This is a genomic window from Vibrio sp. 10N.222.55.C7 (assembly GCF_041473335.1).
Taxonomy (GTDB): domain Bacteria; phylum Pseudomonadota; class Gammaproteobacteria; order Enterobacterales; family Vibrionaceae; genus Vibrio; species Vibrio crassostreae_C.
This window is the reverse complement of record NZ_JBFRSC010000034.1, coordinates 1-57,671: the sequence shown is the minus strand read 5'-3', so window position 1 is coordinate 57,671 and position 57,671 is coordinate 1. Positions and strand designations below refer to the sequence as shown.

Below are 57,671 nucleotides of genomic sequence, written 5' to 3'. Positions count from 1 at the left end.
AATAGCATCTCATTGATCAGCTGCTGGTTTTCAGCGCGAGCAACAAACTCTAGGAACTTACGAGCATCTTCTTTGTTTTTCGCTTTTGAAGGTATGTGCAGCGTATCCATTGGCGCATCTTCAGACATAGGAATACTTGGGTCGATCACCGGGAACTGGAAGAAATCCATCTTGCCATCTAACTCAGCAGGGAAGTTAGGCGTGATGAAGTTCCCCATCAGGTACATAGCCGCTTTACCGTTGTACAAGAAAGGTTGAGCTTCTTGCCATGAATAAGACGCGTGGTTTTCTAGGAAGTAACCAGGTTCAACTAACTCCGCCCAATTAGCGAAGGTTTTCTTCACTCGCTCATCAGAGTAAGGCACTTTGCCTTCCATTAACTGAATATGAAAATCCAAGCCGTTAGTACGCATGTTGATATAATCAAACCAACCAGCAGCAGTCCAAAGGTACTTGGTACCAATCGCAAACGGCGCTACACCATTTTCTTTAAGTGTTGCAGACGCAGATTTCAAATCTTCCCACGTTTTCGGCTCCGCAATTCCATATTGCTCAAAGATGTCTTTGCGGTAGTAGATACCCCATTGATAATACGTGTACGGCACACCAAACTGCTTGCCTTGTACTGTCATCGCAGGCGCGGCAGCCGCAAAGTCTTGCTTCATGTTGTTGTCAGCCCAAATATCACTGACATCCTCAAACAGGCCACGGTCAACAAAGGCTTTCATTCGGTTGCCCGCATACCAAAAAACCACATCCGGCGGGGAAGTGACCAACCAATTACGAATCGTTGTTTTATACGACTCGTGATCGTACAAGTTGTACTTCACCGTAATATCTGGGTTTTCTTTTTCAAAGCGGTTAATGATCTCACCCCACGCCTCTTTTGGCGCAGGATCAGAAGCATCTGAGTTGATAACGAGTGTCCCTGCAAACGATGTTGCAGACATGGAGGCAGCGAGCACTGCACTGGCAGCGATATGTTTCACGTATTTCATATTGAGGTCCTTGTTATGGAGCTAAGCTCTCTAAGTCCAATTCTTATTGTTTTATCTCGTAGGGTTGTTCGTGTTTTAGTTTCTCTTTAATGATTCATCCATTTGGGATATCGATAGCAATAACGATTTAAAGCCGTCGCTATTGCTAGATTCGTGTATCGATTCTTATCTCGTGATTTACCCTTTAGTCGCACCCAATGTCAGGCCTGCGATAAAGTGCTTTTGCATGGTAAAGAACAGCACTACCGGTGGGATAGCCGCGACCACTGCACCCGCCGACATAAACTGCCAAGACGCCAGCCATTGGCCTTGAAGTGAGCTCAAACCCGCAGTTACAGGACGAACGTCATCACTCTGAACCAGAACTAGAGCCCAGAAGAAATCGTTCCAAATAAAGGTAAACACCAATACGGCTAACGCCGCTAAAGCAGGGCGAACCAGAGGGAGTACGACATGCCAGAATATTTTCCATTCACTCACCCCTTCAACACGCGCTGCTTCGATCAGGGCATCAGGGATCCCGACAATAAAGTTACGCATGAACAAGGTACAAAAACCGGCTTGGAAAGCGATATGGAAAAAAATCAATGCCCAGTGAGTGTCGTATAAACCGAGTCCAATCGTTAAATCACGGACTGGAATCATCAAAATTTGGAACGGAACAAAGTTACCCGCGATAAACATCGCAAAAATCCACACATTGGCTTTGAAGTTGTATTTAGCCAAGGCATAACCAGCCAGCGTAGATAACGCCACGGCACCAGCAACCGCTGGCAATGTGATGATCAAACTATTGATGAGGTACTGCCCCATCGACGTCGAGGTAAATACTTGAGTGTAGTTTTCAATGAACTGAATCTCACTCGGCCAGCCCCAGTAGTTACCTTTGTTGATGTCTTCCATCGAACGAATCGAGGTCATCATTACGGCGATAAGTGGTAATAACCACATCACGATCGAGATAGGTAACGCGACTCGATAGCTGATATTAGTAAAGCGACCGGCTTTTTGAATTGGTTGCGGAAACATTATTTTTCACTCCTTAACATGCGCCACAAGAAGTAAGCGATATAGATATCCATAATCAGAAATAGCACCACAGAGACCGCTGCACCATAACCCATTCGATAGTTAAAAATAGACTCTTCATACATCTGGTACGCAAGTACTGTCGAGCTGCCCCAAGGGCCGCCTGCCGTCATGGTCGCCACTAAATCAAATGAACGCAGAGCACCAATCACGGTGACAACCACGGCGATAAAAGTCGCCGGTCTTAACTGTGGAAGCACCACATACCACAACATGCGCCACTTCTTTGCACCATCAAGTCGAGCCGCTTCTAACTGCTCAGGATCGAGGTTATTCAGCCCCGTTAAATATAAGATCATGCAATAAGAGATCTGAGGCCATAAGCCGGCAGCGATGATTCCATAGGTCACATAGTCTTCATCAGCAAGTATCGAAATTGGCTCGAAGCCAAGCGACCCGAGTGCAATATTGAAAAGGCCAAAAGAGGGGTCATAGAACCAAGCAAATACGAGGCCTACCACCACTTGAGAAATAACGAATGGGAAGAAAAACAGAGATTTTACGACACGAATGCCTTTCACTTGTTGGTTGAGGAAAAGGGCAATCGCCAAGCCACAGGGTGGCGCAAGCATAAAAAAGATCAACCAAAGGAAGTTATTCGTTAACGAAGTATAAAAAGCATCTGAGTCAAAAAGCTCACGGTAGTTCTCAAGCCCCACCCACTCCTTTTCACCTAATCCATCCCATTCAAAGAAGCTCAGCCAAATACTGTCCAATATGGGATAGATAACATAGAGAGAGAAGATAGCGATGGCTGGTGCCAAGAACAGCCAAGGCGAGACCTTGGAACTGATGCGCCTTTTCTTCTTCGCTGATGGGGTGCGATTTTCTGGGTATATCGTTTTCACAGATTGCTCCATTTCCCAAAACTCCTTGTATTAAAAGCTTGGTTTACTACTTGGTTAACTTCCATCTGAATTTATAAATCCCAATCAGTAGCTCAGCATTTATAATGATTACGTTCAAATATTAGGCTTATTGATAACATTACGCACAGTTATGTTTTATTTATGTAAACGTTTTCACAAAAATCAGTATAGATCGCGGGATTTATATGACAATGATCAATAAATCATGCGAGGCACCTAACAAATTTCTGATGAAAGCGTATGTTTTAAAGGCAAAGAGATGTAGTCCAACGAAGCAAGGAGAGAGCATGGCTGATATCAGCTTAAAAAAGGTCATCAAACGATATGGTGATATACAGACCATCCATGGTGTTGATCTAGAAATAAATAATGGCGAATTCGTCGTATTCGTTGGACCATCAGGTTGCGGAAAATCAACCCTCTTACGCTTAGTTGCTGGCTTAGAAGAAATCACTGAAGGCGAGATTCATATTGGAGACGATCTTGTTAACGATGTCGATCCTGCTGAGCGTGGTGTCGCGATGGTATTTCAATCCTACGCACTCTACCCACACATGACCGTGGAAGAAAACATGGGCTTTGGCCTGAAAATGAATGGCGTAGCGAAGGAAGTCGTTGAAAAGCAAGTCACCAGTGCGGCAAAGACGCTCCAACTAGAACCTTTATTGAAACGTAAACCAAAGGAGCTCTCGGGTGGGCAGCGTCAACGTGTAGCGATCGGCCGAGCAATAGTTCGCAACCCTCGCGTATTCTTATTCGATGAACCGCTCTCGAACCTCGATGCTGAACTTCGCGTCGATATGCGCTTACAAATCGCCAAATTGCACCAAGATCTGCAAAATACCATGATTTATGTCACGCACGATCAAGTCGAAGCCATGACGCTTGCAGACAAGATCGTGGTATTAAGAGATGGTCGTGTTGAACAAGTCGGTTCTCCACTCGATCTATACCACTCTCCACAAAATGAATTTGTGGCTGGCTTTATTGGCTCACCGAAAATGAATTTCTTACCGTGTGTTGTTAACAGCACCTCAGAAACGTACGCCCAACTCGCTGTTAACGGTGTCAGCCAAATTACCCTCCCCTTACCAAGTGATGGATTAAAAGAGGGACAAAGCATCACGCTGGGCATTCGACCTGAACATTTAGAGATTAACAGCGGCTCCGATATCACCATTGAATTTCAAAGTGAGGTGGTCGAGCGACTAGGGAACAGCACTTATATGTTTGGCCAGTCTTGTGGCGTGGATAGCTTTAAGGTGCACCTACCAGGAGACCAAGAGGTGACTCGATACCAATCGCTTGAACTGAGTTTCTCCTCAAAAGATTGCCACCTATTCGATGATCAAGGGCAACGAATTAACTAGACTTTAAAAACGGTAGAGCTAGCTCGATGTCGCTAGCTTTGCCACTTTTCAAACTCACTTTCCGTTCGTTTCAAGCAACCACTTGCTTCCATTCTGTTCCTCTAAATGTCTATGAAATCCCACTCAAAAATTTCATCACTCTCACTGAAATATTGGGTTATGAAGACTTATTCGAATTTTATTTATCCTTATTAGCCTTCCGGACATTAATTTGATAGTCGTTTACTAAATAATCGCTAAACTATAGTGTCGCCTACCCCTTTTTTGAGAAAACCTAAATGCCTAATGCTGATTCCACCCTAAATAAACGTATGGGAATCGTTGCGCTCACCTGGCCAATTTTTATCGAAGTTCTTTTAAGAACCGCACTCAACACCAGTGATGTATTCATGTTATCGGGATACTCGGACAAAGCCGTGTCTGCCGTTGGTGTTATTTCTCAGATATCCTTTTTCCTGATCATTGTCTCGACCATGGTCAGCAGTGGTACGGGTATTTTAATCGCGCAATACAATGGTGCCTCTCGCACTCAAGAGAGCGCTCACGTGGGCGTAGCGAGCATCATTCTGGCCATTATTGCCGGTGTGCTACTGAGTGTGATTGCCGTTCTTGTTGCTGAATATTTTATCCCGCTTTATCAACTCGAACCTCAAGTCGAACAGTACGCGCAAGAATACCTGTTCATCAGTGGTGCTCTCACCTTCAATGTAACCATAGGTGTGGTTCTCACCACTATTTTGCGCAGTCATGGCTATTCAAAGTCACCGATGGTGATCAACATGATTGCAGGCGTTATCAACGTATTCGGTAACTACTGCGCCTTATATCAACCTTTTGGTTTGCCAGTATACGGCGTGCAAGGGGTTGCGACCGCGACCGTCATTAGCCAAGTGATCGGGATGTTGATCTTGATTGGTGTGGTCAGAAGCAAAGGGATTGATCTACCAGTGAAGCAGTTTAAATCTGTGCCTAAAGCCATCTATCAAAAAATCATTAAGATCGGCTCGATGAACGCAGGAGAAGTACTCTCTTATAACATGGCTCAGATCAGCATTACCTTCTTCGTGGTACAGATGGGCACATCTTCACTGGCTGCGTTTACTTACGCACAAAACATCGCTCGTCTCTCTTTTGCATTTGCACTGGCAATTGGTCAAGGCAGCCAAATCCAAACAGGCTATTACATTGGTAAGGGTTGGATCGACGAGATCACCAAGCGCGTGCAACGTTACTTTGTGGTTGGCTTTATCGCCTCAACTGCGATTACCTGCATGGTTTATGTGTTCCGTTTCGAAATTCTCGATCTGTTCACGCAAGATCCAGAGATCATTGCGCTAACGGCTGCACTGATTGCAGGTTCCATCATTCTTGAAGCTGGTCGAGTATTTAACCTGATCTTTATCTCTTGTCTAAAGGCTGCTGGCGACATTAAATTCCCGATCAAAATGGGCATTCTCAGCATGTGGGGCATTGGGGTTGCCATGAGCTATTTGCTTGGCGTGCATTGGGGTTATGGCGTATTGGGTGCTTGGATGGCAATCGCGATGGACGAATGGGTCCGTGGAATCATCATGGCCTATCGCTGGCGAGCTAAGAAATGGACTCGATTCTCTTTTTAGACTTTTTAGCCTTCCATTTATCTTCACAAGATCGAAAAACGCCGCTCCTATTTCCAAAGAGCGGCGTTTTCGTTTTTAATTACCCGAACTCATCTACGCGGTCGCAAGTGCTTTCTTTCGCTTTGCTAGTCGTCCAAAAATACCGAGCAACATAACAATGCCACACACGCCATAAACTTGCATGATGGTTGGATCGTCCGATACAAAACCCACATCCGAGAACATAACGTAAGCACCAAGCACCATGTAAAGAATAATAGCCGAAGCCTCGAAACGGAACTCCCAAGGTGTCACATCAATATTCTCATTGACTGGCATCACGTACTCAGATTCACGCGGCATAAAGTAACCAATGATGAACATCAACGCGGTACATACTACGAATAGAATCGCTAATTGATGTAGGAAGTGAATCGGTGTTTTAAATACTAGCTGCATTGCTGCGTATGAACTTACAAACACCACCAACGCCACTTTCGCCGCTACAGCGGGTACACGTTTAGATACATAGCCGACAAACACGATAGTAAAGATTGGCACACTGAAGAACCCCGCCACCATTTGAAGGTATTGGAAAAGACCTTCTGGTGCGTACATGATGAATGGTGCGATACATACCGAGATAATCGCAATCACAACACCAAAAATACGCCCTTTATCCACTAGCTCTTCGTCTGTTTTACCTTGTCCAAATAGCGGCTTATACACGTTCAACGCAAACAGAGTCGTTGAGCTGTTCAACACACCATTAAAGGTACTCAAAATCGCACCAAACATCACCGCAACGAAGAAACCCACCAGCGGCTTAGGCAAAACTTCATTAACTAAACGGGTGTACATGGTGTCTGGGTTGCCCGCATCAGCACCAAACATGTGGAAAGCGATGATGCCTGGAATGATCAAGAACAGCGGAGAGATAACCTTAATCGCACCGGCAAGGATTACACCTTTCTGACCTTCTTTCAGGTTTTTAGCACCTAATGCGCGTTGAATAATGGATTGATCAGTACCCCAGTAGTACAAGTTCACCAAAAGCAGACCAGTAAACAATGTTGAGAACGGCAGTGGATCGCTTTCTGTACCCACCGATTGAAGCTTCTCTGGCGCGGCATAAAGCAGAATATCTAAGCCAGCACCAAAGCTACCTTCGCCCAGTACCATCAAACCAAACACAGGGATCATCATGCCGCCAACAATCAAGCCTACGCCATTAATGGTATCTGCAATCACAACCGCTTTCAGGCCACCATAAATTGCGTAAAAGAAGCCAAGTAGACCAATCGTCGCCGAAATAAGCGCGATTGAGCTAAACTCTGAAATATTAAGCAGGGCCTGAACATCGAAGATTTCACCCAAAACAACGGCGCCCGCGTAAAGTGTGGTAGGCAAAATGTTGATCACGTATTGGCACAAGAAAAGTAACGTCACAAACTTCTTCACCGACATGTCGTAGCGGCTCTCTAAGAAATCAGGAATGGTGGTGATACCTTGTTTCAAATAACGAGGAACTAACATTAAAGCAATAATCACCAAGGTGACACCAGAAGCCACTTCCCAACCCATGACACTCATGTTGTGGGTGTAAGATTGTGCGCTCATGCCCACGAAACTGGTGGCACTCAAGTTCGTTAAGATAAGTGAGCTGGCAATTAAGCCACCGGTTAAGCTTCTTCCGCCAAGAAAGAAACCATCTTGTGAGGTGTTTTTGTCATTTTTCACTTTGTTGTAGGTAAACGCGACTACAAACCCAGTAAATAACAAAAATGACAACAGAACGGTAATAGACATTTTGTTTTCCTTAAGTTGAGTTATTGCGGCAGCAATACCTCGCTGCCGATTATAATTTTTATATTTAGATTTTTATTTGTAGGGGTACTCAGAGTCAGAGATTCACATCTTTTTTAGATGCACAATCAAGGCAGACTCTGGGTCGAGAATAGGTAAGGTCAATCCAATCTCTTTGAGGTTATCGCCGCTTAAAGTCAGAGTTTTATCTAACCATTGAGGGCGTTGCTTCATGAGTTGGAAACTGGTTTGTGGCATCTCCACTAACTTCACTTGATACAGCGCACTGTCTTCCACGCAGCTAATACGAAGTGGTGATGGCAGAGCGTATTCAGGCATGGCCAACTGACACACGGTGATCAGCATTTCATCATCATTCTGCACCCCATAGATGTTCTGGTTTTTGTCCGCGGGATCCATGCGGAAACTACGACCTGAGTGCAAAATATGGCGGAACTGCTTATGCAGAGAGATGTAGTGAGAGAAAGCTTGCTTCTCTTGTTGCGACTCTTTAACCGGGTCAAGTTCAACGCCCATGTGCCCCATCAAAGCGGTGACACCACGCATATTGATACTGTGACGACGATTGGTTGAATGGCACTCAGCAGGGCCAATGTGCGCACCCATAACTTCTGGTGGGAAGAAGTAGCTCATGCCTTTTTGAATGGCTTGTCGTTCCAATGCATCGTTACAATCGGATGCCCAGAATCGATGTGTTCTTTTAAGGATTTCAAAATCAATGCGACCACCGCCTGATGAGCAAGATTCAATCTCGACCTTAGGGTGTGCTTGATTCAGTTGATCAACGAGACGATACAAGGCTTGAGTTTGACCATGCACCGCCGCCTTACCTTGGTGGCCCGGCTGAACTAATTCACGGTTCATATCCCACTTAAAGTAACCGATATTGTACGTAGTCAGAAGCGTATCAAGGCGAGAGAACAAGTAGTCAAAACACGCTTCATTCTGCAAGTCTAAAACATACTGCCAACGACCAGAGGGTTGATGATAACCTTGCAAACCAAGCACCCAATCAGGGTGGTTACGGTATAGGTTTGAGTCTTGGCTGACCATCTCAGGTTCAACCCACAACCCGAACTCCATCCCCTGTTGGTTAACGTGTTCAATCACAGGTTCTAAGCCATTTGGGTATTTCACTTCATCGAGGTACCAATCGCCTAATGCCGTTCGTTCACCATCACGACCAATAAACCAACCATCATCAATAATGAATCGTTCAACACCCATCGCGCTGGCTTCCGTTGCCATCCGCATAATGTATTCCGGTTTATGGTCGAAGTAGATACCCTCCCAAGTATTCAAGTGCACTGGGCGAGGTTTATCGGTAGGGAATTGAATAATGTTGTCACGAACAAACTGCTGAAAACGTTGAGCAATACCGTTCAAACCAGAATTGCTGTAACAGCCATAGAGCCAAGGTGTCTGGTAAGTTGCCTCTGGTTCTAGAATCGATTCACCCGCTAGCAATAACTCTCCCGCTTGTACAAAGCGGCGGCCATCACTGCGAACATCAGCACGCATTTGGTGGTTACCACTCCAACCTAAATGGAAGCCCCACACCAAACCATTCTGTTCTGAGAAACCTTGCGTTCCTGCAAACATGCCAGGGAAGTTTTCATGTGAAGTACGGCCGCGACGGTTCTCTTGCATGAAGCCACCATGCTCAAAACGCTGACGTTGCGTTTGGAACTCATGACACCAACGACCATGGAACGTCATCAATTCATTGGCGTGGTTTGGCAGCGGCAACGTTGATGACAGCTTATTTAAATAGTATTTACTGCCCCCTTTGTTGGTTACTGTGATGCGCTTTTGAACCACATCCGATTCGTAATCCAGTTTAATTTCAACCGTCAATTCAAGCTTAGACACGGTGTCTTCTAGAACAAAAGTGGCTTGCTGAACCTGAGCTTCCACGCGGACGGTATTAAAAACGGGTGCCCAATCAAAACCATCACGATGCCCTTCTATTCCCGGCGCATTAAAATGACCGCTACCCAATTCAGGACAAAGAGAAAGCGGTACATCGACATCAAGGCGTGCTTGAGAGATCGGTCTCTCGGTTGATAACAAAAGATCTTCATCAATACTGGCGATCTTTGCGCCCCAGTGAAGAACCTCTGGAGTACGGCCCGATTTGATGATCAAACTGTGGTTTTTACTTGTTAGATGAATAAATTCGCTCATAGCCAATCTCATATTGTTTTCGTAAACATAAACTAAAATTAATAGTGAACTTGAAGACTGAAATTAGTACTAAAACGGCTAAATAACGTGATCTAAAAACACTTATTCGTTGCTAAAATTTGCACAAGATCGACTGTTTCCGGAAACATATTTAATGTTTCAAATGACATTTTTTTGAAAGGGAGCAGAGTTTCATTTCGCTAAATTGAATAAGCTCATCGAACGACGGGAATATTCGATGGACGGTGTGATGAGTGTAACTTTTAAAGATGTGGCGAAGCTGGCTGGCGTATCGACTCAAACAGTATCAAGGGTGACGAACGGTTCGCAAGATGTCGCAGAATCCACTCGAAACAAAGTGAATGCTGCGATAAAGAAGCTTGGATATGTGCCCAATAAAGGGGCTCAAATGCTCAGCCGTTCCAAGTCCACCAGCATAGGGTTAGTGACGCTCGATATGGCACTGCATGGCGCCGCAATGATCGCTAACGGTGTACGAATGCAGGCTCACGATATGGGGTATGGCACCGCTTTTTCTGTAGTATCCGAACCGAACCTCACCAACACCCGCGAGGCTATTCGTGAACTGATGGCTCAACAGATCGACAGCATCATTCTCAATGTGCCTTTAAAGAGTGCAGACGCCGAATTGCTGGTAGAACAATATCAACACTTGAACCTCATCTTCATTGATGTCCCTTCTAACAGCCAAGTTAACTATATATGCGGCGATCACGCCGAGGGCGCAAAGCTGGCGGCTCAGCATCTTATTGAAAATGGTCGCTCTGAATACTTGTTGATCAGCGGGCCTAACGAATCCAGTGCCTCACAAATCCGTCTTCAGAGTTGGTTGGGTGTGCTATCAGATGCAAACTGTCAGGTACAGTTTCAACATCAAGGAAACTGGCAAGCGGAAAGTGGCTACCTTGGCATTCGAGACGCCGTTGCGAAACAAATCCCATTTGATGCTGTGTTGGTCGCCAGTGATCAAATGGCATTAGGGGTTTTACGCGCACTGCAAGAACTGCAGATTCCAGTCCCTGACAAGGTTGCGGTCGTCGGCTTTGATGGCATCGAGGACAGTGCGTTTTTTAATCCACCACTGACCACCATCAAACAAGACTTCACCACGATTGGTCGACAAGCTGTGGTACTTGCAGAGAAGCTCAACGCTAACTCACAAGATGCTTTACTGCAGCACCATATCGAAACTGCATTACTCCCAAGAGAAAGCAGCCAACCTAAGGTGACGGCTCACTATGAAAAACAAGAGATCGAGCAACTGCTGAAAAGAATTCAGACCCTTTTGCCAGAATCGACATAAAAGAAAAAGCGCTAGGGGGAGCTAGCGCTTTAAGACCAACTAAGTCCGTTTAGCCTGGTAGTTTTTTAAGCTATATCATGAGGATATAACCAATTTTTTTACTTAGGTAAATCAAAAAGCCTATTCTTTACGACTGCCTTGAGTCGTAAATTAAGTATAGTCGGGTTCTTATAATAAACCGGATTTTTCTAAAATTAATTCATATGAATTTGACGATTAACCGACACAATAAACTATTCGGAAATCACAGATGAGATCGCATTAGTAATCAACTTTCTAAGTAGTTTATTTTTATCATCTAAATGCTTTGCCTTTCTATAAACAAGCTGGATATCAAAATCTGGAACATCAATAGGTGGCTTCACAGCTAGTAAGGTTTCTTCACTATCAATATCCTTGCGCGCGACTAGCTTGGGGACAATACACAATAGTTCTCTGCCACGAATGAGTCGTTTAACAGTTAAAAAGTTACTGGAAGATATCGCGACTTTCCGGCTTAAGCCGAGTTCACCTAAACGAGTGTCCACTCCCGTCTTTAAAGCCCCTGCAGGGGAAACAAGCGCGTGCTCGACAGCAACAAATTGTTCTAGCGACATCGGCTCCTCAATAGATAGAACCGATTGATCAAGTAAACAAACATGTTGCTCCGTATACAAATGCTTTGTTCGATATTGCTTTGGTACCTCACCAAAGCTGCCTATCGTCATATCAAGCTTGGCATCGTCAAAGACTTGCTGGTAGTTACTCAGGTTTACATTGAACAACGCTACTTGAGAATAAGGAGAGGATTGCTTAATCAGGTCAAACAATATTGGAGCGAACATCTGCTCGGCATAATCAGTGAGACCAATCTTCCAAGTCCCTTTATAAGTCTCTGCATCAAACGATTTAGATAACAGAACTTCAGACTGGATGGTATTCAGTAGCGCGTCCACGGTACTTGATAGTTCAATGGCTCGGTCGGTCGCCTCCATCTTGCTACCTACACGCTCAAACAGAGGATCATCAAACAACTTTCGTAGCCTTTGTAAGCTATGGCTCATCGCAGATTGGCTGACATAACAACGCTCAGCAGCCTTACTCACGCTATTCGTTTTATACAAAGCCTGCAGTGCAATCAACAAGTTAAGGTCGACCCCTTTCCAGTTAAAATCAGCCACAAATCAATCCCATATCATTCATAATTATAATTAAAACAATTAATTTGAATCATAGTTCAACTCCACCTAAATTACGCTAAACATTTATCTGGAATCGATCATGCTTTCAATTTTTAAAACCTTTTTCTGGCTTGGCTGGATTAGCTTCGGTGGACCAGCGGCACACATTGGCTACTTCCGTAAAACCTTTGTTGAGAAACTGAATTGGTTATCCGACGAAGAGTACGGGCAAATTGTCGCCCTCAGTCAATTTCTGCCGGGTCCAGGCTCAAGTCAGGTTGGCTTCGCGGTTGGTTACAAAAAAGGTGGCTTAACCGGTGCGATTGCCGCATTTGTAGGCTTCACCTCCCCTTCTGTCATCCTAATGTTGATATTGGCCTTAGTGAGCAATCAGTTGTTGGAAGCACCGCTTTTCATTTCTATCATCCACGGACTTAAGCTACTCGCGGTCGTGGTTGTGGCTGACGCCACTTTCGGCATGTACAAAAACTTTTGCCAATCAAAGATAGCAACAGCACTGTGTGTGATCACCGCGATTGTTCTGCTTTTAATTCCTGGGATCTGGCCTCAGGTATTAGTTCTATTGTTTGCTGCTATGGTTGGCAGTAAGTTCTTAACCTCACACGAATTAAAAACAGTACCTTCGACGCACAAGATATCGTTAACACCACTCGTGATTTTCGTTGCTTTACTGGTTGGTCTGCCTCTATTCAGTGCTTACTCTCAAGGCATTGAAGTATTTGGCTTGTTCTACCAAGCAGGTAGCTTAGTATTCGGTGGCGGCCACGTGGTACTTCCGTTGCTACAAAATGGTATTGGTGACCAACTGTCTCAAGATGCCTTCCTAACAGGTTATGCAGCAGCACAGGCAGTACCAGGGCCTATGTTTACACTTGCGACTTACTTAGGTTATGTATTGATGCCATCGGCACCAATCACAGGCGCACTACTCGCAACGATTGCCGTGTTCTTACCAGGCTTCTTATTACTACTAGGTGTACTGAAAAACTGGCAAGCAATTGCGAGCAAACCTCTGGTTGCTGGCGCTCTTACTGGTGTGAATGCGGCAGTTGTAGGTCTACTACTTGCAGCCCTGTATCAACCTATCTTCACAAGCGCAGTGAGCAGTGGCATAGACTTCGCTCTGATCATCATAGGTGTGTGGCTACTGAAAACGGTCAAGATGCCAATCGTAGGGCTTGTCGGCATGTTTATGCTATTCGGCGCTCTTACTGGCTTTGTTAACTAAAGATCTAACCGAAGCAAGAAGTTAGTGAATACCTAACTTCTTGCTTACGACTGAACGATAGGAGCCGTCGAACCTTTAACTAGCAGGCTTGATTCCATGGAAGTTAAAAAACAAATTGCAATCAATTAGCGGGATTGGGCTTAACGGCCAAAAAGAGTGTTTATTATCAGGGAGATAGTACTTTAAAAAGGCGATCAAATTATTGCAGGGATTAACATGTTCTCTCGCCATAATGTAATCGTAGTTCCACCCCTTTTTCACTCCAAGTTTTCTTGTCGTCATATAACGACCAACCTTCCATGCAATACCTGGGTCTGTAGGAATCAAAATGGACAAAGTGCCGCCCGGCTTTAATACCCTAAGCCATTCTTTAATCACAAGATGAGGCTCATAAAGGTGTTCCAATATATGTGTCGCAATAACACGATCAAAGCAGTTGCTTTCAAAGTCTAACGCTCGTGCATTCGTTACATTAAAAACGAGCTTGTCATAAGTACTGGTGTTACTGAGTTGCCTTTTTGCCACTTCAAGTGCGGCAGAATCGCCATCACTGACCGTATACTCGTCAAAACTATGCTGAACATGTCTCAAGTGTTCACCCGTTCCTGAACCCACTTCTAGCACCTTCGAGAAATGCTCTCTGTTACTGAAAGGCTTCTCACACGCTATATGACCCGCCCTCATCACATAGCCTGTTGTACTGCTTTCGTAGACTCGCTCGTCATATTCATCACTGAAACGGGACAAATAATCGAGCCACTCCTTGTCTTCATCCTTGTTTATTCTCATTCCTGAATCCTATTGAGATGGCTTGTGATCGTGACTTCTTAATATTGAGAGGATTCTCATCTCTCTTCTACCTCGTGACACGTTGTCGAGTATCAAGCCGCAAAAGAAAGACATCACCGCGATAAGTGCAATTGAACTAGACAGAATAGCTGTTGGGACTCTTTCAACGAGCCCGGTATCAATAAAATCGATAATAACGGGAACCCCTAATCCCAATGAGATAAAGCAAAGCAACACTGACAAAGCACCGAAAAAAAACATCGGCTTTACGTCTCGTAGCAGGAACAAAATAAAGTTGAGGATTTTGATCCCATCACTCAATGTATTCAGCTTACTCGCCGTGCCTTCAGGCCTTGAGTGATAATGAGTGGGTACTTCTTTGATCGACATATTGTGGTGCAATGCATGCACGGTTAGTTCCGTCTCAATTTGAAAGCCGTCACTGAAAATAGGGACCGTTTTTACAAACCGGCGACTCATCACTCGATAGCCAGAGAAAACGTCATTCAATTGAGCATTGAACCCTTTATTTATCAGAGTCGAAAACATCTTATTACCCAAAATATGTCCTGCAGGATAAGCCTCGGAAGAGCGCTCTCGACTGCCAATGATCATATCGAGCTGTTCAGTAACCAGTTGTTCAATCAGTGTAGGGCAAATGGAGGCGTCGTAGGTATCATCACCATCAGCCATAATATAAATATCAGCATCAATATCTGAGAACATCCGTCGCACAACTTCACCTTTGCCCTGACGATACTCATGGCGAACAACAGCACCAGCTTGCAGCGCCTCTTCGACCGTGCCATCAGTAGAGTTATTGTCGTACACATAAACCGTCGCACTTGGTAGTGCACGTTGAAAGTCAGCCACCGTTTTTCCAACCGCTCCGGCTTCGTTATAGCACGGGAGTAACACCGCTATGGTTTGATTCTTCATGAGCTCTCCCTGACTCGAAACACTCGGTACCCATTTTCAATATTGTCGTACACAACATCTAACCAAGTTGGCGTATCTGAGCTGTACAGCTTATTGATCAATGCCTCCTCGCTAGCCGAGTCCTTTAAAATCAACAAATGCGGATCATTGCCAATAACAATGATATCGATGCTTTTCTCTATGATTTTCCGTTCGGCTAAGCTCAGATCTTCCTCTAGCATCACTTCAATAAGAAATTGGTTCCCAACAATATTTCGATGGTAAGGAGCAGCAATAATTCGATTATCCGTTTTTGCCAACACTGGAGCCCCCGTTTCAATCCCTGAAAGTATGGTGTGCGAATTTATATCGTTATCTTTTAACACCTTATGAATCTTCAGAGATTGCTCCTTTTGATCAAGAGTAGTTGTAATTTCTTCGGTTGGCGACAACGCGAGAATGACAAAGGCGACCGCTAGTGGTGCTCCAGAAGTAATAACCGCTGCTTTTATGATGGAGGAACGGATGTAATCTGCTAACTGAAGAATCACGTATGCTTGGAGGGGAGCCGCTAGCACAAAACACAACCTCATGACTCTAATCTGCCAAAAGATCGCAAGGGCTAAATTGAACATAAAGATGAGATACAAAATTGCGCAGTGGTGATTTTTACGCTTAAAAAGTGGATACAAAGTGGCAGGAATCACGAGCAAAGCGTAATTCTCTATCGAGAAAAAACCATGACTTGCGACATATCTAACGACCGATTTCGCTTCCGTCACTTGGTCTAACCAATAGACTTTAAGTATTGGAGGGTAATCAATTAACAACGCACTGCTGAGTGATGGATAAAGCACTGCCACTGGGATTAAAAATAGAACAGCTAGAAATACGAACAGAAAAACCTTTTGCAGTAGACTGTTATCTTCATTCATAAACCGATGATAAACATTAACGAAAAGCCAGCCACAGAAGAAAAGGATGATGAGAACAAATGATATTTCGTCGTACTTAAAAACGAAAAACTCATCGTAAGGCCGATTTAATAAAACCGCACAAATCCCAAACAGAGCGGAACTCGCATACAACTTAGAGATATAGCCAAACCACTCATGGCGAACAAGACCGTAATACACGGTATAAATCGCGAAAAAAAACATGAATAGCAAAACATTATCAAGCCCCGTCCATAAAGATAGAGACAGCAAGATAGATTGCGCATACACACGCCACGCATGGCGCAACTGCTCATGATTCAATGGCGTTAAAGCTAGAAATAGGACCGCGAAGACCAGCTGAATATTATGATGATCAATAGAACCGGGTAAAAAATGGATAATTGACGGCGAAGAAATCGCAAACATCATACTAATAAAGCGATACTTGGCACCGAAGAGGTGGTCAGCTAGGTAAAAGCATGACAGAGAAAAAAGTAGCAAGTAAAGCAGAGGGACAAGAGAAATTGATATTGTATAAGCAAGATTATCATCGACGATAAACAACAATGGAAAAGCTACGAGCGATAAGATTAAATCAGGAAAGCGAGACCAATGAATAATAATGCCGTCAGCGGCATTAAAATTATTCATTGGCTCTAGGTACCAATGTCCAGTTGCCATCCAATCCTGAAATTGAACGAAACGCATATAGTCGTCATTGTCATTCAGGTTAAGAGCTGAAACACTCTCCCACTTGTAAATAAAGATCACTGTGGCACAAACTAGCCAGATGACAGAGATAACAATGATATCTTTATTAAAACTCTCACTTTTAGGCGACATGAATATCCTTTTCACTGAGCCAAAATTTAAACGACTATTGCTCCATCTCTCTCACTTCCGCTAATGCTCTGTTTAAGTTTTCGTTCGCAACTCTGTAATACGATGGTTTCTTGTCTATTGCTTGCTGAAGGTAAGGAACGGCTTCATCCGGCTTACCTTGTAATATTAGGAAATACCCTACATTATTCAACGCTTCAGGCGTATCCATATGTCGCATAAACATATTAGTGGCTTTCTTAACATCACCGGAAGCCAGATAAATGAGGGCTAGATTGTTTTGGGCCTTCTCACTATTTGGCTCTAACTCTAGAGCTGAACGCGTATACTGATACGCTTCCTTGTAATTGCCGTACATGTAATGGGAGTAGCCCATATTCAACAGAGCTTTGAATGAGTTTTTGTCTATCTGCAGTGACTTTTTGAAGTACTCTTGAGCTATCTGATGCTTTCCGTCGACATCTTCCAACACACCAATTCCCATATATGCTGATGCAGGAGACATACTGTCAACCTTCAAGCTAGCGACTTCACTTTGGCTTAACGCTTGGTGGTTTTTAATCGTTTCACTGCTTTTCAAACGAACTTGGTCGGCATTAATCGCTTTAAAGAAATAACTTCGACCTTCATCCGTTCGTCGCTGCTTCGTATACAAAACGCCTAATTCCTCCAGTACCTCGGTATGTGCTGGATTGAAATCTAAGGCCGCCAAATACGCTTTCTCGGCAAGCGCCGAGTTGCCACGAGATGAATGGATTTTACCTATAGTAAACAGCGTTTTGTCGTGAAACTCTTGCTCAGGAAAAGACAGAGAGCGGATGTATTCATACAAGGCTAGATCGATGTTGTTGTCCCTTAATGCTACATCACCACGCATGATCGCTTCTTTCTCACTCAAAGGAGGGTCATCATTCGTTAACGTATCTATCGGTTTACCGGAATACAGTTCTGCATCAAATTGATTCGTTGGCTCATCAGATGATGCACAACCGAGTAGTAGTATTGGTAGGAAAAGTAGAAGGAACTTATTGTATAACATCATAAACTTGCTCCCGGCGCACTCAATGCGTCCATTACGATAAGTAGTCCTGGGCCAAGTGCAACAATGAAAAAACAAGGCCAAATAAAAATCAGCATAGGAAATAACATTTTGGTCGGTATTTTCGCCGCAATTTCTTCAGCGGCTTGCTGACGTTTATCTCTAAAGTCTTCAGTATAATCACGAAGCGTTTGCGCTAAGCTACCGCCCATTCTCGATGCATGAGAAAGCAAAGAAACCAACCCTTCCAATTCGACTAAACCGGTTCGCTCGATAAGCTGTCTAAGCGCATCAGGCATAGTGACACCCGCTTGGATTTTAGCAAACACAGTCTCTAGTTCATCCGCAAGTTCCGGCTGAGAGACATAGATCTCAGATGCGACACGTCCAAGGGCTGCATTAAAACCAAGCCCAGACTCGGTACACACAACAAGAAGATCAAGCGCATCAGGGACACCATTTCTTATTTTTTTCTGACGCTCTTTTTGTAACTTGTTCAGAATAATATTTGGCGTAAATGTTCCGAGAAAAACACAAGTCATGATGAGTAAATTATTGTAATCTCCACCCCACGATATGTAATAGACCATAAAAGCAGCGACGATGCCTATTAAACTAGATAAAACCTTCAACGCGTAGAAAACTGATAACGAGCTCTTCTCATGGAACCCAGCATGCATCAGCTTTTCTGAGTAAGTTTCATTGTCCTTTTTATTACCTTTACTTATAAAGGGGCTTAATGATTCTAACGTATTTGAAAAATCATAAGGTTTTCGACCACCAGTACTCCCCTCTTCAGATATTTGTCTTAGCTTCTTATCTAAAGGAGATCTAGCACCTAAAAACAAGAACCCAATAGTCAATGTTAATAAGATAGTAGTGAGCAAAATCATCGCATAGATAACAGCCTGAGAGCTGATCCCAAACTCTGCTAACATCTGCTTCCAGACTTCAATATTTAATAATTCCATAAGTTAAATCTCTATACTGATGATCTTTTTAATCCACAAGGCTCCGATCGCCAAGAGAACAATACCGACACTGACCATCGATAGACCGCGAGGATCTTTGTAAAGTGGCTCGATATATTCAGGACTGGCTACCTTTAAGGCAAAAAATAAACCAAAAGGGGATAAGGTTAAGATCCATGCTGACAGACGGCTTTCAGCAGAGAGCGTTTTTACTTTCCTTTCTAACTTAAAGCGGGCTCTTAGTACTTCAGATACCTTTTGCAGGTTCTCTGATAGATTCCCCCCAGTTTCTTTTTGTAGCATTACTGCACTAGAAAAAGCCAACATTGATACGGTGGGAACTCGCTCTGCCATCTGTAAAATAGCTAAACGTAAGTCATAACCGTAATTAAGTAAGTTGTAGGTATTTTTAAACTCAGCACCGATAGGTTCAGGAAGTTCTTCACCAACTTCATTAAATGATTGAACAAGCGGTTGCCCTGCTTGCAGTGCTCGTCGGATAATATCTAAAGCCTCTGGAAGTTGCTCTTCGAATCGAGCCATTCTATAAGCCACTCGATTTTGTACATACAGATAAGATATAACCCAAACAGAAATGAATGCTGCTAAACTAATAAACCATTCTTGATTGGTCATTATTGATATCAATGTGAGCAAGACACCACAAAGAGAAACAATAAGTAAAAACCGGCTCAATGCTAATTTAAAACCAGCTAATTCCAACATTTTTTTTAATCCAGCAAAGTATGGAATAACTATTAACTTACGGTCTATAGGAGATAATTCTTTGTTATAATGTTCTTTTAATAAAGATAGACTCTCTTCATCGATATTACGTTGCGCCTCCTTCAAACGTCGAGACAACTCTTTGTGCTTCGCTTTTTTCCCTGCAGCAGGGAGCAACAAAGCTTGAGAAATAAAAAGCACCGCAATGAATAATAGACCTAATGAAACGCTTACATTGTCCATAATATATCCTTAGACTTTGGTCTCACTAAAGAGCTCGAAAGGCAGGTCGAGTCCACGTTTGACTAACTGGTCATGGTATTGAGGCACAACCCCCGTTGCTGTGAAATAACCGATAATATTGCCGTCTTCATCAATACCTTTACGCTGAAAACGGAATATTTCCGACATCGTAATCACCTCACCTTCCATGCCGTTGATCTCTTGGATACTCACCATACGACGCTTACCATCTTCTTGGCGTTCCATTTGAACAACAAGGTGGATAGCCGAAGCAATTTGAGCTCGTAAGTTTTTGGTTGATATGTTCCACCCTGCCATCGAGAACATATTCTCGACCCGACTCAAGGCATCACGGGGGGTATTCGCGTGAATGGTAGCCAGTGAACCATCATGACCGGTATTCATCGCTGCTAGCATGTCAACGGCTTCGCTACCACGCACCTCCCCAACCACGATTCGATCTGGTCGCATACGCAAGGTATTTTTAACCAATTCGCGCTGGCTGATTTCTCCCTTCCCTTCTAGGTTAGCAGGGCGGGTTTCGAGACGAATAACATGTGGTTGTTGCAGTTGTAATTCGGCCGAGTCTTCTATGGTAATAATTCTCTGGTCTCGCGGAATGAAACCAGAAAAGATATTCAGTGTGGTTGTTTTCCCTGACCCCGTCCCTCCTGAAATCAATATATTGAGCTCGCCTTTTACTGCAGCTTCAACAAACTTAGCCATTTGGGGTGAAACTGAATTGTAGTCAATAAGGTTATCCATCGTTAAGCGATCCACAGCAAAACGGCGGATAGAAACAGAAGGGCCATCGAGTGCGAGAGGCGGGATAATCGCATTAACACGAGAACCATCAACTAAGCGGGCATCTACCATAGGTGATGCTTCATCAATCCGGCGACCAACCTGACTGACAATACGATCAATAATGTTTCTTAAGTGACGATCATCTAAAAACGTATACGGTGTTTTTTCTAATTTACCTCGGCGCTCAACGTAAACACTTTTAGGGCCGTTGACCAATATATCCGACACAGTTTGATCAGCTAATAAGGGCTCCAACGGCCCCAGACCAAAAACTTCATCTTCTATCTGTTTGATGACCCGCTTACGACCTTCTGCGCTGAGTGCATGACTACCATCGTCAGCCATCAACTGTAAAATGGCTTCATGCAAGTCAACCTTAGCCCGCTCTTTTTCCAAACTTGAGAGTAATCCTAAATCTAGGGTCTCAAGCAGTTGCTTATGAAAAAAGTGTTTGATTGATAACTCTTGCTCTAACACTTTTCGAGCTTCATCAATCGCCTTTTCCTTTTCTACATTCGCTTCAGAACTGCGAGATTGACTAGACGTATCAACACTGGATAAACGCTCAACAGGGTTGGTATCTTCTGAGTCATGCGAAATCTGTTCTACTCTTTTTTCAAACTCTGGATTTACATTTTTTCGTTTAAAGAACATCACAATCCCTCGTGTTCACTATTCATCTACCCGTTATGAAAACCACTTTTTCAACCAGCCTTTTTCTTCTTGCTCTGGTGGTGAAAGAACGTGAGACAAATCGATGATAGAACGAGTAATTGAGCTTTTCTTTCTCGACTGAACTAACGGTTGCCCCAAATTGGCACTCTCTAGTGCCACTTTAAAATCATTAGGCATCAGGTGGATGTCGTGATTGCCCACCGCCTGCTCAATGTCTTTTAACTTTATAGAATGTCGTTTTTCGTAACGGTTAAGGATTACCTCTATTGCGTCGCTTTGTAAGCCGTACTCAAACTTCAGAGACTTAATTAATCTACTTGTGTTTTTTACTGACACTAAACTCTGCTGTAAAACCAGAAGCACTTTCGTTGCAGGTGATATAGCAGATGCAAATACATGATCTAACCCTCTAGATAGGTCGATCACCACATAAGGGTAAAAACGGCGCAATATAGGCAGCAGTCTGCCTATTTTTTGTGCCTGCTCGAAATCATCAGCATTGTTTTCATGTTTAAAGCTTAGAACATGAAGACCAGATTCATGTTTATTGACCAAAGTACCTAAGGAGATTTCATCTAGGTCATTCGCGCTATTTATTGCATCAGAAACGCTGTAGGTGGGAATAATATTTAAGTAATCAGGAATTACTCCAAATTGGAGATCAATATCGAGTAAGAGAACTTCATTTGGGTGTTGATTAGCCATCTCAATAGCGGTATTTAACGCTAAAGTGGTTGCTCCCATCCCTCCCTTGGTGTTCAAAAACAAGATAAATTCTCCATAACTGGAGTTTTCAAGCTTTTCGGAAGCCGTTTTCTTAAGCAAAGGGAGTAAGTCTGAAATAGTGACATTATGAGATAAGAAATCTGAGGCTCCTAAGCGAAGCGCAATTTTTAATGACCCGTTATCACTTTCGTCCCCGAGTACAACTAAAGATAAATCCTTATCCTCGAGCGATAAATCATACCCCTGTAACTCCACCATTTTTTGTGCCCAACTTCCACTTGCTTCTACAAAGATAAGCTCTGGAACATCAGCATTTTTTAGGTATTCCTCGCTCATTGCTGCGAGAGAAAATGATGTAACATGTACATTTCGACATTTCTTTAATTCAAGACTCATATGTGAAAGAAAACCTTCTGAGCTGTATATTAACCAGACCTTAAGGTTTGTTTTCAAACGCACAATATCACTCTCATTTGGCGTTATTTTAATTGCTTCCCCCATGCTACAACTCCTGTATAAAATAACTCATGGACATCTATTCCTTGTTTCGGAATCAGCTCTAACAACTCCTAAACTCTCAGCTGGCAAAATAGTTTCGAACGAAGGAGCTGTAAGATACCCACTAGTACCAAAAAAACTCAAATCTCCGATTAACTGAACGCCATATCCAGTTGCACTCGCCCTTACAAATTTAATGGTACTAAATACTGGATCAGTGTCGTAACCTGACGTAATTTCATTCCCATCAATATCTAAATAAGCAACTTCTAAATTGGCAGCGGTAAATCCTACAAGAGGAATATCTCCCACAACCATTGCGGCAATATTATCTCTATCTGCTACATAGCAAACCGTTGCTAACCTTGCTGCTTTCCTCGTGGCTTCACTTACCATCTGCAACGAAAACATATAGGCACCCAATGCCAAGATTATAAAAATCAAGAGAAAAATCAGCCATGACACTAATGTGAACTCTATGATAGCAAGCCCTTCAATACACCTTTTTGACTTTCTCATCACAGCACCCTCATAACCGAAGTGACGCTTAACGGAATCGAAAAACTCTCCGAGGAAAAGGGAATAGACAAGAAATGTGGAACATAATCATAGGTAACACTTACCCGTACATAACTATCTCCTGACGGTGGCGTAACGGTAACATCTGCAGTCGTCAATGAAGATAACACCGCAGTCCCTACACTATTCTGTCCGTAAACCACCACATTTTGAATTTCGGAAGTCGGCGCAATAGTTCCACCGATCGTTCCATAGACTTCACTAACTGCGTAACGAGCACCGTTTTGCACAGATTTAGATATCACATTGTAATGGACTAAAATATTGCCAAATTCCAGCACCAATATCAGAAAGAACAGTAATACCGGGGTCGCTATAACCACCTCAATGGCTGCAAAACCACCCTGTAATTTATTGAATAGTTTCATGGTTACGACTCCCCACTATCTGGGTCCTTATACAATACGATTTTGTATGTCCCTTCCGTAGTCGAGTTAGTACTGCCAGATCCGCTAGCTACGCTACAAGAGTGTATAAATTCACCAAAAACTGCAGGCGTTCCTGAGTTATTGGTCGGCGCTTTTTGTAGCAAGAAGAAACAACCAATTTTGTTCACCGTAAATTCAGTCGCACCGCCACTTTTACCTGAACAATCCACCATAGGTATAGGTAATATACGACGCCAAGCAACACCATTAGCCGCACACCCAGAACCATTATTAGCTATGCATGTGTTAGTCGCTGATTCATATTGAGCATAGGTATAACTGCCGTCAAAATCGATATCTCCCGTACTAGCATCGATCGTAATCTCATTAGTAGGCTCAGTCGTTACATAATCAGTGGGGTAATCTGATGCCGATAATCCTCCACCATAATCACCAAATCGAGTATTTAAGCCATCACCGGTAGGACCAACCGTTCCTCCTGGTTTGGTGGTTATATCGTCACCTATTGCAACAGGATAACTATAGTCCCCCCCTAGACCTTCTTTTACCGTTTTACCACCAGAGCCAAAGTCCAATAGGTGGTAATTTCCATTACCCATTTCAGATAGTTTGTTATCTCCAACTTTCAAAGCATGAACGGTACCGACTTCATAGCCAAAAACATTCGTTATTTCTTCACCAGTTACATCATGAAAGCCATCTTCAGGATCTATATCATTGTCAGATGTCCCATCACCAATACATACACCTATTGGTACAACGTTATTTACAACTTCTTGCCCTGAACTGGGGCCCGCAACAGCACTAGCAGATACCTCTTTATCAAGGCCAAATAATTGAATAAAGAATTCACTCATACCCAATGAATCTACTCGAACACGCACATAAACATCATCGTCGATGCCAAAAGTAGCCGTGCCCGTAAAGTCTTGAGGATCATTAGAGTAATCGATACTGATTGAAGCGGTTGAAAAATCAAACTCGTGGTTTCCCGTCGAGCCAGCCATGGCATTTAATGCAGTGCCAACCTCGGCATCTACTGCATCTTTATCCTTACTATTATCCAAAATAGTTGCGGCAGCTAAAGCAGCTGAATCTACCGCATTTTGTAACCGTGTTTTGTTCACAACCATATGGTTGATATCTACAGCTAACGCTGAGACGGCTAAAAAAACCAACAAGGCAGCAGTAATCATAATCACCACTAATCCTTTCTGCTTTTTCGGACTTTGTGATACTCGATACAACATGTGAGTACCTCCAGATTTAGTTAAACTCTTCTAGGATCTGGCTACTACTGCTTCCGGACAGATCATTTTCACCTCTGCCAACATATCGGTCGTAACCAGCCTGCATCCGCTCCCCTGTACCATCAGGTACTTCGAGTAAATTCTCTTGGGTCGCATTAGGGTTATACGTTTGCTCAGTTTTCACTAGTGCTACTGAGTGCCCTAAACGAGCATCGTTCGCACAGCCAACTAACACCATCACGAGAAAGACCATCATTATTCTAATCATATCCATCTCCTTATAAATCATGACCAAATGAGCCTTCGCTACCACCATCAGTCGGCGATACAGTCTGTGTCGATTGAGATTGCTCGGAGTCCGACTCTGACGGTTCAGCAATGTAAGCGCTTCGGCCTAACAAATAATATTCCAAGTCATTAGGGTCGACGAAAGCATCTGTTGGTAATGTCACTTTCGTGCGGTCGATTGGCTTGGCAAGCCTTGGAGTCACAAGAATAACCAGTTCGGTTTCGCCAGATACATACTCTTGGCTGTTGAAAAGCTGCCCTAAAATCGGCACATCACCAAAGCCTGGCATCTTGTTGCTGATATCTCTCACATTCTCACTCAGTAAACCTGCAATACCGATAGTCTGGCCATCTGCTAACTCAAGAGTTGAAGATGCACTACGACGCGTAATAGGTGGAATGAAGTAAGTCGCGTTGGTAGTACCAGGATCAATCGTTAGCGAGCTACTATTCGCAATTTCACTCACATCAACAGCCAAGTTCAGGTTGATTTTCTTGTCACTAAGAACCGTTGGGATGAATTTCAGCCCTACACCATATTCTTTGTATTCAATGGTGATGCCGTCTTCATCAGGCACAGGGATTGGGAACTCACCGCCCGCTAAAAATTCAGCTTTTGAACCACTTAACGCGGTTAGATTCGGCTCAGCCAAAACTTTGGCTACACCATTCTGCTTTGCAACATCCAAAGCAAAGGTAAACAATGTATTGCTATCGATAAAAGAACCTAAAATCCCATAATCTGTTGAGGTGGGAATATCAAAAATCGGCGTTGCACCCAATACACCAGCAGGCACAGAAGACGCTCCCCATGAAAAATCAGAACCACTGGTTTGGAAGAAATGGAAGTTAGCATCGAATTTTCGAACTAAGCTTCTTTGCACTTCAGCGACAGTGACCTCTAGCATGACTTGCTGAGCACCACCAATCGACATTAAGTTGATGACCCCAGTCGCCGCAGCTTGCTCACTACCACTCTCTTTTGACTCATCTGCGGTTTGCCCGGAGGAGTAAGTTTCTGCAATTCTCATCGCGACATTCATCTGCTGTTGGTTGCTCACCTGACCGCTCAGCAACAAACGGTTTTGCGCACTATGTACTTCGATAGTTTCATCAGGAAGGAACTCATATAACTTCGCCTTTAAACTATTAAGATCATGAGTAACCTCAATGTTAATAGACTCAATCAACCGACCTCGAGAGTCCCAAGCCATTAGGTTTGTCGCACCTAATTTTTTACCAATTAAAAACACTTCATTTGATTTTAAAATTACAATATCTAAAACTTCAGGATCACCAAGAGAAACCTTCGCCGCTTTTCCCGACAGCACGACATGCGTAGATTTATGATGTGGAACCGTGACTGTTTTTCCCGTTTGTAACGCCGCAACACTGGCCGTCGAAATACAAATTAGGCTCAAAACACACGCAATTAATATTCTCATATTTCACCTCAATCCTTGACGCGCACATTAGATGTTTCTGTACCTTTGATAATGGTGACACTTGGTCTAGGCACATATCGACGAACCACTTTTTTCTCAACTTCATGTGGGTTTCTCAAAGTCAGCTGAATACTGCCTTTGCTTTTAGCCGTGAGAAGTTTCTCGGCCTCTTTCGGCGTCATCTCAAGAGTTACCGCTCGTACAATAATTGGACTGTTTTCATTCGTTTTAGCCGTTTGATCTACAGCCAAAACCTTAATATCTTTAAGAACCGTTTGAGTAGCTGCAGAATTTTTTCCGTAAGAAACCGTATTGAGAATATCAACCTTGTTACCCGGTAATAAGAAACCTGCCACACCAATAACATCATCAACACGTATCGTTACCGCACGTTTATTTTCAGGGATAAGAGCTGCAAGCGTTGACCCTTCTCCTGGTACAGTAAATCGTAACTTGTGAAGCACCTCTCCGGCATAAATGGTATTCGCAACCACCTTGCCAACGAGTTCTGAAACATCGGAGTAGTTATTCTCGTTAATCCAATCAACTTCCATTAACTTCGTGGTTAGGAACTGCTCTTCAATTATCGTTCCAGCTTCAATCTCTTGTGAGGCCACAACTACTGGATGACGCTCCACAGTTTCAACTTCGACTGTTGGCTGTACTTGATTTTCCATCCATTGTTTAGCGAAAAAAACAGCAGCTAAACCAAATACTACGGACAGTAAAAATAGTAGGAAAACTTGACTCTTATTCATGTGTTATTCCTCATGTCCATCAGAGGTAAAATAAACTTCCCAAGCCATGGAAAGAATATCGAATGTGATAACAGGCGGGAGTTGCTCGAACGAAAGAATATCTTTACTTATACCTACCAGATCTTTCGGCAAGCAGGGGAAAAATGGCACTTTGTATAAAGTGTGCATTTGGGATAAACGCTCAAAGAAACCATCTTGAAGTTCAACCTCTTTCTCTGCGGCAACATTCATCCACAATGCTTCGTAATCACGCTGCATAAGAGGCTTAAATTCAATTTTGTAACCTAAACGACGCAAAAATGCGGGATCACTGATCTTCTTTGGATTTAAGTTGGTAGAGAAGGCGAGAGTTAAAACAAACGGCATCGTAATTTGCTGACCGTTGGGCAGCGATAGATAATCAAAAGCGTACTCCATCGGCACTATCCATCGATTCAGCAATGTGTCTACAGGCATAGGTTGACGGCCAAGATCGTCTATCACGAAAATTCCATTGTTTGCCATCATCTGTACCGGGGCTAACCAGACTCGACTGTTTTCTGAGTGATTCACCTCAAGCATATCCATGGTGAGCTCACCACCGACCTGGATATTCGGTCTCTCACAGTTAAGCCAGCGCTTATCGTATTGATCTTTTAGCGAGATAGCTTTGGTACTGCCGTTTCTATCTAAAGGTTTATGGTGTTGTGCAGAGAAAACCTTGATGATATTGCCAAGCGCATAGACGGCATAAGGAATAAACACCGAAGTGTGCAAAGCGTTGACAATACGGCTAGCAACAAAGGTTTTACCAGTACCAGCATGCCCATATAACAAAAGGGCTCGCCCTGAGTTTATTGCCGGCCCTAGGACGGAAATCATTTTATCTATGCCATAGACATCACTTAACGCCGCCTCGACATGTGGACGAGTCACGAGCTCAGCCCTAAGGTCTTGCTGCTTGACCACCTCACTATATTGCTCAAGAGAAACTGGGGCTGGACCTAAATAAGCATCACGCTTGAAAGCTAAATCGGCTTCTTCTAGCCCTTTCTCTGAGAGAGAATAACGAACATGACTATGTGATGCAGATGAGAGAGAAAGATCTGAGGTAGGTTGAAAAACCTCAATTAGAGATTTTTTCCTCAATACCGCCAAAGCACTTTCCACAATATGAGTCACAACACATATATGGTTGGAAAGTTCTAAAACGTCCGATTTAGGGTATGCAGACAAATGCTTAAGTACGAGATTTTCAATCACGACTTCAGGAATTCCCAACGTATCAAGTGATGTTGGGACAACAGGAGCTGATATTTGCGGTTTTAATGTTGTTGAAGCCGTATGCCCTATAATATCCATTATATTATTCCTCTCCACAAAGCTTACCAACAACAGCTTTAATTAAAATAGCTATACATCGCTAATCCTATGACAACAGAGGGGGCAAAAGGCATTGTCACTTTATTTAAGTATCGATTATGAAAATTAGTACGCTCATCTTTGACTGGTGAAACACCACTCAATAAAATAAGTTTATTTTGGAAATAACCTTTAATGCTGACACTACTTGAGTTAGCGTAGTTATACAGTAAATAAAAGGATCCGATCATCCCAGAAGCAAGTAAGATAAAGTACGATGCATCAAGTATTTGTCCCCACCCAAGATACATTCCAACAACGCCCAATAACTTCACATCACCTGCAGACATTGCTCTCATAAAATACAAAAGCAAACCAAACCCAAAAAGTACTGCAAACCCTGCTAATGAAGACAAGAAAAAGCCCAACGTATAATTGCTATCAAACATTGACAAAAAATAAACAAACAAAAGAAGTATCAATATTTTATTAGGTATACGATGCTTCTCAACATCGTATACCGAAACTGCAATTAGCAGCGCCCAAAAAGCAGAAGGCTCATTAATCATATTTTCTATTTATACACTCGATATAATACTCTGGAACTTACTAAGTAAGGCTGTTGCCATTCCAGAAAAAATAAATCCAACAGCAAGAACAAGTGAAGCAGCACCAATCACGTATTCGACCGTAGTAAGCCCTTTTTGCTGTCTTGCTCTTTTCTTATCCATGATCGTATCAACCACCACTCGTACCACCACTCGTAGTGTTACCAACGTTAGCAACAATAGCGTTTAATTTATTTGCCAGAGTATTACCTAGGCCAGAAAATACAGTTGTTAAGCCTAAAACCAATAATGCTGCACCGATTACATACTCGATTACAGTCAACCCTTCTTCATCTTTCATGAATTCTTTGCAATTATTCAAAAACTTACCCATGACAACCTCTCCTTGATTTTCATAACAGGCTTCGTTTACCTGTAAAGTAAATCTAGAGGTGAGTCACACATTCGGTTAGGATTTTTTTGCCATTTACTTGCACTTTTTTGTTGTACTTCTAATCTCTGTAATAACTCCCTTATTTCTAAATTTTCACATCTGGCCCTTTATATATGATACAGGTTTAGTAGAAATGAAATTAATAACACCACTGCTATCAGATATAGATAGCGAGTTTAATTCAATTATTATAAATAAAATTAGTCGCTACTTCCCTGTGGAAAATTTTCAACAAGATATATCAGTTATCAGTAACTTAGATGTAAGAATTGTATTTTTCATTTTAAATAGAGAAAGTGAAATTCAATTACTTACCATGGCATTATCTATTTGTAAAAACCTAAACAAGCGGATAGTTTTAATTTCTCCATTTGAGATACCTAATATCATTCGAAATCATAAGAATATATTTTTCATTATAGAAACGAGTAACAATCATCTGACCAGTGCCTTCGAAGAATTAAAGAGTAAAACACAGCATATCTTTGAAGCACACTTCGACCTCGATAGAGACATGAATAGCAACAACCAGGAGCCGACCAAGCAGTTTACTTCTGAAGTTGTTAATTTTGTTATGGATAACATTAACAAGGAAATAAGAGAAACGGACATAGCTGAAAAATGTCACTGTTCAGCAACCTATTTTTCTAAAAAGTTTCATCTACACTTTGGAGTAAGCTTTAGAGACTTTGTGTGCGATAAACGAATACTGTTAGCCAAAAAGTTGATTGAGGCGGATACCGAATCAAAAATAGCTGTAATTTCTTATCAATGTGGCTACAAGGATGTGTCGTATTTTTCAAGAATTTTTAAGAAAAGGACGGGCGTAACCCCTGCAAGCTACAGACGTGCCTGCACAGATAACAGAAAACGCTAATTTTACTCCCTAAAAGAAAAAATCATGGTACATTTAACATGATTTTAACAAAAATAACCAAAAATAACTTAGCGAAAAACATGGAGTTAGACAATGATTCAGCCTAACGAGTTTAGCCAAGAACAAGCAACAGCTCTCCCTACACCCAATGACATGATTTTAAAATGGGCAGAAGATCGCCCAGATGAAGTCTATTTGAAACAGATTATTAACCGTCAATTTGTCGAATTTACTTATAAAGAAGTAGCCGACAAAGCACTGAAACTGGCGTCAGCATTAGAAGGACTCGGAGCCCAACCTGGCGATCGAGTCGCTCTCGTATCGAAAAACTGTGCAGAGTGGTTCATCTGCGATCTTGCCATGATGTTAGGAGATTTTGTCAGCGTCCCAATCTTTCCAACAGCAGGTGCAGATACCATTCAGTACTGTATTGAACACAGTGAATGTAAAATTGTGATTGCGGGTAAGCTTGACGATCCTAAAGCCACTCAAAAAGTACTTGATGACAACCCGAGCTTGGTGAGTATTTCACTGCCATACGACAGCGCAGCGAAGTGCCAACACACTTTCGAGCAGCTCATTGAGACACATGAACCATCAACCAAACGCCCTCAGCATCACGACGATAAGCTGATGTCACTTGTTTATACATCGGGTACATCAGGGTTACCAAAAGGCGCAATGCTCACCTACGGCGCGTTTACTTGGTCTGTTCAAAGGTTGATTGACCATATTGGGATCCAACCTGGCGATCGCCTGTTTTCTTACCTACCGCTTGCTCATATTACAGAACGCGTTTACATCTTTGGTTCTTCAGTAATGGGGGGCGTGGTTACGGCTTTCCCTGAATCTTTAGACACCTTTATTGATGATGTGAAAATGCATCGCCCTACGCTGTTTATTTCAGTTCCTCGCTTATGGACTCTGTTCCAGCAGCGAATCCAAGACAAATTGCCACAGAAGAAACTGAACTTCTTACTGAAGATTCCGTTTATCAACAACATCATTAAGAAGAAACTTGCTGATGGCTTAGGGTTAGACCAAGCTCGCGTTCTTGGATGTGGTTCTGCACCTGTATCACCCGCTCTACTCGCATGGTATGAGAGTGTTGGCCTGCACATTACCGAGGCATGGGGCATGACAGAGTCTTTCGCCTACAGCACGCTCAACTACCCATTCAGAGCCGATAAAATTGGTACGGTTGGTAATGCAGGTCCAGGGATCGAACTCAAAATAGCTGAAGATGAAGAGATTCTAGTTCGAGGCAAAGGCTTATTCTCTGGTTACTACAAGAATGATATTGCAACCCAAGAGTCTTTTAACTCGGATGGTTGGCTTCATACCGGTGATATCGGTGATATCGATAGTGAAGGTTACCTAACGATTCGTGGGCGTAAGAAAGATACCTTTAAAACCGCTAAAGGTAAGTTTGTTGCCCCTGTACCAATCGAAAACAAACTGTTTGAGTACAGCCGCGTAGAAATGATGTGTTTGATAGGTCTTGGCCTACCTGGTCCAATCCTACTTGTGGTACCGCATGACTTCCCTAATTTCGATCGAGCTCGCTATGAGAAAACGACAAAGCGCGTTATCGAGAAAATGAACGAGCAGCTTGGTTCACACGAGAAGATCAAAGGTGTATTGATGATTAAGGAACCATGGAGCATTGAGAATGGCGTGTTAACCCCGACTCTCAAAATCAAGCGACATATCCTTGAGCAGAAATACCATGAAGTTGGTCATAACTGGCCGAAAGATAAATTGGTGGTTTGGGAAGAATAATTAAAATCGAGAGGGAGCCATTATGGCTCCTTTTTTGTAAGCTCACATTATAAGTACTTAGTATAATCCGCAGCATCACTACTCTCGCAATCTAAACCGACATCCTTTTTCATTCGATGACTTAACGATTTAGAGCAAACAACTTGTCTAGATTTAGCCCCCTTCCTCACCTTAGTATTATCATTGATTTTAAGTACCTGAGTAACAAATATTCCGACCCAACAGGTTATTGCTTTCATGTTCTCTCTCTTGTATTCCCTTTGTATTTATCGCTATTATGAAAACAACCTGTTCGATAATCGAACAACCATTATTAACAAGAACTATAAGCTGAGATTATGGACAATAGACTGCGTCACCTTTCAGGTCTCCGTTACTTTGAAGTTGCGGCTCGCTTGAGCAACTACAGCAAAGCTGCTGAAGAGCTGTTCGTCACTCAAGCAGCCGTCAGCCAGAAGATTCGACAGTTAGAAGAACAGGTTGGATGTAAGCTCTTTATTCGTAAGGGGCGTGCAATGACTTTGACGCATGAAGGGCACACACTTTTTAGACATGTCTCTGATGGATTTCAAGATATTCTGCTGGGGTTAAACAAGATCCAATCAGAACCTATTCAAGGGCTACTTGTTGTTAGAAGTCCCCCCTCTTTTGCTTCTCGTTGGTTACTGCCTAGGCTGTGGAAGTTCTCGGTAAAGCACCCAGAGATCCCAATTAAGATACTAACAGGGTGTGATACACCAAATTTAAAACATGGCGAAATTGATGTGGCTATTCGACAAGGTGAAGATCTATGCGTTGAAGAAGGCTTGACTCTAGAGATGCTAATCAACGAACCGGTTTACCCTTTTTGTTCCCCTAAACTCGCAAACTCTTTGAACTTCACATCACCTGAACAACTCCTCAAATGTTGGCTGATTCAGTTTGATAGCGGTTGTTTCCCGTGGGATGAATGGTTTAGGCAAGCAAACATATCGACTCAAAGCAGCACCATTCAGTGGATGGAAGTCGGTACCTTTGATATGGGGCTAACCACGGTCATGGCGGGACATGGGGTTTGCTTGGCAACAGACAGCTTAGCTGGTGACTTCATCGAACGCGGCTTACTAGTGAAGCCCTTTGATATAGGCATGACACCTGGGGTTCAAGTCAACCTATGCTTTGATCCTAACTCCCCGAGAGAAGAGCGTATTACCGCGTTCACCAATTGGTTGCACGAAGAAGTAAACGAGCTATTGGAGAGTTAAATCTCATCTCCCACTTCTTTATATAAACTATAAACTTAACTCAACATAGAACGGTAACGTAAACCTGCCGACACCGACAAAACTATGTTGAGTTAAAGCAACGTCGAGTTAAAAGCTACGTTGCCTTGAATCACTCCCAAAATGACTTCTTCAGTTCTTTCTTGACTTGTTCCGACGTAATCCCGATATCTCTAAGTAAATAATCGGGTAGCTCAGACAGTTGCTTTCTGGTTCTACGATTTTGAAAGTACAGGCTTAATTTAGAATAGAATTTCTTAATTGATAATGATGACAAAAATGAATGGTTGGTATTTGCTGTTGCTGTGATCGTATTCATAGCCTTTCTCCTGTTGATCTTTTGCTTTGTTGTGGTCAATAATCAACCAGCAGAGCAACGTCGACAAACGATAGATACTGGCATTCAGTTAAGGAAAACTAATGTGAGAGAGCGTACCCCACCATTCCAAGGGATCTACTATTTTTATACGGCAGCTGAAACAGGCAGTTTTAAGCTGGCAGCAGAAAAGCTATTTGTCACAGCCGCAGCAGTCAGCCAACAAATTCGCCAACTTGAAGAGTGGTTAGGCGCAGATCTGTTTCTTCGCCAACACCGAAAAATAGTATTAACTCATGAAGGCGAAGTACTGTACCTACAAGCGAAGAAAGGCTTTGCCCATATTCAAGATGGGGTCAGACAAATAAACCAGGACCCTAATCCCACTCAGCTGTCGATCTCGACCGTTCCATCTTTTGCCCAGCATTGGTTGGTGCCAAGGATTGGGGATTTCAGAGAGAGACACCCAGATCTTTCTATGTTGATTGAACCGACCAATAAGCTGATCACCTTTGAGGATTCGAGTATCGATATCTGTATACGCTATGGGCACGGTAACTACCCAAATCTAGAGTCGCGCTGGCTAATGGATGAAGTGTTATATCCTGTTTGTCATCCGCTCTATCAGGAGAAGTATGGAATATACAGTGTCGAGGACCTGCACAAAGCCGAGCTAATTGAAGACCGATGGCCAGACATGGATTGGTCAATATGGCTTAATGAAGTAGGCGTTGAAGGCGGTCACACCACGTTGCAGTTTGATGGCTCTCACTTTGTACTAGAAGGGGCACTCTCTGTTCAAGGAGTCGCTTTAGTCAAACACAGCTTGGTGTATCGATACCTGCAAGAAGGGAAGCTAGTTAGAATTGGTCATACAGCGCTAAGACCAAAATACAACTATTTCTTATGTGCGCCACCGGGATACTTTCATCGCGATAAGATTCAACGCTTCTCCAAATGGATAGAAACGCAGGTCTGTGAGTTTGGTAACAAAGGAAGGGAAATGCTCAATATCGTCGATACCGACTTCTCATTGAAATGGTCGGGAAACTCTGATGGCTAAGCTGATATACTGAGAGCAAATAAATGACGGGTAAATCTCATGACACAAGCAAATAACCCACTTCACGGTATCACGCTTCAAAAGCTGCTAACTGAATTGGTTGAACATTACGGTTGGGAAGAGTTGAGTTACATGGTTAATATCAACTGCTTTAAAAAAGACCCAAGCATTAAATCGAGCTTAAAGTTTTTGCGTAAAACAGATTGGGCACGTACCAAGGTAGAGCAAATCTACATCCAACTAAAAACTAGCTAGTCCCTACCTTTAACAAACGCACCATTTACGGTACTAAAGTATGAACCCATTGGTGCGCATTCCATTCAATTTTATTATTTTCCTTTGAAAATCAATAATTAAAACAAATAGCACATCCATTCCATTGAATAATGCTCAATCAATACTAATATTATTGAACCAGAGACAGTGGGATAACTCCCCATTAACCTAGCGATTAATAAAGATTTTGTGTATGAGTAAATAGAGAGGTCAATCATGGAAGTTGATTCTGAACTCGCGTTAGACATTCATGTCCTTACCCGCAATAATTCATACTATAGGGTGATAAAAGACCTACTTTCGGTATCTATTCCTAGCGCGCAAATCACTCATTCCCAATGCTTTGTGCAAGTACCGAAACTCGAACCTGAAACGGTTGTTTTATTTGATATTCAAACAATGCCATGCCCCAAAAGATACGGATTTATCCTACATGAACGAAACGAATTTTGGTTAGCAGTCAATGTGAATGACAATACCTCTACAGTATGGCTAGAGAAAGGCTTTTCAGGGCAAGTCGGTCAGCACTTTGAGTTTATATCGAAAGCAATTTTATCTGTTTATCAAGAAGATATATGGTTCCCAAGGTCAGTGTTAAATAAGCTGGTTTCTTCCTATCAAAGCAATGAGCCTAATTATGAATCAGCTTGCGAAAATATAATCAATTACAAAGAGTTAACTAAAAAGGAAAGGGATACCTGCACATTGATGCTAAAGGGGCTTTCAAACTCTCAGATTGCATCTCAGCAGCACGTCAGTATCAATACAGTGAAAACTCACTCATCAAACTTACTTCGTAAATTAAACTTACGATCGAGATATGAACTTCTTGCTCAAGTAAAAAGCGCTAACTAGGTAGCAACAAGGTTAAATCAAAAGAAAAATGAATTATGACAAAACTCATTCTAAACTCACCCTATGCAAACGATATTTTTCACTCCATGTGATGAGGTTTGACTAACCGTTCCCTCGTAGTCTTTAGAGGCGATGCACAGATATGCATCTTAACTAACGAGGGATTGAGTTATGAAAAAGTTACTTCTTGCTACTGCTGTAGCAGCCGCTTCACTTTCTTTTGGCGCTTCTGCGGTTCAATTTAATAATGCTGTGGACTTTACGACACTGAGTAACACGGACCAAAAAACGATTCGAATTGAAGGCCGAGTTCCAAAACGCTGTCTACTGCGAATAGGTAAGAAAGATGTGAAGAATAACGTTCTACGCAAAGCGAACAAAGTGCACGAGGATTCATGGTCCAATGGCTTCAACAATAAGGAAGTTTTGGTAGGTAACTTGCGTGCATGGTGTAACTACGGAACTGATTTGGAGTTTTCAGTAACAGCTTACCAGCTAAACGGCGTAACCAAGCACAATATGAGTGAAAAAATTAACTACGCAGTGAAAATTGGTTCAGATACGGTGGCGAACACCGAAAACGACCATGGCATGGAGGTAACGGCGTCGCCAATTCCATCATTGGGCGAACACTTGGTGAACAAAATCAACAAGCATCCAATTTATGTACAACCTGAAGATTCAGGCTTTGCACGAGCAGGTAAATATAAAGGTAAAATCAAAGTGAGTCTTGCTGCAGCAGGTCCAGCAAGCTAATAACCGAATGACGCTTTATGGATAATGTCTTTTAGGCAAGAAACTTGGCTCGGTTCTCGAGCCAAGTTTATTTTATGGAGAAATATCAATGACTAGGATTATAACTCTTCTATTTTCTTTATTGTTCAGCTCAGCCCTTTTCGCGTACGAAGTCAGCCCAATCTATCTAGAACTTGATGATGTTGGTCGAAATGCACAAGGCTTGTATAAAGTGACTAATGTGGAAGAAGAACCAATCCTCTTAGAAGTAAATGTCTATCAAACTGATTTTTCTACTGGCGAAGAAATTTTAACACCATCGGAAGATGAGTTTCTCGTCCTTCCACCTCAAGCTAAAATTGACGGGCAAAAATCTCAGACTTTCCGCGTACGTTACATGCCAACAGGACCTATAAAACAAACCGTCACCTACCGTATCGTCTTTTCGCAAATTGAACTAGAAAATCAAATTGAGGAAGATGACGACAGTTCTATTTCCATGTTATTAGAGTTTGCGACTTTGGTTTTTGTCTCTCCCACATCCAGTAAATCAATTCCAACTACTACACTCCAAAATCGCCAGGTTGCTATCCGTAACGATGGCAAACGAGTACTGAACATGAATGGTATGGAGTTCAGCTTCTCTGGTGACAAAGCAAACAAAACGGTCGATTGGGAAGTATTAAGTAAAAAGACAAGCGCTTACTTAATGCCAGGAACAACCGTCAAGTACACCTTACCAAGTGAATTAGGGCAGCCAGAGAAAGTTTCTGTTAAAACAATAGACTAGTGAGGTTTTCATGAAAAATCTCATTTTATGTCTCACTCTCATTACTGTTATACAAACCGCGCTCGCGCAAAGTTGGTTGTTCCCATTCCCAGTAACTTGGGGGGAAAACACTATCGGCGAAGTAAATGCGTATTCTGATGGTATGACTGTTGGATCCATTAACGTAGAACAGCTTGTGCAGGCAACTGAAAAGCTGATCAACCCTGAGACATTGGTGGCGCTACGAAATTTCTCCGAAGAGTACATTACGATAGAACAACTGAACCATATGGGTATCAGTGCAACCTTCAATTCCTCCGATCAAAATATTAACCTAGTTATTGATGAAACCGCTGCTGCTGAGTTTTTGCTTTCGTTTGGTAGCAAATATGAACCCGCCCAATACTCAGAAAGCGCTTTTTGGACAATGCAAAATACATTAAATGCCAGTACTGACTACTCCTTGTTTAACGACTCTAATACAGAGGACACCCAAACGTGGCTTGGTGAATGGTTATTAAAAACCAATATTGGCGGCGTTCGAGGCGCTAATATTGACATTTCCGGTTTTGTTACTGGTGGTAACGATATCAACTCTGACGTCTATCGTGGCGAAGCTCGTCTTTTCTTCGATGAACCGACAACCCCTTTTCGACTTACCTTTGGCGATGTAACCCAAGCAAGTGCCGGACACCTTCCTAGTACACCTCTCGGTGGACTTGCTTTTGAACGTTTGTACCAAGACTTACAACCTACCCGGAATATCCAAAATGGCGGAACTCAACCACTGGTACTGAATGAGAGTGCTGATATAGAAGTCTATATTAACGACGTTTTTCTCACTGAAATTCGCTTACCTCCAGGTCGATATACACTAGACGACTTGCCTCTCGTTTCTGGTACCAATGATGTTCGGTTGGATATTAGTTATCAATCAGGTCGAACCGATACCATCGTTTATAGCCAGTTCTTTAACTCGCGTTTGTTACGCGAAGGTATTTCAGATTTTGGATTCTACTCTGGTTTAACGTCGACGATTGAAGATAACAACTTTAAGTATGACGACGAGCAATGGGTAACTTCTGGTTATTATGACTATGGTATTAGCGATACCTTAACAGCCGGTGCAAACGCTTTGTATCACCCTGAAGGACAGCAACTAGGCGTGATTGCAACAATAGGTTCTGATTGGGGGAATTTAGGCGTTAGAGCTTCAGCACAAAACAACAAGCCCAATAACGATACAGGTAGCATCTACAGCTTAGATTATTCCCATCAACTATGGGGAACAGACAGTTATGGCTCCCCAAACTTTCGCCTTGGTAGTGAATACCAGGATAATTATTTTGCACTACCCTGGCAGATTGCAGATGCGAGTACTGGACTTCGTGTCTTTTCAAACTACGTTTTCAGTATTACGGATAACCTTAGTTTAATCCTGAGCGGTGACTATCGTGATTTTGAAGAGGCTGAAGTGCAATGGCAGGCTTCTACTGAAGTTGCTTGGCAATTTTATAATATATCACTCTCTGCTGGTATAGAGAAAGAAGATAACCCAAATGAAAACATTGACGAAACCCGTTTTACTTTTTCAGCAGATTGGGACTGGAACTCTGACAATGGAGAATACAATGCAAATATATCCTACTCCAACGAACCAGATACCTATCGAGCTCAATTTCAACGCCCATCAGAGGACTATACGGGCAGTTATGGCTATGCGATGACTGCTGAAGGCGAGAGCGACTCTCAAACTTACTCTTTCGAGGGTAATTATGTGGCAAACCGTTTTATCACAGATGCTAAGGTTTCTCACCTAGCATTTGATAACTCAGCAAACTACCAAACCGCTTCTTTACGAGCAAGTACAGCGCTTACCCTGGCTGACGGTAACTTAGCTTGGTCACGTCCCATCAATGGTCCAGTGGCAATTATTGCCGTTCATAACTCGTTAGATGCTGATGTAGAAATTAATGCGGTTGCAGATGATCCTGCAGAAGCAATATCTACCTATACTATTAGTAATGCCGTTCAGTTGTCTGGAGGGCACCAATTGTCCAGTATCTACATTGATGTGCCAGACGCACCGATAGGTTATGACTTTGGCGACCACGAGTACAGCATTACGCCAGGATCACAAACAGGCCATCTAATAAAAATCGGATCGGCAGCATCGAAAACCATCATTGGTAAAATTGAGATCGGACAAGAAAAACCATTAAAGCTCTTCCAAGGTCAGTTGGTTGGACAACAGAAAACGTATGAATTTTTCACTAATCGATCAGGCAGGTTCGTTGTGGAAGGCGTTGCACCGGGCAACTACACCATCGTCATAGATGGCTTTAGCCCAACAAAATTGAACGTCCCAGAAATCAATGACAACCTGATTTATCTACCAACTTTACTTATTAAAGAGGGATAAACCATGAAACACTTTCTAAAGATCTCAGTGTTCGGTTTAGCCATGTTATCTCAACCAATTTGGGCCGCCGAATGCAATGGCAAGTGGATGCTAAACATCGACAGAAGCAATGTTGAATTTAAGCGAGATTTAGGCGCTTATATTCCTGTTTATTTAGAGTTGTCACGTGATATTCAGAACTGTCGATTCCCAATGGCCATAGTATCGGTCAACAATAAACAATCTAGCTACTTAAGTTCAATTGGAACGAATTTGCCCCTTACTATTCTGGACAAGAACTTCCGTCAATTGAGTCACTTTCCTAGCAAAGGTTTTCAACTACCTCTGGATAATAGCCAAAGGACGAAGTTTTGGATAAAGGTACCAGAAGCTAAAGTAGCAGCATCTGGTAACTATAACGGACTTCTTGAAGCCTCTATTTCCTTAGATAGAAAGCAAGAGACCAAAAATGCCAAAGTTAAACTCAAAGTCCCAGCGTTTGTAGCTTTCAACTCAGTGCCAAATGCGCCACACGTTCAACGTTCAGGGAGCTCAGGTTATCGCTTCCAACTTGGTGATCTTGAATCTAACCGCACCTACCGTTCTGATTTTGATCTTCTTTCAAACTCGAATGTAAGGTTAGTTGTAAAGCAAAAATATGGAGAGTTAAAGCAGAAGTCGGAACCCAATATCTCGATCCCATATACGTTGCGATTTAATAATGCTTTGGTAAACCGGAAGTCAGTTTATACCTTCTCAAACAATGATGAAACCAAGCGTTGGGGGCTCCCCCTTGAAGTAATGCTAGGTAACATAGACTTTGCGAGAGCTGGTAAATATCAAGATACGATAACGGTTGAAGTTAAAGCTATGCCATAGATACACGTGATGAAGAAACCTACGGTTTAGTCAGTGGACAGCTAAAAATATTAACGAACACCGTATATGGCTCTACCACTATCCTATGAAAAGAAATTAATGCATCACTGTAACTTTAAGTTTTTGGATATAAGCACTTAAGATAAGAGAGCAGAATTAGTTTTGTTGAAAATAAAAAGCCCCGCAAGCTTTCACTTGCGGGGCTTTTTTAGCTAATTGAGAAAAGGGCTAATTACTTACCAGCTTCTTTTTCTGCTTTAACTTTTGCAATCACTTCGTCAGCAACGTTAGTTGGACATGGTGCGTATTGTGCGAATTCCATAGAGAATTGGCCACGACCAGAAGTGATAGTACGTAGGTGACCGATGTAGCCGAACATCTCAGAAAGAGGTACGTCAGCTTTAATACGAACACCAGTTACGCCAGCTTGTTGATCTTTGATCATGCCACGACGACGGTTAAGGTCACCGATAACATCACCAACGTGATCGTCTGGAGTGAACACGTCAACGTTCATGATTGGCTCAAGAAGTTGCGCGCCAGCTTTAGGCATAGATTGACGGAATGCGCCTTTCGCTGCGATTTCAAATGCGATAGCAGATGAATCGACTGCGTGGAAACCACCATCGAAAAGTTCAACTTCAACGTCTAGAGTTGGGAAGCCAGCTAGTACGCCGTTTTCCATCATAGATGCGAAGCCTTTCTCAACTGCAGGCCAGAATTCTTTAGGAACGTTACCGCCCACAACTACAGAGTTGAACTTGAAGCCAGAACCTGCTTCGCCTGGTTTGATACGGTAATCGATCTTACCGAATTGACCAGAACCACCAGATTGCTTCTTGTGCGTGTAGCTATCTTCAATTGCTTGAGTGATAGTTTCACGGTAAGCAACTTGAGGAGCACCTACAGTTAGGTCAACGCCGTATGTACGCTTAAGGATATCTACCTTGATGTCTAGGTGAAGTTCACCCATACCTTTCAGGATAGTTTCGCCAGTCTCTTCGTCAGTCTCAACTTGGAAAGATGGATCTTCTGCAACCATTTTACCGATAGCGATACCCATTTTCTCAGAACCGCCTTTATCTTTTGGAGATACAGCGATTGAGATTACTGGAGTTGGGAATACCATTGGCTCAAGCGTTACTTGGTGCTTAGGATCACATAGAGTGTGACCAGTTTGCACGTTCTTCATACCAACGATCGCAATGATGTCACCAGCTTGTGCGCTAGTTAGTTCGTTACGGTCATCAGCTTGCATCTCAACCATACGGCCAACACGTTCAGTCTTGCCAGTGAATGAGTTAAGAATCGTGTCACCTTTGTTCAGTTTACCAGAGTAAATACGAACGAAAGTTAGAGCACCGAAACGGTCATCCATGATTTTGAATGCAAGCGCTTTGAAAGTCTCATCTGTAGAAACGATAGCGTGTTCGCCAGTTTCTTCACCGTTCTCATCCATTAGAGGCTGAGGGTCAACTTCAGTTGGTGCTGGTAGGTAATCTACTACAGCATCAAGGATAAGTTGCATACCTTTGTTCTTGAACGCAGAACCACAGAACGTTGGGAAGAATGCGATATCACGAGTACCTTTACGGATACAACGCTTAACGTCTTCAATAGAAGGCTCTTCACCTTCCATGTAAGCTTCCATTAGGTCATCGTCTTGCTCTACAGCAGTTTCGATTAGCTCTTCACGGTATTGCTCAACGTCATCAACCATGTCCGCTGGAACATCTTTGATTTCGTAGTTTTCAGGAAGACCAGTGTCATCCCAAACGTATGCTTTACGGCTTAGTAGGTCTACAACACCAACGAACTCGTCTTCACGGCCGATTGGTAGAACCATTACTAGAGGAGTTGCACCTAGAACGTTTTTAACTTGGTCAACAACGTTGTAGAAGTCTGCACCCATACGGTCTAGTTTGTTAACGAAGATCAGGCGAGATACTTCTGATTCGTTAGCGTAGCGCCAGTTAGTTTCTGATTGAGGTTCAACACCACCAGAACCACAGAATACACCGATACCGCCATCAAGAACTTTAAGAGAACGGTATACTTCAACTGTGAAGTCAACGTGTCCAGGAGTATCGATAACGTTTAGACGGTGATCGTTCCAAAAACAGCTTACAGCTGCTGATTGGATAGTAATACCGCGCTCAGCTTCCTGTTCCATGAAGTCAGTCGTTGATTCGCCATCATGTACTTCACCAGTCTTGTGGATTTGACCAGTTAGCTTAAGGATACGCTCAGTGGTAGTTGTTTTACCCGCATCAACGTGCGCGAAAATACCAATGTTTCTGTATTTCGATAAATCTGCCATTGTCTTACTCTGTTAATAGGATATAAAATGCGCGCAGAGTATATCACAATCTGTGAAGACTGATAGCTTTGCATGCATTTGGGACTAAAAAACTTTGCCTTTTTCTAACATATAGAAAAAGGCAATCTGTAGAAACAATCTAAATGATTGTTTAGTTTAGTGCTAATCTAAAGCGCAATTGGCGTTTTAAGTTAGACTGAATTTCTGCTGTATAGAGTAGCTGAAGTGAGCTCAATTACAACTCATCAAAAGCATTAATTGCTTCTGATAATTTTTTCACGCCGTGGATCTGCATTCCAGGAATACCACCTTTAGGCATGTTAGCCGCCGGTACAATCGCTTTCTTGAAGCCGTGTTTAAATGCCTCATTAAGACGCTCTTGCCCACTTGGTACCGGTCGAATCTCACCCGCTAGGCCTACTTCTCCAAATACCACCACATCTTTTGGCAATGCGCGATCTCTGAAACTTGAAAGTAGAGCCATCACCAACGCAAGATCAGCACTGGTTTCGGTTACTTTAACACCACCGACGACATTCACAAACACATCTTGGTCAGCCATTTGTAAGCCGCCGTGTTTATGCAGCACCGCTAATAACAACGAAAGTCTGTTCTGCTCTAGGCCGACAGCGACGCGACGTGGGTTAGCCAGCTGTGAATAATCCACCAGCGCTTGGATCTCAACAAGCAATGGACGAGTGCCTTCCCACACAACCATCACCGAACTTCCCGAGGTTTCTTCTTCACCACGAGACAAGAAGATAGCGGATGGGTTGCTGACTTCTTTTAGCCCTTGGCCTGTCATCGCAAACACACCCAGTTCATTCACTGCACCAAAACGGTTTTTGTGGCTGCGTAGCGTTCTAAAACGGCTATCGGTTCCGCCATCTAATAAAACAGAACAGTCAATAATGTGCTCAAGTACTTTTGGCCCTGCTAAGGTGCCGTCTTTAGTTACGTGTCCAACTAAGAACACAGCAACGTTATTCTGTTTTGCGTAGCGCGTTAATGCGGTTGCCGATTCACGAACCTGTGCAACACTGCCCGGAGAAGATTGAACATCCGCAACGTGCATAACTTGGATCGAGTCGATAACCATGATCTTAGGTTGTTCTTTTTCTGCAACCTGACAAATCTTATCTACGTTGGTTTCAGAGAGCATCTTTAGGTGCTCTTTTGGTAATCCAAGTCGAGAGGCGCGCATTGCAACCTGCTGTAAGGATTCTTCACCTGTTACATAAAGAGTCGGCAGTTGAGAAGAGAGCTGACACATGGTCTGCAATAGTAATGTTGATTTACCCGCGCCTGGGTTACCACCAATCAGGATCGCAGCCCCAGGGACAACACCACCACCGAGTACGCGATCGAGTTCTTTGAAGCCACTACTAAAGCGTGGTACTTCTTGTAGATTAATTTCAGATAATGTCTGAACGCTCGATTCTGTTACTGCACCTGCATAACCAGATAATCTTTCATTGCGCGCTACTTGAGGTGAAGCGGCTAACCTAACTTCTGTAATCGTGTTCCAAGCACCACATGCGTTGCACTGCCCCTGCCAACGTGGAAAGTCAGCACCACAGTCATTACACACATAAGCTCGTTTTGCCTTAGCCATAAAACCTCAATAATTTACTCAGTTACACAATGATGTTGTCAATTTGTGACTTATTTGACCGTACGGGTGAAAATAAACGTTGCAGTCATACCACTTATACTTAAAGATCGATTTAAACTAGTCGATAACATAAATGCACCGTCCATTCTAACAAGAAAAGTATGCAGCAATCTGAAATTCTATCTGTAGCAGAACGTCTTATCCCGGCCTACCACGCCGAAGATTTCGAATTCCTTCTTTCTCAAATGACAGAAGGCGAATCTCCGTCTCTAAAACTGCTGGTTAAAATGGAACTGAATCGTATCATGGCTCCGTGTACAAAGAGCATTGATTTACGTGGGCGCATTGATAATGAATGTCGTCAGTTCACGTTAGACGGCCGTAAACACTGGCTAGATGACATCGCGTTAAACGCGTATCAACGTGGTACAAAAAAGTTTAAAGGTTACACAGAAGGCGCATGGGAGTTAGTAATGACTCCGCGAACTCAGCCTCTGAGCGTTGTTAAAACATCTTCTCAAGGTAACCTCGACATTACTAGCGCCAATAGCCCGTATGAAGCGGAAGCTATTAACCTAGGTTACGACTTAAAGCGCCAAGAGAACAGACTCAAGATTAGCTCGCAGATCGAGATCACCACATCGAAAGGGCAAAGCCTACATGGTGTAACGGTTGATATCTCCCCGTCGGGTGCAAAGTTCAAAGTACCGAGCGCCTTTCGATACAACCTCGGCGAGATCATCAGCGTTAAGTTCTCAGAGCTTATCGAAAAGTCCCAAGAAAACGATGTTAACCAAGCGGTTGAATTTCGTGTTTTGGGTATCGACGAATCTTATGAGAACAACGCGGTCAAATTTCTAAGAACCATCAAGGTAAGCGACAACAATATTGTGGCTCGCTTACTCGATGAGTCTTTAAATAGCACCAGTAAGAAAACCAGCCATGAGAATCAAGATAGGATTATTCGAACTCGTACTCGAGGAATCGAACATACCTATCTAAAGCATACTTGTAACCTACCCCTGTTTTTCAGCGGCAGCGAACTAAAGCTTGCCCTACTGACGGATAACAACCATCCATTATGGCAATATTGGCACGACGAACGAAATCAACAAGCGCTGGGTACCCTGTTCAACGAGCAACGTATGAACCTGTTGGCGAAACCAGGAGTGAAGGGAACCAGTAACGTTATCTACTCTTTTACCCATGAACACCAAAACAAGACCTTGTTCTATTCAATGATGCTGCCTGAAGCCTCTCGTGAACAAAGACAGCTGTTCTGGCACATCGGTGGCAAACGTAAAAGTTGGAAGGCGTTCAAGTTCTCGGTTTTCGAACTTTCAGACACTGAGCGACAAGCATTAGCTAAACACTCGGATACGCTGGCTCAAAGCTCAGCTCAACTGACGCATTGCGGAATCTTGCAAGAGATTGGCGATCACGAAAGTGCGGCGGACTATCTTCTGAGTGAAAAGCCACGCATTCCAAGCAGTGAATTGAACCGCTTCCGTCACCCGCGTACTGTCGTCGGCAATATTCAAAGCATCTACTTTGACTCTCAGACTCGTCGTAAAGAGCCGAGATACCAATTTAAGTCACCGTTGCAACTTACATCACAAGATGGCGCAGCGGCGAACGGACACACCTTAGATATTTCGAAGCGTGGACTGAGCATTAGCCTTGAACACCCAATGGTACTCAAGATTAATGATCCGGTATTAGTGAACTTCAATGAACTGCAGCTCTATGACAAGAACCTGCCACTGAGCACAGTGCCTTACCACGTAATTCGAGTGAGTCCGAATGGTCGCAACGTGCAGTTGGTTATTGCCGAGAACGCCAAGACAATGCGTACCATCGCTTTCCTTAATGGGCTTATCGATCAAAACCAAAGTAAGCTGATTAAGAAGCAAGAGATACTGCCAACACATTCGCTACTCGAATCACTGCACAACATTTTGTTGAGCAAGATGGTCAGTAACCCAATATTCATTGATAAGCCAAGTTCAACGCTGCGCTGTAAGATCATTGGTGTGAATTTCCCACTGAATAAGCATCTAACGTTACTTGCTAAACTTGGTCACAACCAAAAGTTCTCACTCGAGCCAATCTTCAAGGGTCACACCAACTCACTGTTGGCTGAGCCACTAAAAAGAATTGAAGGTGCGGAGCCTAAGCATCATGACGTGTACATTGCTGCAGTGAAGTTTGGCGACAAAATCCAGTCGGTACACACCAAGTTGGTCAAAGACTTCGCCTCAGCAAAGGAACGCATCTTATTCATCAAGAAAGCGCAGCACTTAGGTGATGTGTATGTATTGCGAGTCACCACGGCACCTATCTTTAATCCGCTAACGAGTTTATTCCAGTCGGATTTAGAAGAGCTTTCACGCATCAGTATGCATCAAGCTAAGAAGCTAGAGAATGAGGTGACGGCGTTTATCGGTTATGGCGAGATAGAGGACATTACCGATGAAGTGCTGATTCGATTGGAGCTAACACGCTAGCCTCGAGTGGCGTATTAACTTAAGCATGAAAATTGAAAAAGCAGGCTGATAGCCTGCTTTTTTGTGTCTGAGCCACTATTGCTAAATAAGATACATAGCCAATAGCACTTAGGTAGAGCCCCTAAGGTTTCGCTTGCCAGCTGATCTTCTGTTGCTTAGCCAATACACCCGACAAGATACACAGCACACCGCCTAAACCTGCGTAACGAACAGCAGTTTGAGCTTGCTGCTCTACTTTTGGTTTTGCGTGGTAGGCAATGCCTAAACCTGCAGAGCCCATCATCACCAAGTCATTGGCACCATCACCAACGGCAACGGTATTATGTAGTTCCAATTCGTACTCTTCAGCCAACTCTACCAAGATATCCGCTTTGGTCTGCGCCGAAACAACATCGCCTAAGACTTCACCCGTCAACTTACCGTTGACGATCTCAAGCGTGTTTGATTGAGCATGGTCTAGATCAAGGGTATCTTTCAGGTAGTCAGAGAAGTAAGTAAAACCGCCTGATGCAATCGCCGTTTTCCAGCCAAGCTTATTTAGAGTATTCACCAGCCCGACCAAGTCTGGCATGAATGGCAATGACTGACGCACTTGCTCTAATATCGATTCATCCGCACCTTTCAGTGCTCCTACTCGCTGGCGTAGGCTCTGTTCAAAGTCGAGCTCGCCTTGCATTGCTCGTTCTGTGATTTCAGAGACTAACTCTCCCACTCCAGCTAGCTTGGCAATCTCATCGATGCATTCAATTTGAATCGCTGTGGAATCCATATCCATCACGATCAAACCTGGCTTAGATAAGTCTGGGACCTCGCTAAGGCAAGCATAATCAAGCTTTAGCGCTTGGAGGATTTCTTCGTGTGCTGGCGTTAGATTGCCTGACATCAAAGCCACTTCATAATGCCCAACCTTCCACGTATCGAGGATGGTGTTGTAAGTGCCAGTGAAAAAGTCGATGTCATCGAAAGATTGTGGAGATAGGTACTCACCAAACACAATCCAATTGGCCTTGGATTTAGCGAGTTGAGAAGCGAAACGAGTCTCGGGGAGTCGAGTTAATAATGTCGTATGCCTTTTTATCGGCAGATATTTCTGATCGTCCATGTGTATGATTCCTAATTAACTATGCTAAACGTTAACCTATTGCAATTTGAAAACGCAAGTCTCAATATGTCTTAATCATAACATTTGTTTATTTCAGGCTTCGTTAAACATGAATGAATCATTGTTCTCAATACGTAACGCTTTACGAATGCTAGCCCTCATTTTGTTGGCTACCATGTTCGTTGTAACGATTAAAAATACGGTCGTGATCAGTAAAGGTAACGAGAAGATCCAAGCAAAACAATTGGAAACTCTTACCAAGCTGCTTATCTCTCAGGCATCACTTTCAGCCAGCAAGATGATCACGCAACAAGACCAAGAGCGATTGCTTGATCTGACTAACCAGCTATCTCAAGACCGACTGGTGTTCGATACCACCATCTATGATGCAGAGGGTATTCGACTGGCTTCGAGCGAAAAAGCCCTCTCGGTACGTGAGGTTCTTGGCTTAGATACACCACTTTCAACAGCAAGTATCGGCAGACAACAGTTAGTTGAACCTATTTATTCTCCAGAGAAAACGATCATCGGCTTTATTCGAGTGACTTTTGAAACCGGTAAGATGACGGCGATTTCTGATCACCACTACCGCAAAAGTGATCGCTACATGATCGGTATGGTGTTGATGGGGTTTGTGAGTGGCGTGTTGTTCATCATGCTGATTCGCAGAAGACCAACTAAGTCTGGTGAGAACTTACTATTGAAAAATGTAAGCTCATAAACACACTAGGCTGACAATAAATACTAGACTCAGAATAAGTACAGCAATCCAATAAAAAGCCCCGACGCTCAGGCAGCAACGGGGCTTTTTGTTATCTGTTAACTTATCAAGCTAAGACAAATCAAGATTATTCTTGGTCACCAAGCAACACTGAGTCTAGTGCGATAACCATCATGTCGTTGAAAGTCGTTTGACGTTCATCTGATGTCGTTTGCTCACCAGTCTTGATGTGGTCAGAAACAGTACAGATCGTTAGAGCTTTTGCGCCGTATTCAGCACATACACCATAGATGCCAGCCGCTTCCATCTCTACGCCAACAATGCCGTATTTGTCCATTACTTCGAACATCTCTGGATCTGGCGTGTAGAACAGCTCAGCCGAGAACAGGTTACCGACTTTTACGCCGACACCGAGAGCTTTGGCTGCATCTTCTGCCGCGCGCACCATTTTGTAATCCGCAATCGCCGCAAAGTCATGATCTTTAAAGCGAATACGGTTCACTTTAGAGTCAGTACATGCGCCCATGCCGATCACCACATCACGCACTTTGATATCTTCGCTCACTGCACCACAACTGCCCACACGAATGATCTTCTTCACACCAAAGTCTTTGATAAGCTCAGTCGCGTAAATAGAACAAGATGGAATGCCCATACCGTGTCCCATTACCGAAACCTTACGACCTTTGTAAGTACCGGTGTAACCAAACATGTTGCGAACGTCGCACACTTGAACCACTTCTTCTAAGAAGGTTTCAGCGATGTATTTAGCACGTAGCGGATCGCCTGGCATTAAAACTACGTCAGCGAAATCACCCATTTCAGCATTAATATGTGGAGTAGCCATTGAAAATATCCTTAATCTCAAAACAAAAAAAGAAGAGAGAAGTTTCCCTCTCTCTTCGTTAACTATTATAGAAAGCTTGTACCGTGTCCCATTGGCGATGTACCAAAGTATGACGCTAAGCTTTGACCGATATCAGCAAATGTATCGCGACGGCCTAAAGAACCGGCTGGAACCTTCTGACCGTAAACAATCACAGGGATGTGCTCACGAGTATGGTCTGTACCTGGCCATGTCGGATCACAACCGTGGTCAGCAGTTAAGATAAGCACATCGTCTTCTTTCATCATATCGATGATTTCATTGATGCGACCATCGAAGTACTCAAGTGCCGCTGCGTAACCAGCAACATCACGGCGGTGGCCGTAAGCTGAGTCAAAATCAACGAAGTTAGTGAACACGATAGTGTTGTCGCCCGCTTCATTGATCGCATCTTTGGTTGCTTCAAATAGCGCAGGGATACCTGTTGCTTTGGTTTTCTGAGTGATGCCACAACCCGCGTAGATATCAGAGATCTTACCGATTGAGTGAACGTTACCGCCCTTCTCATCAACCAACTTCTGAAGAATGGTAGCTGCAGGTGGCTCAACAGAAAGGTCACGACGGTTACCAGTACGTTCGAATTGACCTTTACCTGGGCCAATGAACGGACGAGCGATAACACGACCAATGTTGTAATCTTCTAGCTCTTCACGAGCAATCTGACAAAGATCTAATAGGTTTTGCAGGCCGAATGTCTCTTCGTGACAAGCGATCTGGAAAACAGAGTCTGCAGAAGTATAGAAGATTGGCAGACCAGTCTTCATGTGCTCTTCACCTAGGTTATCTAGGATTTCCGTACCAGATGAGTGGCAGTTACCCAAGAAACCAGACAGGCCTGCACGCTCAAGGATGCGGTCAGTCAGTTCTTTTGGGAAGCTGTTCTCTTTGTCGGTGAAGTAGCCCCAGTCAAACAGTACAGGAACACCTGCGATTTCCCAGTGACCTGATGGCGTGTCTTTACCAGAAGACAGCTCAGCAGCGTGACCGTAAGCGCCAATGATCTCAGCGTCTGCATCCATACCAGGAGCAAAACGACCCGTAGACTCTTTGTGAGCCATCGCTAGACCTAGCTTAGACAGGTTTGGCAGTGCCAGTGAACCTTTACGATCTGCATTGTCTGCAAGACCTTGGTCACAATGATCTGCGATGTGGCCCATAGTGTCAGAACCTACATCACCAAATTTGTCTGCATCCGCTGTTTCACCGATACCGAATGAATCTAAAACTAAAATAAATGCTCTTTTCATTTTCTTCACCAACTTATTGCTCTTTGCACCAGAACTCTGTTTATCGGTATACGCGAGGCATACCGATAACGGTTATTTACACGTCTTCAGAACGAATCTGACGGTAAACGTCTGGCGTTGCTGTATATTCTCCACCCACAGTGATTGCATTTTGTAATGCAGTTGCAGCTTCTTGCCACTGTTGTTCGTTGCGAGCATGAATCATTGCTAATGGCTTATCTTCACTTGCTACTTCACCTAGGCGAATGAAGTGATCAAAACCGACTGCGTAATCAATGCTGTCAGTTGCTACGCGACGACCGCCGCCCATACCAACCACAGCCATACCAATTGCACGAGTATCCATTGCTGATACCACACCGCTTTCTAACGCGTACACTGGCTTAATAATGTCTGCTTTTTCTAGGTAGTTATCGTAGTTCATTACGAAATCAACTGGACCACCAAGGCCCGCTACCATTTTACCGAAGCACTCTGCTGCCTTACCGTTATCCAGTACTGCCATCAGTTTTTCGCGCGCTTCGTCTGAGTCTTTAGCTAGGTTACCGAGCACCAGCATTTCAGCACACGATGCTAGAGTGATCTCTAACAAGCGAGGGTTACGGTATTCACCCGTTAGGAACTGAACCGCTTCACGAACTTCTACTGCGTTACCCGCTGAAGAAGCCAGCACTTGGTTCATGTCCGTTAGGATTGCTGTTGTTTTAGTACCCGCACCGTTTGCTACTGCAACGATAGATTTCGCTAGCTCTTCAGATGCTTCGTAAGTCGGCATGAATGCGCCTGAACCTACTTTTACATCCATCACTAGAGAATCAAGGCCCGCAGCCAGTTTCTTAGATAGGATTGAAGCCGTGATCAGCGAGATGTTATCGACTGTTGCTGTGATATCACGAGTTGCGTAAACACGCTTGTCAGCAGGAGCTAGATCGCCTGTTTGACCGATGATAGCCACGCCAGCATCTTTCGTTACTTCACCGAACACATCGTTGGTTGGTGTAATGTTGTAACCCGGAATAGATTCCAGCTTGTCTAGCGTACCGCCAGTGTGGCCTAAACCACGACCAGAGATCATTGGAACGAAACCGCCACATGCTGCCACCATTGGGCCAAGCATCAGAGAAGTAACGTCGCCAACACCACCAGTAGAGTGTTTATCAACGATTGGGCCATCAAAGTTCATGTGGCTCCAGTCAATCACCATGCCTGAATCACGCATTGCACACGTTAGTGCGATACGTTCTGGCATCGTCATTTCATTAAAAAAGATAGCCATTGCGAATGCGGCAATTTGGCCTTCAGAAACCGTGTTCTTAGCCACACCTTGAATGAAGAAGTTAATTTCTTCAGCTGTTAGGACTTCACCGTCACGTTTTCTGCGAATAATTTCTTGAGGTAGATACATTAGTGCCTCCCAAACTCTAGTGAGTATGGTTTGTAGGGAAAAGAGGTAATATGGAGTGGCTTGACGCCACTCCATCAAACAGACTTATTATGTTCAATACTCTAAATATTTGGCGTTGCAGTTAGGCGACCAGTGAGTTCATTCCTATGAGCATAGAGGCTCTATGTGATTAGGAGGAACTTACGCAGTCAACAACGCTGCGGTGTCAAATATGACGAGTAAATTAGTATGCTGCTGGATCAGCAGTCTGGTCTGTCACTTCTAATGTATTAAGAAGGTTAGTTAGTAGGCTTGAAGCACCAAAACGGTAGTGCATGTTGTCTGCCCACTCAGCGCCTAGTAGCTCATCAGCCATTGCTAGGTATAGTGCTGCATCTTCAGCAGTACGTACGCCACCAGCTGGTTTGAAACCAACTGTTTTAGCAACGCCCATGTCACGGATAACTTCAAGCATCATGCGCGCGTACTCTGGAGTCGCGTTTACTGGCACTTTACCTGTTGAAGTTTTGATGAAGTCTGCACCTGCTTCGATACAGATTTGAGAAGCTTTCTTGATTAGTGCTTCTTCTTTCAGTTCACCTGTTTCGATGATCACTTTAAGCGTGATGTCACCACAAGCTGCTTTACACTGTTTAACTAGCTCAAAGCCAACTTCTTCGTTGCCAGCAATAAGAGCACGGTATGGGAATACTACGTCAACTTCGTCTGCGCCGTACGCTACCGCTGCTTTTGTTTCTGCAACAGCAATTTCGATGTCGTCATTACCATGAGGGAAGTTAGTTACAGTCGCAATGCGTACTTCTGGAGTACCTTGCTCACGCAACGCTTTCTTAGCTGCTGGGATAAAGCGAGGGTAAATACAGATTGCAGCGGTGTTGCCTACTGCAGTCTTCGCGTCATGACAAAGCGCCACTACTTTTTCAGTAGTATCGTCGTCATTTAGCGTAGTTAGGTCCATAAGTTTAAGTGCACGTAGAGCTGCTGCTTTTAAATCGCTCATTTCTATCTCCGATCAATATATTCAAATAGTTAACTACTTCGCCCTCCATCCAGTATAGATGGATATTTTAGTAATGCTCAGTAGCCACAAATGAACGGACTTGGTTCCCTGAAGACTTGATAACTTTCGCTACCAATTGCAATCCTTGTCACCGCACAGTACCAGTTTGGTCTATGGCACAACAAATCAGTCATGTTGTGTCTAACATCTATAGCGTATCGCTAATTTTGGCTTAATCCCAGAAGAATAACGTTCGAGTTGATTTCGAGGTTACTTTCTTGCCAACAGAGACATCCTATCCCTTTAGCTTATACATTATAGGTATCCATCAATAAATTGTAGTGCTCCTTAGAACGCAAACGGTTTGTATCTCAAAAAAACATTCTAGACCCTACATCGAATCTAAGCATAAGCGCGTGCATATACTAAAAACGGCAGGCCTAAAAACAAAAAAGCCCCGCAGCAATTTCTTGCTACGGGGCGATATTATTATGGCGTCTATATATCGATTTCTAACTAATTAGAAAGACAGGAAGAAGCCAGCAATTGTTGCTGCCATCAGGTTAGATAGAGTACCAGCAATTACCGCTTTAACACCCATACGTGCGATGTCGTGGCGACGGCTTGGTGCAATACCACCTAGACCACCTAGAAGAATCGCAATTGAAGAAAGGTTTGCGAAACCACATAGTGCGAATGCGATGATAGCTTGAGTCTTCTCAGACATCACTTGACCAGTTGCTGCAACAACTTGAGCGTTTTCACCAACGTATGGTACGAAGTTTAGGTATGCAACGAATTCGTTAACAACTGTCTTCTGACCAATGAAAGAACCAGCGATAGTTGCTTCTTCCCATGGAACACCAATGATGAATGCTAGCGGTGCGAAGATCCAACCTAGAAGAAGTTCTAGAGTTAGGTTTTCCATACCGAACCAACCACCGATGCCACCTAGGATACCGTTGATTAGAGCAATTAGACCGATGAATGCTAGTAGCATTGCACCAACGTTAAGTGCTAGTTGTAGACCAACTGATGCGCCACCTGCTGCTGCGTCGATAACGTTAGCTGGTTTGTCATCGCCACCGTCCATTTCGTCAGCGATGTTGTCGTCTGGCGTATCTGTTTCAGGCTTGATGATTTTAGCGAATAGTAGACCACCTGGTGCTGCCATGAATGATGCTGCTACAAGGTACTCTAGAGGTACACCCATAGATGCGTAACCCGCTAGTACACCACCAGCTACAGAAGCCAAACCACCACACATTACTGCGAATAGTTCAGAGTTAGTCATTTTAGGAACAAATGGACGAACAACTAGAGGTGCTTCAGTTTGACCAACGAAGATGTTTGCTGCTGCAGACATAGACTCGGCGCGAGAAGTACCTAGAGCTTTCTGAAGACCACCACCAAGAACTTTGATTACAATTTGCATAACACCAATGTAGTAAAGTACAGAGATAAGTGCAGAGAAGAAAATCAGAGTTGGTAGTACTTGGAAAGCAAAGATGAAACCGATACCGTCAACTGAGAAGTTAACTAGGCTGCCGAATAGGAAACCAGTACCGTCTTTACCGTAGTCGATCACGTTTGCTACACCAGCAGAGAAACCTGCAAGTAGATCACGACCCCAAGGGATGTAAAGTACGAATGCACCAAGTGCGAATTGGATAGCGAAAGCGCCACCCACTGTTCTTAGATTAATAGCTTTGCGGTTGTCAGATAGTAGTACTGCGATTGCGATCAGTGCAACCATTCCGACTAGGCTCATAAACAGGCTCATAGTTTATGACTTCCTTATTAGTTATTTATTGGCGTGTTACAAAATGGGGCTATAAAGCGGAGGCAATTATACTCATGCGACCACTAATAAAGTAATGCCGTCCTCACACTTTCGTAGAAGATTCATGTACCATTCACACACAAATGTGACTCAAATCACAAGCTCAGTGCAATTTACGCAAACGATAAACAAAAACCTTCGATTTTATTCACATATACCGAATGCGCGATGGCTATTTTGCCAAATTTGCGCTGCAATCGATTGCTTTGGCTCTTTTCTAAGCAAAAAAAGTTCATTTAAGATCGTAACTAAATATTTGGAATGATTAACATTTCCTTGGTTTCCATACATGGGCATGTCCGGAGCATCCGTTTCCAATACCAGACATTCAAGGGGCAATTTTGCGATGGTTGTGCGTGTTTTTTGCGCTCTTGGGTAAGTTATCGTTCCACCGACGCCAATATAGAAACCGAGCTTGATCCACGCCAAAGCTTGCTGTTCACTCCCAGAAAAACCGTGAATCACACCACCTAAGGTGAACTTATGCTGCTTTATTAGCTCGATAAGTCGGTTGTAAGACTTCCTCTCATGGATGATTAAAGGCAGGTCAAACTCCTTCGCAAGCTCCATTTGTTGGATGAAAAAGCGCTCTTGTTTCTCTCGTTCAACGTCCACAAAAAAGTCGAGCCCGCACTCACCTATCGCGACACATTGGCTGTTTTTTGAAGCGAGTAATTGGCGAAGTTCCGAAAATTGTTCGTCATTGGCCGGTTCTAAAAAGTAAGGATGAAAGCCTAATGCGTAGTAAACATTGGGGTGAGATTGCGCAATTTTCTCAAGCTTATGCCAGTTACGTTGGCCGATAGAAGGGATGATTAACTTCTCGACTTGCGCTTGTTTCGCTTCTTTAAGATAGCCATCAATAGTTTGATCAGGTGTAAAACCTTGCTCAAACGCCTCAAAATCCGCGTGGCAATGAGTATCAAACAGCGGAAAGTCACTTATTTGCTGTGTCATTTTCCCTACTCTCCATTTGTTTCCCTTGAGGATCACGACGATAAGCAACACAACTGCGCTTGTTCTCAGGCGTTAAGCCAAGCTCTTCACACCACTTATCATATCTTTTAACCCAAGTTTTTATCCAACCCAACATACTTACCTCAAGTCTCAACCTAAAAAGCGCAAATGCATAAATTAGATTTATACATCAACACTAGCTGGCTATATTGTTGAAAATCTCACCACAGCGAATAATAAACGCACTTGCCAAGGAGGCATTGATAGCAAGACGCTCCATTCAATAACGAGATCCTACTTTATGAAAGCATCACTCTTAGCCATATCAATTTCTAGCGTATTAGCAGCACCTGCTTTTGCTTCTGCACCTCAAGTTGACGTAGAACTAGCAAACCAACAAACACTTCAACTTATTGACGAGCAGATGAACGCTATCGATGCTTCTGTTCAGTATAAGTTAAACGAACAATACGCGAATGCAACTCCGGGCACGACAGCCACAATCGATGACGTCACTTACGAAAAACAATCTAACGGTACTTGGGCTGCAGTTGGTGCCGCTTCTGCTGCATTGGTTGCAGGGCTTTTGAGCACGTCGTCTAGTTCCAATAGCGACAATGATGTGGATTATCTCCCACAACACCCAGACGTTGATGTTGACGCTACACCACGTTGGTCTCCTGAATTCGGTGAAGACCGTCCCGAGATGGAAGAGCGTGACCTTACAATTAAGATCATTAACGGCGAAATCCACGTTATCGACGAAAACACCAGTGAGTGGGTAGGTACTGTACAACGCAAGGATGGTGAGATCATTTTCCGTGGCAACGGCGACTTTGAAAAAACTCTCGTAAAAGTTGAAGGTGACCTAGAAGCTAACGGCAGTGCAGCCATCGTTAAAGGTAATGGCGAATGGTTAGCAACTGTTGAGCGTGTGGATAGTGGTTTTGAGATAACTAG

The 57,671-nt window shown here is 43.3% G+C and carries 51 protein-coding genes and 1 pseudogene (1 of these 52 running past the window's edge); 17 read left to right on the top strand and 35 right to left on the bottom strand.

Annotated features, from left to right (window positions below; genetic code table 11):
* From AB4482_RS12685 to AB4482_RS12675, 3 genes are all read right to left on the bottom strand, one after another.
* Positions 1-998, bottom strand: partial view of an ABC transporter substrate-binding protein gene (locus tag AB4482_RS12685; protein WP_050619979.1) — the 5' portion only. Its footprint begins 229 nt before the window's first position; 998 of the gene's 1,227 nt are visible here — the first part of the coding sequence; the start codon lies at positions 996-998; the stop codon falls past the left edge of the window.
* A 177-nt stretch (positions 999-1,175) separates the two neighbouring features.
* Entirely contained in the window at positions 1,176-2,027 is an 852-nt protein-coding gene (locus AB4482_RS12680) for a carbohydrate ABC transporter permease (protein WP_050644910.1), read from the bottom strand.
* Complete coding sequence (locus tag AB4482_RS12675) at positions 2,027-2,947, bottom strand: carbohydrate ABC transporter permease (RefSeq protein ID WP_050619981.1); 921 nt, start codon at positions 2,945-2,947, stop codon at positions 2,027-2,029. The genes AB4482_RS12680 and AB4482_RS12675 overlap by 1 nt, the downstream gene beginning before the upstream one ends.
* A gap of 296 nt (positions 2,948-3,243) precedes the next feature.
* Here AB4482_RS12675 and AB4482_RS12670 point away from each other — a divergent pair, with 296 nt between their 5' ends.
* Both AB4482_RS12670 and AB4482_RS12665 read left to right on the top strand, forming a co-directional pair.
* On the top strand, positions 3,244-4,326 hold the full coding sequence (locus tag AB4482_RS12670) for an ABC transporter ATP-binding protein (protein ID WP_372128703.1): 1,083 nt from the start codon (positions 3,244-3,246) through the stop codon (positions 4,324-4,326).
* A 278-nt stretch (positions 4,327-4,604) separates the two neighbouring features.
* The gene (locus AB4482_RS12665; protein WP_372128705.1) at positions 4,605-5,945 is read left to right on the top strand and encodes an MATE family efflux transporter; all 1,341 of its coding nucleotides are present in this window, start codon (positions 4,605-4,607) and stop codon (positions 5,943-5,945) included.
* 93 nt (positions 5,946-6,038) lie between these two features.
* Here the strand turns inward: AB4482_RS12665 and AB4482_RS12660 are convergent, their stop codons facing one another.
* Together AB4482_RS12660 and AB4482_RS12655 are read right to left on the bottom strand one after the other, a co-directional pair.
* Positions 6,039-7,733 (bottom strand): solute:sodium symporter family transporter, encoded by a 1,695-nt coding sequence (locus tag AB4482_RS12660; RefSeq protein WP_372128707.1) that lies wholly within the window; start codon positions 7,731-7,733, stop codon positions 6,039-6,041.
* Between the two features lie 102 nt (positions 7,734-7,835).
* Positions 7,836-9,938 carry an alpha-galactosidase gene (locus tag AB4482_RS12655; protein WP_372130980.1) on the bottom strand — a complete coding sequence of 701 codons (2,103 nt, stop codon included), beginning with the start codon at positions 9,936-9,938 and terminating at the stop codon, positions 7,836-7,838.
* A 250-nt stretch (positions 9,939-10,188) separates the two neighbouring features.
* Between AB4482_RS12655 and AB4482_RS12650 the strand changes: the two genes are divergently transcribed.
* Positions 10,189-11,262: a LacI family DNA-binding transcriptional regulator gene (locus tag AB4482_RS12650; protein ID WP_372130978.1), complete on the top strand. Its 1,074-nt coding sequence runs from the start codon at positions 10,189-10,191 to the stop codon at positions 11,260-11,262.
* 233 nt (positions 11,263-11,495) lie between these two features.
* Here the strand turns inward: AB4482_RS12650 and AB4482_RS12645 are convergent, their stop codons facing one another.
* Positions 11,496-12,422: a LysR family transcriptional regulator gene (locus tag AB4482_RS12645; protein WP_102319933.1), complete on the bottom strand. Its 927-nt coding sequence runs from the start codon at positions 12,420-12,422 to the stop codon at positions 11,496-11,498.
* A gap of 100 nt (positions 12,423-12,522) precedes the next feature.
* Between AB4482_RS12645 and chrA the strand changes: the two genes are divergently transcribed.
* Positions 12,523-13,671 (top strand): chromate efflux transporter, encoded by a 1,149-nt coding sequence (gene chrA, locus AB4482_RS12640; RefSeq protein ID WP_372130976.1) that lies wholly within the window; start codon positions 12,523-12,525, stop codon positions 13,669-13,671.
* A 75-nt stretch (positions 13,672-13,746) separates the two neighbouring features.
* Here chrA and AB4482_RS12635 read toward each other — a convergent pair whose 3' ends face one another.
* The 18 genes from AB4482_RS12635 to AB4482_RS12550 are packed head-to-tail and all read right to left on the bottom strand — an operon-like array spanning position 13,747 to position 29,833.
* The gene (locus AB4482_RS12635; RefSeq protein ID WP_017065822.1) at positions 13,747-14,460 is read right to left on the bottom strand and encodes a class I SAM-dependent methyltransferase; all 714 of its coding nucleotides are present in this window, start codon (positions 14,458-14,460) and stop codon (positions 13,747-13,749) included.
* Positions 14,461-14,469: 9 nt separating this feature from the next.
* Positions 14,470-15,399 carry a glycosyltransferase family 2 protein gene (locus tag AB4482_RS12630; protein WP_372112682.1) on the bottom strand — a complete coding sequence of 310 codons (930 nt, stop codon included), beginning with the start codon at positions 15,397-15,399 and terminating at the stop codon, positions 14,470-14,472.
* Positions 15,396-17,159, bottom strand: a complete 1,764-nt coding sequence (locus AB4482_RS12625) for a hypothetical protein (protein ID WP_372130974.1) — start codon at positions 17,157-17,159, stop codon at positions 15,396-15,398. Before AB4482_RS12625 ends, AB4482_RS12630 begins: the two co-directional genes overlap by 4 nt.
* Positions 17,160-17,193: 34 nt before the next feature.
* The gene (locus AB4482_RS12620) at positions 17,194-18,198 is read right to left on the bottom strand and encodes a lipopolysaccharide assembly protein LapB (protein WP_102319928.1); all 1,005 of its coding nucleotides are present in this window, start codon (positions 18,196-18,198) and stop codon (positions 17,194-17,196) included.
* Positions 18,195-19,166, bottom strand: a complete 972-nt coding sequence (locus tag AB4482_RS12615) for a type II secretion system F family protein (protein WP_372130972.1) — start codon at positions 19,164-19,166, stop codon at positions 18,195-18,197. Before AB4482_RS12615 ends, AB4482_RS12620 begins: the two co-directional genes overlap by 4 nt.
* A gap of 3 nt (positions 19,167-19,169) precedes the next feature.
* Positions 19,170-20,135, bottom strand: a complete 966-nt coding sequence (locus AB4482_RS12610; RefSeq protein ID WP_102319926.1) for a type II secretion system F family protein — start codon at positions 20,133-20,135, stop codon at positions 19,170-19,172.
* A 9-nt stretch (positions 20,136-20,144) separates the two neighbouring features.
* Entirely contained in the window at positions 20,145-21,596 is a 1,452-nt protein-coding gene (locus AB4482_RS12605) for a CpaF family protein (protein WP_372130970.1), read from the bottom strand.
* Positions 21,597-21,629: 33 nt separating this feature from the next.
* Positions 21,630-22,844, bottom strand: a complete 1,215-nt coding sequence (locus AB4482_RS12600) for an AAA family ATPase (protein ID WP_102319924.1) — start codon at positions 22,842-22,844, stop codon at positions 21,630-21,632.
* Positions 22,845-22,868: 24 nt separating this feature from the next.
* The gene (locus AB4482_RS12595) at positions 22,869-23,360 is read right to left on the bottom strand and encodes a TadE/TadG family type IV pilus assembly protein (protein WP_102319923.1); all 492 of its coding nucleotides are present in this window, start codon (positions 23,358-23,360) and stop codon (positions 22,869-22,871) included.
* On the bottom strand, positions 23,360-23,788 hold the full coding sequence (locus tag AB4482_RS12590; RefSeq protein WP_050652461.1) for a TadE/TadG family type IV pilus assembly protein: 429 nt from the start codon (positions 23,786-23,788) through the stop codon (positions 23,360-23,362). The genes AB4482_RS12595 and AB4482_RS12590 overlap by 1 nt, the downstream gene beginning before the upstream one ends.
* A gap of 2 nt (positions 23,789-23,790) precedes the next feature.
* Positions 23,791-25,059 carry a Tad domain-containing protein gene (locus AB4482_RS12585; RefSeq protein WP_268671974.1) on the bottom strand — a complete coding sequence of 423 codons (1,269 nt, stop codon included), beginning with the start codon at positions 25,057-25,059 and terminating at the stop codon, positions 23,791-23,793.
* 16 nt (positions 25,060-25,075) lie between these two features.
* A complete protein-coding gene (locus tag AB4482_RS12580) occupies positions 25,076-25,348 on the bottom strand; it encodes a hypothetical protein (protein ID WP_372130968.1) in 273 nt (90 codons plus the stop codon).
* Positions 25,338-26,792, bottom strand: a complete 1,455-nt coding sequence (locus AB4482_RS12575) for a type II and III secretion system protein family protein (RefSeq protein WP_372130966.1) — start codon at positions 26,790-26,792, stop codon at positions 25,338-25,340. The genes AB4482_RS12580 and AB4482_RS12575 overlap by 11 nt, the downstream gene beginning before the upstream one ends.
* An 8-nt stretch (positions 26,793-26,800) precedes the next feature.
* The gene (cpaB, locus tag AB4482_RS12570) at positions 26,801-27,550 is read right to left on the bottom strand and encodes a Flp pilus assembly protein CpaB (protein ID WP_372130964.1); all 750 of its coding nucleotides are present in this window, start codon (positions 27,548-27,550) and stop codon (positions 26,801-26,803) included.
* 3 nt (positions 27,551-27,553) lie between these two features.
* A complete protein-coding gene (locus tag AB4482_RS12565) occupies positions 27,554-28,891 on the bottom strand; it encodes a hypothetical protein (RefSeq protein ID WP_061032535.1) in 1,338 nt (445 codons plus the stop codon).
* Between the two features lie 38 nt (positions 28,892-28,929).
* Positions 28,930-29,460, bottom strand: a complete 531-nt coding sequence (locus tag AB4482_RS12560) for a prepilin peptidase (protein ID WP_061032534.1) — start codon at positions 29,458-29,460, stop codon at positions 28,930-28,932.
* 9 nt (positions 29,461-29,469) lie between these two features.
* On the bottom strand, positions 29,470-29,622 hold the full coding sequence (locus AB4482_RS12555; RefSeq protein WP_198594302.1) for a hypothetical protein: 153 nt from the start codon (positions 29,620-29,622) through the stop codon (positions 29,470-29,472).
* A gap of 7 nt (positions 29,623-29,629) precedes the next feature.
* Positions 29,630-29,833: a Flp family type IVb pilin gene (locus AB4482_RS12550; RefSeq protein ID WP_372130962.1), complete on the bottom strand. Its 204-nt coding sequence runs from the start codon at positions 29,831-29,833 to the stop codon at positions 29,630-29,632.
* A 193-nt stretch (positions 29,834-30,026) separates the two neighbouring features.
* On the opposite strand from AB4482_RS12550, the gene AB4482_RS12545 reads away from it, so the two are divergent.
* The 3 genes from AB4482_RS12545 (at position 30,027) to AB4482_RS12535 (ending at position 33,796) form a co-directional block, all read left to right on the top strand.
* Positions 30,027-30,770 carry an AraC family transcriptional regulator gene (locus AB4482_RS12545; protein WP_171732469.1) on the top strand — a complete coding sequence of 248 codons (744 nt, stop codon included), beginning with the start codon at positions 30,027-30,029 and terminating at the stop codon, positions 30,768-30,770.
* A 93-nt stretch (positions 30,771-30,863) separates the two neighbouring features.
* On the top strand, positions 30,864-32,552 hold the full coding sequence (locus AB4482_RS12540) for an AMP-binding protein (protein ID WP_102319917.1): 1,689 nt from the start codon (positions 30,864-30,866) through the stop codon (positions 32,550-32,552).
* Positions 32,553-32,890: 338 nt separating this feature from the next.
* The gene (locus AB4482_RS12535) at positions 32,891-33,796 is read left to right on the top strand and encodes a LysR substrate-binding domain-containing protein (protein WP_372130960.1); all 906 of its coding nucleotides are present in this window, start codon (positions 32,891-32,893) and stop codon (positions 33,794-33,796) included.
* A gap of 130 nt (positions 33,797-33,926) precedes the next feature.
* On the opposite strand, the gene AB4482_RS12530 is transcribed toward AB4482_RS12535, so the two are convergent.
* Positions 33,927-34,133 carry a DUF1127 domain-containing protein gene (locus AB4482_RS12530; RefSeq protein WP_372181042.1) on the bottom strand — a complete coding sequence of 69 codons (207 nt, stop codon included), beginning with the start codon at positions 34,131-34,133 and terminating at the stop codon, positions 33,927-33,929.
* 103 nt (positions 34,134-34,236) lie between these two features.
* On the opposite strand from AB4482_RS12530, the gene AB4482_RS12525 reads away from it, so the two are divergent.
* The 7 genes from AB4482_RS12525 (at position 34,237) to AB4482_RS12495 (ending at position 41,108) form a co-directional block, all read left to right on the top strand.
* A complete protein-coding gene (locus AB4482_RS12525) occupies positions 34,237-35,193 on the top strand; it encodes a LysR substrate-binding domain-containing protein (protein WP_372181041.1) in 957 nt (318 codons plus the stop codon).
* Positions 35,194-35,232: 39 nt separating this feature from the next.
* On the top strand, positions 35,233-35,448 hold the full coding sequence (locus AB4482_RS12520) for a VF530 family DNA-binding protein (protein ID WP_372054898.1): 216 nt from the start codon (positions 35,233-35,235) through the stop codon (positions 35,446-35,448).
* Between the two features lie 237 nt (positions 35,449-35,685).
* Positions 35,686-36,324 carry a response regulator transcription factor gene (locus AB4482_RS12515; RefSeq protein ID WP_102319915.1) on the top strand — a complete coding sequence of 213 codons (639 nt, stop codon included), beginning with the start codon at positions 35,686-35,688 and terminating at the stop codon, positions 36,322-36,324.
* A gap of 171 nt (positions 36,325-36,495) precedes the next feature.
* Positions 36,496-37,080 (top strand): hypothetical protein, encoded by a 585-nt coding sequence (locus AB4482_RS12510; protein ID WP_372054894.1) that lies wholly within the window; start codon positions 36,496-36,498, stop codon positions 37,078-37,080.
* An 88-nt stretch (positions 37,081-37,168) separates the two neighbouring features.
* Positions 37,169-37,849, top strand: a complete 681-nt coding sequence (locus AB4482_RS12505) for a molecular chaperone (protein WP_102319913.1) — start codon at positions 37,169-37,171, stop codon at positions 37,847-37,849.
* Positions 37,850-37,859: 10 nt separating this feature from the next.
* Positions 37,860-40,250, top strand: coding sequence for a fimbria/pilus outer membrane usher protein (locus AB4482_RS12500; protein ID WP_372054892.1), 2,391 nt, complete (start codon positions 37,860-37,862; stop codon positions 40,248-40,250).
* 3 nt (positions 40,251-40,253) lie between these two features.
* Positions 40,254-41,108: a hypothetical protein gene (locus tag AB4482_RS12495; RefSeq protein WP_102319911.1), complete on the top strand. Its 855-nt coding sequence runs from the start codon at positions 40,254-40,256 to the stop codon at positions 41,106-41,108.
* Positions 41,109-41,340: 232 nt separating this feature from the next.
* Here the strand turns inward: AB4482_RS12495 and fusA are convergent, their stop codons facing one another.
* Positions 41,341-43,428 carry an elongation factor G gene (fusA, locus tag AB4482_RS12490; protein WP_017058825.1) on the bottom strand — a complete coding sequence of 696 codons (2,088 nt, stop codon included), beginning with the start codon at positions 43,426-43,428 and terminating at the stop codon, positions 41,341-41,343.
* 235 nt (positions 43,429-43,663) lie between these two features.
* Entirely contained in the window at positions 43,664-45,043 is a 1,380-nt protein-coding gene (gene radA, locus AB4482_RS12485) for a DNA repair protein RadA (protein WP_017058826.1), read from the bottom strand.
* 161 nt (positions 45,044-45,204) lie between these two features.
* Between radA and AB4482_RS12480 the strand changes: the two genes are divergently transcribed.
* Positions 45,205-47,550, top strand: coding sequence for a PilZ domain-containing protein (locus AB4482_RS12480; RefSeq protein ID WP_372128692.1), 2,346 nt, complete (start codon positions 45,205-45,207; stop codon positions 47,548-47,550).
* Positions 47,551-47,671: 121 nt separating this feature from the next.
* Here the strand turns inward: AB4482_RS12480 and serB are convergent, their stop codons facing one another.
* Positions 47,672-48,652 (bottom strand): phosphoserine phosphatase, encoded by a 981-nt coding sequence (gene serB, locus AB4482_RS12475; RefSeq protein WP_371721146.1) that lies wholly within the window; start codon positions 48,650-48,652, stop codon positions 47,672-47,674.
* Positions 48,653-48,761: 109 nt separating this feature from the next.
* Here serB and AB4482_RS12470 point away from each other — a divergent pair, with 109 nt between their 5' ends.
* Entirely contained in the window at positions 48,762-49,373 is a 612-nt protein-coding gene (locus AB4482_RS12470) for a YtjB family periplasmic protein (RefSeq protein WP_076655999.1), read from the top strand.
* A gap of 127 nt (positions 49,374-49,500) precedes the next feature.
* On the opposite strand, the gene deoD is transcribed toward AB4482_RS12470, so the two are convergent.
* The 7 genes from deoD to AB4482_RS12435 form a co-directional block, all read right to left on the bottom strand.
* Positions 49,501-50,220, bottom strand: coding sequence for a purine-nucleoside phosphorylase (gene deoD / locus AB4482_RS12465; RefSeq protein ID WP_017063285.1), 720 nt, complete (start codon positions 50,218-50,220; stop codon positions 49,501-49,503).
* A gap of 65 nt (positions 50,221-50,285) precedes the next feature.
* Positions 50,286-51,506, bottom strand: a complete 1,221-nt coding sequence (locus AB4482_RS12460; protein WP_136977832.1) for a phosphopentomutase — start codon at positions 51,504-51,506, stop codon at positions 50,286-50,288.
* Positions 51,507-51,582: 76 nt separating this feature from the next.
* Positions 51,583-52,911, bottom strand: coding sequence for a thymidine phosphorylase (deoA, locus tag AB4482_RS12455; RefSeq protein WP_017063283.1), 1,329 nt, complete (start codon positions 52,909-52,911; stop codon positions 51,583-51,585).
* 223 nt (positions 52,912-53,134) lie between these two features.
* Positions 53,135-53,911, bottom strand: a complete 777-nt coding sequence (gene deoC / locus AB4482_RS12450; RefSeq protein ID WP_010436196.1) for a deoxyribose-phosphate aldolase — start codon at positions 53,909-53,911, stop codon at positions 53,135-53,137.
* Positions 53,912-54,431: 520 nt separating this feature from the next.
* Positions 54,432-55,694: a NupC/NupG family nucleoside CNT transporter gene (locus AB4482_RS12445; protein ID WP_017058833.1), complete on the bottom strand. Its 1,263-nt coding sequence runs from the start codon at positions 55,692-55,694 to the stop codon at positions 54,432-54,434.
* A gap of 204 nt (positions 55,695-55,898) precedes the next feature.
* A complete protein-coding gene (locus tag AB4482_RS12440) occupies positions 55,899-56,711 on the bottom strand; it encodes a TatD family hydrolase (protein WP_372130953.1) in 813 nt (270 codons plus the stop codon).
* Entirely contained in the window at positions 56,692-56,847 is a 156-nt protein-coding gene (locus AB4482_RS12435; protein ID WP_017066983.1) for a DUF5363 family protein, read from the bottom strand. Before AB4482_RS12435 ends, AB4482_RS12440 begins: the two co-directional genes overlap by 20 nt.
* A 165-nt stretch (positions 56,848-57,012) precedes the next feature.
* Between AB4482_RS12435 and AB4482_RS12430 the strand changes: the two are divergent.
* A pseudogene (locus tag AB4482_RS12430) lies at positions 57,013-57,671 on the top strand (hypothetical protein); the annotation flags it as partial.

Excerpts from the sequence above, each read along its gene's own strand:
- AB4482_RS12680 (WP_050644910.1), bottom strand. The coding sequence starts at position 2,027 with ATGTTTCCGCAACCAATTCAAAAAGCCGGTCGCTTTACTAATATCAGC.
- AB4482_RS12675 (WP_050619981.1), bottom strand. The coding sequence starts at position 2,947 with ATGGAGCAATCTGTGAAAACGATATACCCAGAAAATCGCACCCCATCA.
- AB4482_RS12670 (WP_372128703.1), top strand. The coding sequence starts at position 3,244 with ATGGCTGATATCAGCTTAAAAAAGGTCATCAAACGATATGGTGATATA.
- AB4482_RS12665 (WP_372128705.1), top strand. The coding sequence starts at position 4,605 with ATGCCTAATGCTGATTCCACCCTAAATAAACGTATGGGAATCGTTGCG.
- AB4482_RS12660 (WP_372128707.1), bottom strand. The coding sequence starts at position 7,733 with ATGTCTATTACCGTTCTGTTGTCATTTTTGTTATTTACTGGGTTTGTA.
- AB4482_RS12655 (WP_372130980.1), bottom strand. The coding sequence starts at position 9,938 with ATGAGCGAATTTATTCATCTAACAAGTAAAAACCACAGTTTGATCATC.
- AB4482_RS12650 (WP_372130978.1), top strand. The coding sequence starts at position 10,189 with ATGAGTGTAACTTTTAAAGATGTGGCGAAGCTGGCTGGCGTATCGACT.
- chrA (WP_372130976.1), top strand. The coding sequence starts at position 12,523 with ATGCTTTCAATTTTTAAAACCTTTTTCTGGCTTGGCTGGATTAGCTTC.
- AB4482_RS12635 (WP_017065822.1), bottom strand. The coding sequence starts at position 14,460 with ATGAGAATAAACAAGGATGAAGACAAGGAGTGGCTCGATTATTTGTCC.
- AB4482_RS12630 (WP_372112682.1), bottom strand. The coding sequence starts at position 15,399 with ATGAAGAATCAAACCATAGCGGTGTTACTCCCGTGCTATAACGAAGCC.
- AB4482_RS12625 (WP_372130974.1), bottom strand. The coding sequence starts at position 17,159 with ATGTCGCCTAAAAGTGAGAGTTTTAATAAAGATATCATTGTTATCTCT.
- AB4482_RS12620 (WP_102319928.1), bottom strand. The coding sequence starts at position 18,198 with ATGATGTTATACAATAAGTTCCTTCTACTTTTCCTACCAATACTACTA.
- AB4482_RS12615 (WP_372130972.1), bottom strand. The coding sequence starts at position 19,166 with ATGGAATTATTAAATATTGAAGTCTGGAAGCAGATGTTAGCAGAGTTT.
- AB4482_RS12610 (WP_102319926.1), bottom strand. The coding sequence starts at position 20,135 with ATGGACAATGTAAGCGTTTCATTAGGTCTATTATTCATTGCGGTGCTT.
- AB4482_RS12605 (WP_372130970.1), bottom strand. The coding sequence starts at position 21,596 with ATGTTCTTTAAACGAAAAAATGTAAATCCAGAGTTTGAAAAAAGAGTA.
- AB4482_RS12600 (WP_102319924.1), bottom strand. The coding sequence starts at position 22,844 with ATGGGGGAAGCAATTAAAATAACGCCAAATGAGAGTGATATTGTGCGT.
- AB4482_RS12595 (WP_102319923.1), bottom strand. The coding sequence starts at position 23,360 with ATGAGAAAGTCAAAAAGGTGTATTGAAGGGCTTGCTATCATAGAGTTC.
- AB4482_RS12590 (WP_050652461.1), bottom strand. The coding sequence starts at position 23,788 with ATGAAACTATTCAATAAATTACAGGGTGGTTTTGCAGCCATTGAGGTG.
- AB4482_RS12585 (WP_268671974.1), bottom strand. The coding sequence starts at position 25,059 with ATGTTGTATCGAGTATCACAAAGTCCGAAAAAGCAGAAAGGATTAGTG.
- AB4482_RS12580 (WP_372130968.1), bottom strand. The coding sequence starts at position 25,348 with ATGATTTATAAGGAGATGGATATGATTAGAATAATGATGGTCTTTCTC.
- AB4482_RS12575 (WP_372130966.1), bottom strand. The coding sequence starts at position 26,792 with ATGAGAATATTAATTGCGTGTGTTTTGAGCCTAATTTGTATTTCGACG.
- cpaB (WP_372130964.1), bottom strand. The coding sequence starts at position 27,550 with ATGAATAAGAGTCAAGTTTTCCTACTATTTTTACTGTCCGTAGTATTT.
- AB4482_RS12565 (WP_061032535.1), bottom strand. The coding sequence starts at position 28,891 with ATGGATATTATAGGGCATACGGCTTCAACAACATTAAAACCGCAAATA.
- AB4482_RS12560 (WP_061032534.1), bottom strand. The coding sequence starts at position 29,460 with ATGATTAATGAGCCTTCTGCTTTTTGGGCGCTGCTAATTGCAGTTTCG.
- AB4482_RS12555 (WP_198594302.1), bottom strand. The coding sequence starts at position 29,622 with ATGGATAAGAAAAGAGCAAGACAGCAAAAAGGGCTTACTACGGTCGAA.
- AB4482_RS12550 (WP_372130962.1), bottom strand. The coding sequence starts at position 29,833 with ATGGGTAAGTTTTTGAATAATTGCAAAGAATTCATGAAAGATGAAGAA.
- AB4482_RS12545 (WP_171732469.1), top strand. The coding sequence starts at position 30,027 with ATGAAATTAATAACACCACTGCTATCAGATATAGATAGCGAGTTTAAT.
- AB4482_RS12540 (WP_102319917.1), top strand. The coding sequence starts at position 30,864 with ATGATTCAGCCTAACGAGTTTAGCCAAGAACAAGCAACAGCTCTCCCT.
- AB4482_RS12535 (WP_372130960.1), top strand. The coding sequence starts at position 32,891 with ATGGACAATAGACTGCGTCACCTTTCAGGTCTCCGTTACTTTGAAGTT.
- AB4482_RS12530 (WP_372181042.1), bottom strand. The coding sequence starts at position 34,133 with ATGAATACGATCACAGCAACAGCAAATACCAACCATTCATTTTTGTCA.
- AB4482_RS12520 (WP_372054898.1), top strand. The coding sequence starts at position 35,233 with ATGACACAAGCAAATAACCCACTTCACGGTATCACGCTTCAAAAGCTG.
- AB4482_RS12515 (WP_102319915.1), top strand. The coding sequence starts at position 35,686 with ATGGAAGTTGATTCTGAACTCGCGTTAGACATTCATGTCCTTACCCGC.
- AB4482_RS12510 (WP_372054894.1), top strand. The coding sequence starts at position 36,496 with ATGAAAAAGTTACTTCTTGCTACTGCTGTAGCAGCCGCTTCACTTTCT.
- AB4482_RS12505 (WP_102319913.1), top strand. The coding sequence starts at position 37,169 with ATGACTAGGATTATAACTCTTCTATTTTCTTTATTGTTCAGCTCAGCC.
- AB4482_RS12500 (WP_372054892.1), top strand. The coding sequence starts at position 37,860 with ATGAAAAATCTCATTTTATGTCTCACTCTCATTACTGTTATACAAACC.
- AB4482_RS12495 (WP_102319911.1), top strand. The coding sequence starts at position 40,254 with ATGAAACACTTTCTAAAGATCTCAGTGTTCGGTTTAGCCATGTTATCT.
- fusA (WP_017058825.1), bottom strand. The coding sequence starts at position 43,428 with ATGGCAGATTTATCGAAATACAGAAACATTGGTATTTTCGCGCACGTT.
- radA (WP_017058826.1), bottom strand. The coding sequence starts at position 45,043 with ATGGCTAAGGCAAAACGAGCTTATGTGTGTAATGACTGTGGTGCTGAC.
- AB4482_RS12480 (WP_372128692.1), top strand. The coding sequence starts at position 45,205 with ATGCAGCAATCTGAAATTCTATCTGTAGCAGAACGTCTTATCCCGGCC.
- serB (WP_371721146.1), bottom strand. The coding sequence starts at position 48,652 with ATGGACGATCAGAAATATCTGCCGATAAAAAGGCATACGACATTATTA.
- AB4482_RS12470 (WP_076655999.1), top strand. The coding sequence starts at position 48,762 with ATGAATGAATCATTGTTCTCAATACGTAACGCTTTACGAATGCTAGCC.
- deoD (WP_017063285.1), bottom strand. The coding sequence starts at position 50,220 with ATGGCTACTCCACATATTAATGCTGAAATGGGTGATTTCGCTGACGTA.
- AB4482_RS12460 (WP_136977832.1), bottom strand. The coding sequence starts at position 51,506 with ATGAAAAGAGCATTTATTTTAGTTTTAGATTCATTCGGTATCGGTGAA.
- deoA (WP_017063283.1), bottom strand. The coding sequence starts at position 52,911 with ATGTATCTACCTCAAGAAATTATTCGCAGAAAACGTGACGGTGAAGTC.
- deoC (WP_010436196.1), bottom strand. The coding sequence starts at position 53,911 with ATGAGCGATTTAAAAGCAGCAGCTCTACGTGCACTTAAACTTATGGAC.
- AB4482_RS12445 (WP_017058833.1), bottom strand. The coding sequence starts at position 55,694 with ATGAGCCTGTTTATGAGCCTAGTCGGAATGGTTGCACTGATCGCAATC.
- AB4482_RS12440 (WP_372130953.1), bottom strand. The coding sequence starts at position 56,711 with ATGACACAGCAAATAAGTGACTTTCCGCTGTTTGATACTCATTGCCAC.
- AB4482_RS12435 (WP_017066983.1), bottom strand. The coding sequence starts at position 56,847 with ATGTTGGGTTGGATAAAAACTTGGGTTAAAAGATATGATAAGTGGTGT.